Origin of the sequence: Rhodanobacter sp. 7MK24, assembly GCF_014842995.1 — a bacterium.
Lineage (GTDB): Bacteria > Pseudomonadota > Gammaproteobacteria > Xanthomonadales > Rhodanobacteraceae > Rhodanobacter_A.
The window spans coordinates 114629-171816 of sequence record NZ_JACYXL010000001.1; the positions used below are offsets into that span (position 1 = coordinate 114629).

The 57188-nt window shown below is 67.7% G+C and carries 47 protein-coding genes (2 of these 47 running past the window's edge); 17 read left to right on the forward strand and 30 right to left on the reverse strand.

Annotated elements, in window-relative coordinates:
* Both IHE49_RS00485 and IHE49_RS00490 read right to left on the reverse strand, forming a co-directional pair.
* A protein-coding gene (locus tag IHE49_RS00485; protein ID WP_192153899.1) for a hypothetical protein crosses the window boundary here: on the reverse strand, positions 1-380 show its 5' portion. The gene continues 19 nt to the left of window position 1, outside the view; the window shows 380 of its 399 coding nt (coding positions 1-380); its start codon is at positions 378-380; the stop codon falls past the left edge of the window.
* Positions 377-967 (reverse strand): RNA polymerase sigma factor, encoded by a 591-nt coding sequence (locus IHE49_RS00490; RefSeq protein ID WP_192153901.1) that lies wholly within the window; start codon positions 965-967, stop codon positions 377-379. Before IHE49_RS00490 ends, IHE49_RS00485 begins: the two co-directional genes overlap by 4 nt.
* Positions 968-1404: 437 nt before the next feature.
* Between IHE49_RS00490 and IHE49_RS00495 the strand changes: the two genes are divergently transcribed.
* Together IHE49_RS00495 and IHE49_RS00500 are read left to right on the forward strand one after the other, a co-directional pair.
* Entirely contained in the window at positions 1405-1707 is a 303-nt protein-coding gene (locus IHE49_RS00495) for an NAD(P) transhydrogenase subunit alpha (RefSeq protein WP_192153902.1), read from the forward strand.
* A complete protein-coding gene (locus tag IHE49_RS00500) occupies positions 1704-3173 on the forward strand; it encodes an NAD(P)(+) transhydrogenase (Re/Si-specific) subunit beta (protein ID WP_192153904.1) in 1470 nt (489 codons plus the stop codon). The genes IHE49_RS00495 and IHE49_RS00500 overlap by 4 nt, the downstream gene beginning before the upstream one ends.
* A 93-nt stretch (positions 3174-3266) precedes the next feature.
* Here IHE49_RS00500 and IHE49_RS00505 read toward each other — a convergent pair whose 3' ends face one another.
* A complete protein-coding gene (locus IHE49_RS00505; protein WP_192153906.1) occupies positions 3267-3689 on the reverse strand; it encodes a hypothetical protein in 423 nt (140 codons plus the stop codon).
* Between the two features lie 170 nt (positions 3690-3859).
* Between IHE49_RS00505 and sufT the strand changes: the two genes are divergently transcribed.
* Together sufT and IHE49_RS00515 are read left to right on the forward strand one after the other, a co-directional pair.
* Positions 3860-4417 (forward strand): putative Fe-S cluster assembly protein SufT, encoded by a 558-nt coding sequence (gene sufT / locus IHE49_RS00510; protein ID WP_192153908.1) that lies wholly within the window; start codon positions 3860-3862, stop codon positions 4415-4417.
* 139 nt (positions 4418-4556) lie between these two features.
* Positions 4557-5417: a hypothetical protein gene (locus tag IHE49_RS00515; protein ID WP_192153910.1), complete on the forward strand. Its 861-nt coding sequence runs from the start codon at positions 4557-4559 to the stop codon at positions 5415-5417.
* Positions 5418-5487: 70 nt separating this feature from the next.
* On the opposite strand, the gene IHE49_RS00520 is transcribed toward IHE49_RS00515, so the two are convergent.
* The 6 genes from IHE49_RS00520 to IHE49_RS00545 form a co-directional block, all read right to left on the reverse strand.
* A complete protein-coding gene (locus IHE49_RS00520) occupies positions 5488-5979 on the reverse strand; it encodes an asparaginase domain-containing protein (RefSeq protein WP_192153912.1) in 492 nt (163 codons plus the stop codon).
* 32 nt (positions 5980-6011) lie between these two features.
* Positions 6012-6326: a hypothetical protein gene (locus tag IHE49_RS18405; RefSeq protein WP_225578090.1), complete on the reverse strand. Its 315-nt coding sequence runs from the start codon at positions 6324-6326 to the stop codon at positions 6012-6014.
* A 267-nt stretch (positions 6327-6593) separates the two neighbouring features.
* The gene (locus IHE49_RS00530; RefSeq protein WP_192153914.1) at positions 6594-8231 is read right to left on the reverse strand and encodes an acyl-CoA dehydrogenase family protein; all 1638 of its coding nucleotides are present in this window, start codon (positions 8229-8231) and stop codon (positions 6594-6596) included.
* Between the two features lie 125 nt (positions 8232-8356).
* The gene (locus IHE49_RS00535; protein WP_192153916.1) at positions 8357-9217 is read right to left on the reverse strand and encodes an NAD-dependent epimerase/dehydratase family protein; all 861 of its coding nucleotides are present in this window, start codon (positions 9215-9217) and stop codon (positions 8357-8359) included.
* Positions 9218-9521: 304 nt separating this feature from the next.
* Positions 9522-11240: a hypothetical protein gene (locus tag IHE49_RS00540; protein WP_192153918.1), complete on the reverse strand. Its 1719-nt coding sequence runs from the start codon at positions 11238-11240 to the stop codon at positions 9522-9524.
* A 237-nt stretch (positions 11241-11477) separates the two neighbouring features.
* The gene (locus IHE49_RS00545) at positions 11478-13619 is read right to left on the reverse strand and encodes a bifunctional (p)ppGpp synthetase/guanosine-3',5'-bis(diphosphate) 3'-pyrophosphohydrolase (protein ID WP_192153920.1); all 2142 of its coding nucleotides are present in this window, start codon (positions 13617-13619) and stop codon (positions 11478-11480) included.
* 113 nt (positions 13620-13732) lie between these two features.
* Between IHE49_RS00545 and IHE49_RS00550 the strand changes: the two genes are divergently transcribed.
* A complete protein-coding gene (locus IHE49_RS00550) occupies positions 13733-13948 on the forward strand; it encodes a hypothetical protein (protein WP_192153922.1) in 216 nt (71 codons plus the stop codon).
* A gap of 46 nt (positions 13949-13994) precedes the next feature.
* Here the strand turns inward: IHE49_RS00550 and IHE49_RS00555 are convergent, their stop codons facing one another.
* The 5 genes from IHE49_RS00555 to hrpA all read right to left on the reverse strand — a co-directional run bounded on the left by IHE49_RS00555 (position 13995) and on the right by hrpA (position 22856).
* On the reverse strand, positions 13995-15638 hold the full coding sequence (locus tag IHE49_RS00555; protein WP_192153924.1) for an acetolactate synthase large subunit: 1644 nt from the start codon (positions 15636-15638) through the stop codon (positions 13995-13997).
* A 296-nt stretch (positions 15639-15934) separates the two neighbouring features.
* Entirely contained in the window at positions 15935-17341 is a 1407-nt protein-coding gene (locus IHE49_RS00560; RefSeq protein ID WP_192153926.1) for an NAD-dependent succinate-semialdehyde dehydrogenase, read from the reverse strand.
* A gap of 137 nt (positions 17342-17478) precedes the next feature.
* Positions 17479-18276 (reverse strand): helix-turn-helix transcriptional regulator, encoded by a 798-nt coding sequence (locus IHE49_RS00565; RefSeq protein WP_192153928.1) that lies wholly within the window; start codon positions 18274-18276, stop codon positions 17479-17481.
* A gap of 173 nt (positions 18277-18449) precedes the next feature.
* Complete coding sequence (locus IHE49_RS00570; RefSeq protein ID WP_192153930.1) at positions 18450-18608, reverse strand: hypothetical protein; 159 nt, start codon at positions 18606-18608, stop codon at positions 18450-18452.
* 84 nt (positions 18609-18692) lie between these two features.
* A complete protein-coding gene (hrpA, locus tag IHE49_RS00575) occupies positions 18693-22856 on the reverse strand; it encodes an ATP-dependent RNA helicase HrpA (RefSeq protein WP_192153932.1) in 4164 nt (1387 codons plus the stop codon).
* Positions 22857-23153: 297 nt separating this feature from the next.
* On the opposite strand from hrpA, the gene IHE49_RS00580 reads away from it, so the two are divergent.
* A complete protein-coding gene (locus tag IHE49_RS00580; RefSeq protein WP_192153934.1) occupies positions 23154-23621 on the forward strand; it encodes a Dps family protein in 468 nt (155 codons plus the stop codon).
* 93 nt (positions 23622-23714) lie between these two features.
* Here IHE49_RS00580 and IHE49_RS00585 read toward each other — a convergent pair whose 3' ends face one another.
* From IHE49_RS00585 to IHE49_RS00605, 5 genes are all read right to left on the reverse strand, one after another.
* Positions 23715-26381 (reverse strand): pitrilysin family protein, encoded by a 2667-nt coding sequence (locus tag IHE49_RS00585; protein WP_192153936.1) that lies wholly within the window; start codon positions 26379-26381, stop codon positions 23715-23717.
* Positions 26382-26467: 86 nt separating this feature from the next.
* Positions 26468-27964 (reverse strand): hypothetical protein, encoded by a 1497-nt coding sequence (locus IHE49_RS00590; protein ID WP_192153938.1) that lies wholly within the window; start codon positions 27962-27964, stop codon positions 26468-26470.
* A gap of 59 nt (positions 27965-28023) precedes the next feature.
* Complete coding sequence (locus tag IHE49_RS00595) at positions 28024-28917, reverse strand: ABC transporter ATP-binding protein (RefSeq protein WP_192153940.1); 894 nt, start codon at positions 28915-28917, stop codon at positions 28024-28026.
* A complete protein-coding gene (locus IHE49_RS00600) occupies positions 28914-29132 on the reverse strand; it encodes a hypothetical protein (protein WP_192153942.1) in 219 nt (72 codons plus the stop codon). Before IHE49_RS00600 ends, IHE49_RS00595 begins: the two co-directional genes overlap by 4 nt.
* Position 29133: 1 nt before the next feature.
* A complete protein-coding gene (locus IHE49_RS00605; RefSeq protein ID WP_192153944.1) occupies positions 29134-29517 on the reverse strand; it encodes a GntR family transcriptional regulator in 384 nt (127 codons plus the stop codon).
* A 122-nt stretch (positions 29518-29639) separates the two neighbouring features.
* On the opposite strand from IHE49_RS00605, the gene IHE49_RS00610 reads away from it, so the two are divergent.
* The 9 genes from IHE49_RS00610 (at position 29640) to IHE49_RS00650 (ending at position 43724) form a co-directional block, all read left to right on the forward strand.
* Positions 29640-31130 carry an alpha-L-fucosidase gene (locus IHE49_RS00610; RefSeq protein WP_192153946.1) on the forward strand — a complete coding sequence of 497 codons (1491 nt, stop codon included), beginning with the start codon at positions 29640-29642 and terminating at the stop codon, positions 31128-31130.
* Between the two features lie 105 nt (positions 31131-31235).
* A complete protein-coding gene (locus IHE49_RS00615; RefSeq protein ID WP_192153948.1) occupies positions 31236-33863 on the forward strand; it encodes a glycosyltransferase family 2 protein in 2628 nt (875 codons plus the stop codon).
* Positions 33864-34190: 327 nt separating this feature from the next.
* On the forward strand, positions 34191-36530 hold the full coding sequence (mrcB, locus tag IHE49_RS00620) for a penicillin-binding protein 1B (RefSeq protein ID WP_225578091.1): 2340 nt from the start codon (positions 34191-34193) through the stop codon (positions 36528-36530).
* A gap of 1 nt (position 36531) precedes the next feature.
* Positions 36532-37062, forward strand: coding sequence for a tetratricopeptide repeat protein (locus IHE49_RS00625; protein WP_192153952.1), 531 nt, complete (start codon positions 36532-36534; stop codon positions 37060-37062).
* Positions 37063-37940: 878 nt separating this feature from the next.
* On the forward strand, positions 37941-39887 hold the full coding sequence (locus IHE49_RS00630) for an ATP-dependent DNA helicase (protein WP_192153954.1): 1947 nt from the start codon (positions 37941-37943) through the stop codon (positions 39885-39887).
* A 111-nt stretch (positions 39888-39998) separates the two neighbouring features.
* Entirely contained in the window at positions 39999-40397 is a 399-nt protein-coding gene (locus IHE49_RS00635) for a DUF4440 domain-containing protein (protein ID WP_192153956.1), read from the forward strand.
* A 53-nt stretch (positions 40398-40450) separates the two neighbouring features.
* Complete coding sequence (lldD, locus tag IHE49_RS00640; protein ID WP_192153958.1) at positions 40451-41587, forward strand: FMN-dependent L-lactate dehydrogenase LldD; 1137 nt, start codon at positions 40451-40453, stop codon at positions 41585-41587.
* 272 nt (positions 41588-41859) lie between these two features.
* A complete protein-coding gene (tsaB, locus tag IHE49_RS00645) occupies positions 41860-42558 on the forward strand; it encodes a tRNA (adenosine(37)-N6)-threonylcarbamoyltransferase complex dimerization subunit type 1 TsaB (protein ID WP_192153960.1) in 699 nt (232 codons plus the stop codon).
* Between the two features lie 131 nt (positions 42559-42689).
* Complete coding sequence (locus IHE49_RS00650; protein ID WP_192153962.1) at positions 42690-43724, forward strand: alpha/beta hydrolase; 1035 nt, start codon at positions 42690-42692, stop codon at positions 43722-43724.
* A 7-nt stretch (positions 43725-43731) separates the two neighbouring features.
* Here IHE49_RS00650 and IHE49_RS00655 read toward each other — a convergent pair whose 3' ends face one another.
* Positions 43732-44757 (reverse strand): putative sulfate exporter family transporter, encoded by a 1026-nt coding sequence (locus IHE49_RS00655; RefSeq protein WP_192153964.1) that lies wholly within the window; start codon positions 44755-44757, stop codon positions 43732-43734.
* A 92-nt stretch (positions 44758-44849) separates the two neighbouring features.
* On the opposite strand from IHE49_RS00655, the gene IHE49_RS00660 reads away from it, so the two are divergent.
* Positions 44850-45737: a LysR family transcriptional regulator gene (locus IHE49_RS00660; RefSeq protein ID WP_192153966.1), complete on the forward strand. Its 888-nt coding sequence runs from the start codon at positions 44850-44852 to the stop codon at positions 45735-45737.
* A gap of 21 nt (positions 45738-45758) precedes the next feature.
* Here IHE49_RS00660 and IHE49_RS00665 read toward each other — a convergent pair whose 3' ends face one another.
* The 9 genes from IHE49_RS00665 to IHE49_RS00705 all read right to left on the reverse strand — a co-directional run bounded on the left by IHE49_RS00665 (position 45759) and on the right by IHE49_RS00705 (position 56567).
* Positions 45759-47327: an APC family permease gene (locus IHE49_RS00665; protein ID WP_192153968.1), complete on the reverse strand. Its 1569-nt coding sequence runs from the start codon at positions 47325-47327 to the stop codon at positions 45759-45761.
* Between the two features lie 120 nt (positions 47328-47447).
* Positions 47448-49223 carry a DUF885 family protein gene (locus IHE49_RS00670; RefSeq protein ID WP_192153970.1) on the reverse strand — a complete coding sequence of 592 codons (1776 nt, stop codon included), beginning with the start codon at positions 49221-49223 and terminating at the stop codon, positions 47448-47450.
* 59 nt (positions 49224-49282) lie between these two features.
* Positions 49283-50491, reverse strand: a complete 1209-nt coding sequence (locus IHE49_RS00675; protein WP_192153972.1) for a Xaa-Pro peptidase family protein — start codon at positions 50489-50491, stop codon at positions 49283-49285.
* Positions 50488-52086, reverse strand: a complete 1599-nt coding sequence (locus IHE49_RS00680; RefSeq protein ID WP_192153974.1) for an aldehyde dehydrogenase family protein — start codon at positions 52084-52086, stop codon at positions 50488-50490. Before IHE49_RS00680 ends, IHE49_RS00675 begins: the two co-directional genes overlap by 4 nt.
* Position 52087: 1 nt before the next feature.
* On the reverse strand, positions 52088-52993 hold the full coding sequence (locus tag IHE49_RS00685; RefSeq protein WP_192153976.1) for a dihydrodipicolinate synthase family protein: 906 nt from the start codon (positions 52991-52993) through the stop codon (positions 52088-52090).
* 20 nt (positions 52994-53013) lie between these two features.
* Positions 53014-54282: an NAD(P)/FAD-dependent oxidoreductase gene (locus IHE49_RS00690; protein WP_192153978.1), complete on the reverse strand. Its 1269-nt coding sequence runs from the start codon at positions 54280-54282 to the stop codon at positions 53014-53016.
* Complete coding sequence (locus tag IHE49_RS00695) at positions 54275-54520, reverse strand: (2Fe-2S)-binding protein (protein WP_192153980.1); 246 nt, start codon at positions 54518-54520, stop codon at positions 54275-54277. The genes IHE49_RS00690 and IHE49_RS00695 overlap by 8 nt, the downstream gene beginning before the upstream one ends.
* Complete coding sequence (locus IHE49_RS00700) at positions 54517-55629, reverse strand: FAD-dependent oxidoreductase (protein ID WP_192153982.1); 1113 nt, start codon at positions 55627-55629, stop codon at positions 54517-54519. The genes IHE49_RS00695 and IHE49_RS00700 overlap by 4 nt, the downstream gene beginning before the upstream one ends.
* Positions 55626-56567: a 4-hydroxyproline epimerase gene (locus tag IHE49_RS00705; RefSeq protein ID WP_192153984.1), complete on the reverse strand. Its 942-nt coding sequence runs from the start codon at positions 56565-56567 to the stop codon at positions 55626-55628. The genes IHE49_RS00700 and IHE49_RS00705 overlap by 4 nt, the downstream gene beginning before the upstream one ends.
* A 77-nt stretch (positions 56568-56644) precedes the next feature.
* Between IHE49_RS00705 and IHE49_RS00710 the strand changes: the two genes are divergently transcribed.
* Positions 56645-56803, forward strand: a complete 159-nt coding sequence (locus IHE49_RS00710; protein WP_192153986.1) for a hypothetical protein — start codon at positions 56645-56647, stop codon at positions 56801-56803.
* On the opposite strand, the gene ptsP is transcribed toward IHE49_RS00710, so the two are convergent.
* Positions 56800-57188: the final stretch of a phosphoenolpyruvate--protein phosphotransferase gene (ptsP, locus tag IHE49_RS00715; RefSeq protein WP_192153988.1), read on the reverse strand. 1342 nt of this gene lie beyond the right edge of the window; the window shows 389 of its 1731 coding nt (coding positions 1343-1731); its start codon lies beyond the right edge, outside the window; it ends in the stop codon at positions 56800-56802. The two genes, IHE49_RS00710 and ptsP, sit on opposite strands and share 4 nt — an antisense overlap.

Consider the following 57188-nt stretch of genomic DNA (forward strand, 5'->3'; position numbering starts at 1 on the left):
TTGTCGTTGGCTGCCAGCCAGCCGTAGAAATCGAGGTTCTGGTACAGGTTGGGATCGGCCTGTTCGGGGTCGGGCGGCAGTGGGCTGTCGGCTTCGTTGCCGGCCGCAGCGGTGACGGCGGCCGGCATCTCGGCGGTCGGGCGCGGCGCGGACGGCCATACCAGCAAGGCGGCCAGCGCGATCGCCGCGCAGGCGCCGGACGGCACCAGCCAGCGTGCGACACGGTGCTGCGCCTGCCGGGTGCCGGCCAGCACGTCGCGGCGCGCGGCGCGCAGACGGCCGGCGATGGCGGGATCGAGGTCGCGCGCGGCTTCGTGGTAGAGCGCGCGGGCGCGCTGCTCCAGCGGGGCGTTCGACAGGTTGTTGCCAGGCGTGTTCATCGCCAGTCCTCCAGTTGTTCGCGCAGCCGCTGCATGGCGCGCGACAGATGTGTTTTCACGCTGCCTTCCGAGCAACCCATGGCCTGGGCCGTCTCGGCCACGTCCAGTTCCTCCAGCATGCGCAGCGTGAAGGCCTCGCGCTGCCGCTGCGGCAGTTCGCGCAACGCGGCACTGAGGTCGCTCCACGACTGCGCGTCCTGCACCCTGTCCTGCGGGCCGGGGCCGTGGTCGGCCGGGTCCCAGCTGGGCAGTTCGTCGCCCTCGTCGTCGCGGCCGCCGCCCAGCCAGCCCACCACGATCGAGCGCACCTTGCGGCGGCGCTGCAGGTCGACGATGCGCCGGCGCAGGATGCCCCAGAACAGCGGCGCCCATTCGGTGGCCGGCTTGTCGCGGTAATGCCCCACCAGCCGCAGCATGGCGTCCTGCACCGCATCCAGCGCATCCTCGCGGTTGCGCAGGTTCAGTTCGGCCACGCGGAAGGCACGCCGCTCCACCTGCGCCAGAAAGGCGTCCAGGGTGGCCGGGGTCTCCTGCGCGCCTGCGGATGCCAGCAGTTCGGCATCGAGGCTACCGGCGAGGCTGTTCATGGCGGCCTCGTCCGCATCGTCGGCTGATGCATGCGTCGGCTCCATCGGTTCGACACCCGTGCTCAACGTTCGGCGCCCGCGCAGGTTGACTCGGGGATGCTTCGATCGCATTCGGTGCCGGCGTCCCCGCATGGGCTGCCTGCGCCCCCCAGCTGTGTCGCCGCAGGCCGGACGGCTGCCTGCCGGGACCGGGTGCCGAAGGGGCATGGGCTGACAATCCGGCTCCAGCGAACCGAATTCAAATGACGGTGTGGCGCCCGAAAGGGCGCCAAATTGCCGCATGCGCCTTGCCCAGGCAGCCATGGATCGCGCCACGCACAACGATCTGAGGGCCTTCCATGCGCCATGCCGCCTGCGCTGAGAGCAATCGAAGCATCCCTTGCGTATGATGCTGGAGCAACGTTGTTCAGGTAGGTGGAACTCATAGGGGAGGGGTCATGATCGACGGATTTGTGGCGCTGTACATCTTCATGCTGGCTGCGTTCACCGGACACGAAATCATTGCGCGGGTGCCGGTGATCCTGCATACGCCGTTGATGTCGGGCTCCAACTTCGTTCACGGCATCGTGCTGGTGGGCGCCATGATAGCGCTTGGTCACGCCTCCACGCCGTTCGAGATCGGGCTGGGCTTCGTGGCCGTGCTGCTGGGCGCGGGCAACGCCGCCGGCGGTTACGTGGTCACCGAGCGCATGCTGGAGATGTTCAAGCCCAGTGCCGGGAAGCCGGGAGACAAGGCATGAGCTGGCTGCCCACCCTGGTCCAGGCCTGCTATTTCCTCGCCGCGCTGCTGTTCATCCTGGGCCTGAAGCGCATGAGTTCGCCGCGCACTGCGCGCGGCGGCATCGTATGGGCCGGCGTGGGCATGCTGGTGGCGGTGCTGGCCACGTTCGCGCTGCCGGACATGCAGAACCGCGGGTTGATCCTTGCGGCGGTGCTGATCGGCGTGGCCGCGGCATGGTGGAGCGGCCGCCGCGTGGCGATGACGGCGATGCCGCAGATGGTGGCGCTGTACAACGGCATGGGTGGCGGCGCCGCGGCCGGCATCGGCGCGGCGGAACTGGTGGCACACGTGCAGCGCGCGACGGTGGCGGTGCCGGATACCTACCCGCTGCGCCCGGAAAACTGGGTGACCGAGGCGCTGCACCAGGTTCCCGCGGTGGCCCCGTTGTCGCCGGTGGCCCTGGGCCTGGGCGTGCTGGGCGCGCTGATCGGCGCGGTGAGCTTTTCCGGTTCGCTGGTCGCCTTCGCCAAGCTGCAGGGCTGGATGGACCGGCGTTTCGTGTTCCCCGGCCAGCGCGTGGTGAACCTGCTGGTGCTGCTGTTGGCCGTGGTGCATGGCGTGATGCTGGCTGCGGGACACCTCGAATTGCCGGTGATCCTGGCGTTTTTCGTGCTCTCGCTCCTGTTCGGCCTGTTGATGACACTGCCCATCGGCGGTGCCGACATGCCGGTGGTGATCTCGCTGTACAACGCCTTCACCGGTCTGGCAGTGGCGTTCGAGGGCTATGTGCTGGGCAACGAGGCGATGATTATTGCCGGCATGGTGGTGGGCGCGGCCGGTACCCTGCTCACCCAGCTGATGGCCAAGGCGATGAACCGCTCGCTGGGCAACGTGCTGTTCGGCAGCTTCGGGGCGGCCGCTGGCGGTGCGGCGCAGGAAATCGCGGGGGCGCAGAAGCCCATCGAGGCCGCCGATGCGGCAGTGATGATGGCCTATGCCGAGCGCGTGGCCATCGTGCCCGGCTACGGCATGGCGGTGGCGCAGGCGCAGCACAAGGTATGGGAATTCGCCAAGCTGCTGATCGAGCGCGGCGTGAAGGTGAAGTTCGCGATCCACCCGGTGGCCGGCCGCATGCCCGGCCACATGAACGTGCTGCTGGCCGAGGCGGGCGTGCCCTATGACCTTATCGAGGACATGGACGACATCAACCCGGAGTTCCCCAACACCGACGTGGTGCTGGTGATCGGCGCCAACGACGTGGTGAACCCGATGGCGAAGACCGATCCGACCTCGCCGATCTACGGCATGCCTATCCTCGACGTGGCGGCGGCGAAGCACGTCATCGTGGTCAAGCGCGGCAAGGGCACCGGCTTCGCCGGCATCGAGAACGCGCTGTTCTATGCCGACAACACGCGCATGCTGTACGGCGATGGCCAGGCCGCCGCCGGTCAGCTGGTCAGCGAGCTGAAGGCATTGGACAGTTGAGAGTGCGGCCATGGATGGCCGCCCGTTTGATTCTGGCGATCTAAGGAGGATCGCAAAGGCACCGAGCGGACGCGGCCTGTGCGGCCGCAAGGATCACCGCTTTCGGCGCCAGGCCAGCCCTGCCGCGAGCAGCGTGCCGAGCGCATACCACGCGAGATCGGCCGGACTCATGCCCAGCTTCGCCAGGTCCAGCAACAGGCCGGCGCCCGCGGTGCGCACCGTCTCGGTGAGCCCCATGCCGAAGCTGCCGGCGAGCTTGATGGTGGCCATCAGCACGTTGAAGTAGAGCGCCGCCAATGCGGTCGCGAAGGCGGCCAATACCGCTGCGCCGGTGCCGGGGCGGCGGATCCAATGGCGGACCGCCCAGGCCAGCATCGCGCCTGCCGGCAGCCCCAGCCAAGGGGCGGTCTGGCGCAGGTACACCGCCGCCACCATCCACGTCGCGCCCACGGCCAGGCCCATCATCGCGGCACAGAACAGTGCGAAAACGAACAGCGGAATGTCGCGTGCCTTCATGGCGTGCGGCGGAAAATCGAGAGGTGGAACATGCGCTTGTCCGGCAGGCAAAGCGCCGATCATAGCCGGTCGGCGTGGCCGGTCATCCCGATGCGGCCCGGCGGCGCGGCATAATAGGCAGCTTGGCGCGCCGTGCGGCGCCCATCATTGACGACGGATTGGCGAGTGGCATGAGTGGTTTCAGTCTGAGCAGCGAACCCTTCACCCTGGCGCGCGACTGCGAGGCGGTGATGGTGCCGCAGGGCGAAACGGTGAGCCTGCCCGCCGGCCAGGTCGGCTACATCACCCAGGCGCTGGGCGGCAGCTTCACCGTGTACGTGGAAGGCAACCTGTTCCGCATCGCGGGCAAGGACGCCGACGCGCTGGGCAAGGATCCGCCGCCGCCGATCGAGGTGCCGGCCGACGCCACCGATGCCGACGTGGAGAGGCTCTGCTGGGACCAGCTGCGCACCGTGTTCGACCCGGAGATCCCGGTGAACGTGGTCGAGCTGGGCCTGGTCTACGACCTCAGCCTCGAACAGCGCGAGGACGGCCAGCGCAAGGTCTACGTCAAGCTCACCCTCACCGCACCCGGCTGCGGCATGGGCGACATCCTGGTGGACGACGCCCGCACCAAGCTGGAGATGATCCCCACCATTGCCGAGGCCGACATCGACCTGGTGTTCGATCCGCCGTGGAACCACTCGATGATGTCCGAGCTGGCGAAGCTGGAAACGGGGATGCTTTGATGCTTGGCCACACTCCCCTGCGGGGGAGATGGCTGGGATGAAGGGCCGATCTTGCGAAGTGGGAAGTCGAAGCGCGCTTCAAAATTTGCACTCTGATCCCTGGTTTGCTGTTTTAAGCTTGGTCACAAAAGGGGGTTCCATGCAGAAGCGGCAAGGGGCTTCGGCTCGAATCGTTCTGATTGGCGTTTTCGGTGCAGTTGTCGCGATCGTGCTCTTGTCACTAGCAGTTCGCACTGTGGGCGAGTACTGCAGTGCATCGCCGAGCGGCTGCACAATTTGGACCTTCTTCGCTGCCTATTGGGAGACCATTGGTGACTTCCTCGAAAAGAACGAGGGGGCGATAGAGGCTTGCGGCACAATCTTCGTTGCCATATTCACCTTCACCCTTTGGGCTGCAACGCAGAAACTTGGCGACCTGGCGTTGGAGCAGGGTGAGGCGATGGATCGTTCGATCACAGAGGCAACAAGGGCCACGCAAGCGACGAACAGCATTGCGACGGTCACTAGAGAGAATGCCGAGCTCATGCAGTCGATCCTGCATAGACAGATGCGCGCGTACGTATCGGTCGATGCGGGTCAAGCTATATATCAAGACGAGAGGTTGCGCTTCGCGGGCGTGCCGGTTATCACCAATACTGGCTACACGCCCGCTCGAAACGTTTCCCACCATGTGATGGCAGCGATCCTAGATACGGATCTGCGCGAAGACTTTGAATTTGAAAAATTTGGCTTGAGGAACGTCAGTGACGCCACGCTTAGCCCACGTCAAAGCTTCACCATCAACTCGCCTGTTAGAGAACGATTCCCCGATGGCGAAGTCGAGGCCCTCATGTCAGGTGAGGCTAGGCGACTTTACGTTTGGGGCGTAGTTGCCTACGAAGACATATTCGGTGGGAAGTGGGAAACGAATTTCTGTTTTAACTACACCTTCTTCCGCAATGGCAAGAACGATGTTCGAGTTGCCTCGTACATCTACCGCCAACACAACAATGCCACGTGAGCAAAACAACAAAACGACAAAGATGTAGGGATCAATGCCTGACGGGGCGTTTTCCAGAAACCAGGATGTTTTAGCCCCGCACTTCCTCAAACCGGTTCTCTGCTCGATTCTTGCGCACCTTCGCCGGATCCCACACGCGTCCGTTCATCGCGATGTAAACGCCGTCGGGCAGCGTCTGCACCGCGGCCACAGCGCAGCCGATGTTGAACACCGCGTCCGAGCCCTGGAAGCGCGCGGGGTTCAGTGCGCCGGTGAGCACGATCACTTTGCCGGGGATGGTGGCGAGCACCTTGGCGGTTTCCACCATGGTGTCGGTGCCGTGGGTCACCAGCACGTGGCGGTGTGGCTGCGCCTCGATGGTGGAGCGGACCAGCGCGCGGTCCTCGTCGGTCACGTGCAGGCTGTCCTTGCGCAGGATCGGGATCACGTCGAACTGGAACGCCACGCCGAGCTGGCCGAGGATCTCGCCGATCTGCGGGGCGCCGATCTTGTAGTCCGACTTGTCGTCGAAATAGATCTTGTCGATGGTGCCGCCGGTGGTGACGATGGTGAGATGCTGCATGGTCGGAGCCGCGTGGTGGAAAGGGCGCCAGTCTAGCGCCCGCTGCGTGCCGTCGCTTGTCTTTCGAGGCTGCTTTGCTGGTAGAACCCGTCGATGGCGCCGATGGACGCGAGCCGGATCTTCGGCAACGCGATCCGGCGAAAGATTTCCGCGTAGCGCTTGCGGTTGCCCGGGGTGACCACGGCGATGTGGTGAAGCATGTTCCAGGTGACGCGGTCGCGGCCGCCCTCCAGCGCGCCCACCCTTGCGTGGCCTGAAAGGCAGCGCGCCAGGTAGCGAAACAGGCTGAGCGGCGCGGATATGTCCAGCAGAATGATTCCGGTGGCGCGCTGGATACGCTGCGGCATGCACACGGAGTAGTTGCCGTCGATGACCCAGGCATCGCCCAGGATGGCTTCATCGTGCAGGGCGACGAACTCCTTTTGCGGCCGGGGGCGCCAGTCGGTGCGGGGGAGATGGTGGAGCTGGTCGAGGTGGATTGCGTGCAGGCCGCACTTGCGCGATCGCTTCTGCCAGCGTCGATTTGCCGCTGTTGGAAGGACCCAGGATGCAGATGCGCCTGCCCAGATCGGACAGCGTCACGTCGGCATGTCCTGTCGGCGGCGACGGCATGCTCAGTGCAGCAGCAAGGCGGTGTCGTCCATGCCGATATCCGCCAGCTGCAGCAGGCCGTGACCCAGGAAACGGCGCAACGCCGCCGCAGGCCGCGCATCGCCGCGCGCTTGCGACCACGCTGCCTGGCGTGCCAGCAGGGCCGCCGCCGCGCAGCGTGCCAGCGTGATCGCCAGGCCGCGCGCGCCGGCTTCCAGCGTGGCGCGCTGCGCAGGCGTCGCATCGAGATGGCTGGCCGCAGCATCCAATGCCGCGTCGATGGCTAATGCGGCGTGCGGATCGCCGCCTTGCAGCCAGGCGGCCACGGCGGTGCGCAGCGCGACCAGTCCGTCGCCGGTCAGCGCACGCAGCGCATCCAGCGACAGCACGTTGGTGGTGCCTTCCCAGATCGCGTATACCTGCGCATCGCGCAGCAGCTGCGGCAGCCCGGTGTCCTCGATGTAGCCGGCGCCGCCGAAGCATTCCAGCGCCTCGGAACAGAGGCGTACCGCGAGCTTGCCGGTCCACAACTTTGCCAGTGGCGTGAGCAGGCGCAGCAGCGCGATCTCGTGTGGCGCGGCGCTGCCGTGTTCCACGCGGCCCAGCAGTTGCGCCACCTCGAAGGCCAGCGCGAACGCACCCTCGAACTCGGCCTGCATGTCGGCCAGCGTCTGCGCGTGCAGCGGTTGCTCGATCAGCGGGCGGCCGAAGGCCAGCCGTCGGGTGGCGTAGTCGCGCGCCAGCGTGATCGCACGCGCCATGCTGGCGACCGCGCACACCGCGTTCCACGTGCGCGTGACGTTGAGCATCGGCGCCACCTGTCGCACGCCGTTCGACAATTCGCCCAGAGGCCACGCGGGCAGGCCGTCCAGATGGATCTCGGCGGTGGGCAGTTCCTGCGTGCCCAGCTTGTCCTTCAGGCGGTCGATGACGAGTTCCGGCCTGCGTTGCGTACCGTCCATCGTTTCCACGTAGAACAGCGCCAAGGCACCGGAGCCGGCGCCGGCGCCTTCGGGCCGCGCCAGGGCCAGCGCCGCCTCGCCCACCACGGCCGAACTGAACCACTTGCGGCCGTGCAGGCGCCATTGGCCCTCGGCATCCTGCCGCGCGACGGTTTCGGTGTTGCCCACGTCCGAGCCGCCGTGCGTCTCCGTCATCCACTGGCCGCTGAGCCAGAACGTCGCCGTGTCGCGGCTGAGGAAATGCGGCAGCGCGCGCTCGATCAATGCGCGATTGCCGGAAGCCTTCAACGCGGTTGCCGCGCCATCGGTCATCGCCAGCGGGCAGGTATAGAACTCGCTGGCCACGTGGTAGAGATAGACACGCGCGAATTCCTCCAGCCGCGCGTGCTCATGGTGCTCGTGGCCGGCGGCGAGCACCGCGTGGCGCGTAGTGACGTGCGGCCCTTCCTGCCATGCCGTGGTCAACTCGATGCGATCCACGCGCCGTCCCCACGCGTCCCATTGCGTCAGCACCGGCTTGCGTCGCGTGGTCGTGGCGGCGCGCTGCCACGCCATCAGCGCGTAGTCGCCCAACGCGTGGAGGTCGCCGTCGAGCGCGTCGCGTCGCACGCCGGGCAACGTGCGTTCAAGCAAGGCATGCAGCAAGCGGTCGCTGCGCCAGGGATGCGGAAGTTGCGGGGCGGCTTGCAGGAATCCCATGGGCGACTCCTCGGTGCGAAGAGGCCAGTATAGAAAGCGCGGGGCAGGCCGGATCAAACGCAGGGGGTCTGTCCACTATCTCCGCTTGGCAAGCACGGGGAGAGTGTGAACGGGCTCCGAGGGCGTCACCCCCTGGCCGGAAACCACATGTCCGCGGTCGGCTGGAACGCTCGCGGCGTCACACCGAGCAAGCGTTCCAGTTCACTGTTGTCCGCAATCAGGTCCGCATCGAGGCGTGCCAGGGGGCCGCGCAATTTGGCGGGCGCGAAGCGTTGGCCCGCGTGCAGCAGCCACGCCGGCAGCGCGATGGGTAGGTTGGCGTGTGGCAGCGTTTGGCGGACGCGGGCGAACATGTCGTGCGCGGTGAGCCGCTCGCCGCCGCCGATGGGCAGGATGCGTCCCGCGCTGGCAGGGCAATCGAGCGCGGCGAGCACGGCGAGCGCGATGTCCTCGGCGTGCACCGGCTGGCGCATGCCGCGACCGGCGGGCAGCGGGAAGACACGCGTGCGCCAGGCGCGCCGGGCGATGGGGCTGAGGCTCTTGTCCAGCCCTGCGCCATAGATGAGCGTGGGGCGCAGCACCGTCCACGGTGCGCCATGGCGGGCGCAGGCGGCGGCCAGCGCCTGTTCGCCATCGCGCAGCTGTTGCGAGATGGCGCGTTCGGCAGGCTCGCCGGAGTCGCGTTTCGTCTCCGCGCTCATCGAGCTGGTGGCGATCACGCGCGGCGGCTCGCTGCCGAATTCCATGCGCGCCAGCCAATCGGCAAACGGCCGAAGCGGGCCGAAACTGATGACCGCCGAAGGATGCGGCAGTTCGTCTGGCAACGCGTCGGGCAGATTGCCATGCAGCCAGCACAGGCCGGGTTGCGAGGCGCGCGCGTGGCGGCTCAGCGCCGTCACCGAGGCGCCGCTGGCGACCAGGCGCGGCAGGAGGAAGTGGCCGATCTGGCTGCTGCCACCGAAAACCAGCACGGAAAGCCTGCTCATGATCTCCAGGTGCCCCGCGTCGTCGCCGGGCGGCCGTCAGGTGGAAGCGCGGCGTGGCGCGGCGCCTGGGCTCTCAGGCCTGGCCGCGCGCTGTCGCATGGCGGCCATTCGACGACAATCCGCAGGGCCGGGGCTGTTTGCCCGCATGCCTGCGTCATTGCTCGGTTGTGGACGTCCGTCCGTTCCTCGCCCCTCAAAGCCGAGTCCATCCACGGACTCTCCCTGCGGACGATCATTCGTTCTTGACCTCCGCGCCAACAGCTCCCGGCGCGGCGTGATTGGAGATCGCGAGCAGGCTCCGACATCACGAACCCGACTGCAGGCGCGCGGCGAGATCGCGGGTGCGCGGCAGGTCCGGCGCCAGCTTGCGCGCCTGCTGCAACGCCTGCATCGCGCCGATGCGGTCTCCACCGGCGAGTTGGCGATCGGCCTGGTCCAGCCATGCGCTGGCAAGGCGCTGGCGGAGCGTGCCTTGCGACGCATCGCCAGGCGAAACGTCGGCGAGGTTGTCCAGCATCTGGCCGGCGCGGACGAGGTCGCCCGCAGCCAGCGCGCGATTGAACAACTGTTGCACCGCGCCGGGCAGCGCCTGCAAGCCTTGCTGGGCGGCGGCATTGTTGCCGTCGATGGCGAGTGCGCTGCGGTAGAGGTCGTAGGCGCAGTTGCCGGGCGGCATCATGATGTCGCCGCGTTGAGTGGCGGCTTGCGCCTGCAGCAGCAGGCGGGCGATCTGTGCGCTTTGCTGCGGCGTCGGCGCGGGCGCCGCGGCGGGCACCACATCCTGGTCTTCGTTCGCCGGTGCCTTGGCGGCCGTGGACGGCTGTGTCTGCATTCCTTGCAGGCGCGCACGCGCCGCGGCGATGTCGGCGGATTTCGGTGCCAGTGCCGCCGCATTGTCCAGCAGCTTGCCGGCTTGCGCGGCGTCGCCGGCGTCCATCGCCGCGCTGGCCTGCACCGTGAGCGCCTGCGCCACTTTACCGAGGCCGGCCTGCGCCTGCGCGTTGTTCGCATCCAGCGCGAGCGCGGCCTTGTAATGCGCCAGCGCGGTGTCGTCGCCGTCGCCGGCGATGCGTCCGTTACGCAGTGCATCGTCGCCTTGTTGCAGATCGGCAGCCAATGCGGCGCTGTCCTGTTGGCCGGCTTGCGCACGCGCGGCACGCAGGCCGGGCAGGGCGGCGTTGTTCGGCTGCAACGCGGCCAGCTGTTCGATGGCGGCGTCGGCGCCCGGGCCATCGTTCGCATCGATGGCCTTCTGTGCTTGTGCTGCCAGAGCGTCGCCAACCTGATCCAGGCCGTGGCGCGCCACGGCATTGCCGGGATCGGCGGCGAGCATCTGCCTGTACAGTGCGCCGGCGCCGTGGTCGCCGCCGTACTGGCCGGCGGCGAAGGCTTGCTGCGCCTGATCTACCAGGGTCGCAACCTGCACCTGCGATGCGCGTTTGGAGGCGATCATCTGGTCGAGATGATCCACATCGCTGCCGCCACCCAGCAGCTCGCGCGCCACCGCTGCCTTTTGTGCTGCCACGTCGAACTGGCCGGCCTGCAGAGCGGCGTCGGCTTGCGAAAGTTCGGCCATGCCGACCTGGTGCAGCCCGTCGCGGGCGATGTCGTTGTCCGGCTCAAGCGCCACCGCCGCCTGGAACAGTTCGCGGGCACTGGTGCCGTCCTGGCCATCCAGATGGCCGGCGGCCAGCGCCTGTTGCGCGCGGCCGAGCACGTCGTTGAGTTCGGTGCGTGGCAGCAGACTGTTGCTGAGATAGCTTCGTCCCAGCCACATCGCGCCCGCCGCGCAGATCACGAGCAGCAGAAGGATGGGCACCAGCCAGCGGCGGCGCTTGCGCCGGGGTTGTGCCGATTCGCGCGCATTGCGCGGCTCGGCTTTCATCGATGGCAAGTCGTCGCGTGGCGGTGCGTCGCGCAGCGAGCCACGGCGCGACGGCGCATCGAGCTGGTCGAGGTTGCCCAGCGTGGGTTCGGTGCGTCCGCGCTGTTCGGATTCGTGCTGGTCGCGGCGTCCGCTCATGGGTTTGGCAAATCGTGGGAAGGTTGAATGATCGGCTTTCCAGCTCGTCGTGCCGGCGGAAGCCGGCATCCCGTGTCTTGATGCTCTTGGCTTGACGGCGCTGGATGCCGGCTTGACCAGCCATTTGGCTGTTGAGAAACGTCCTGCCGGCAGGACGGGCAAAATCAGCAGCGTTTGGAATTCCATCGCAGCTTAGCAGCGCACCGCTCCATCGCCGCGTTGCGCCGGAACGCGCGTTCAGGATGCGCGAGCGCTACCGATGCGGCGCGCTTCCAGCACGTTGGGCAAGGCCACCAGCCGGCCGAGCAGGGTGGAGAGCTGTTCGAAGTCGCGCACGCGCAGGGCGAAGCGCATTTCCACCTCGCCGCTCTTGGCGATGGCCCGGCTGGACGAGGCGAGGATGGGCGTACCGGCATTGCTGATGACGCCGGCAACGTCCTTTTGCAGTCCCTTGCGATCGTAGCCGCGCAGTTCGACGTCCACTTCGTAGGCCTGCGCGTTGGCCTTGCCCCAGGCCACCTCGATTACGCGGTCGGGATCGCGCCGCGCGAGCCGCGCGAGGCTGGCGCAGTCGGCGCGATGCACCGACACGCCGCGGCCGCGCGTGATGAAGCCGCGTACCGGGTCGCCGGGCAACGGCTGGCAACAGCGCGCAAGCGTGGTGAGCAGGTTGCCGATGCCCTCGATGCTGAGTGCGCCGGGATCGCGGGTGGGCGCGGGCCGCGCGGTCGCGACCGGCAGGATGGCATCGTCGCTTTCCAGCGGCTGCGCGGCTTCCTGCAGCGCGCGCGCGATCTGCCCTGCGCTGATTTCGTTCAGCGCCAGCGCGACGAGCAGTTCGTCCTGTGTCTTCAGGTGGAAATGCGCCGGCAGCTTCGCCAGGTCGACTTCAGGCAATGCCAGGCGCTTGAGTTCGCGCTCGAACATCGCGCGGCCCACCGCGAGATTGGCGTCGTGCGCCAGCCGGCGGAACCAGGCGCGCACCTTGTCGCGCGCCCGTGCGCTGTTGAGGTAGCCGTGGTGGGGCGACAGCCAGTCGCGGCTCGGTTCGGCCTGCTTCGCGGTGAGGATCTCCACGCGGTCGCCGCTCTGCGGCTGGAAGGTGAGCGGCACGATGCGGCCGTTGACCTTGGCGCCGCGGCAGCGGTGGCCCACCTCGGTGTGCACGTGGTAGGCGAAGTCCAGCACGGTGCCGCCGTGCGGCAGGTCCACCACTTCGCCGCGCGGCGTGAGCAGGTAGACGCGGTCTTCCATCAGTTCGGTGCGCAGGTTGGCGGCCAGCGTGCCTTCGTCGTCGCTGCGTGTTTCCAGCAGCTTGCGCATCCAGGCGATCTTGGCCTCGAACTCGGCATCGGCGCCGCTGCCTTCCTTGTAGCGCCAGTGCGCGGCCACGCCGAGCTCGTTGGCGCGGTGCATCTCGTGGGTGCGGATCTGCACTTCCAGCGTCTTGTCGCGCGGGCCGATCACCGCGGTGTGCAGCGAACGGTAGCCGTTGTCCTTGGGGCGCGCGAGGTAATCGTCGAATTCGCGCGGCAGGTGCGGCCACAGCGTGTGCACCACGCCCAGCGCGGCGTAGCAGTCGGCCACCGTGTCGACCAGCACGCGCACCGCGCGGATGTCGTACAGCTCGCCGAATTCCAGCTCCTTGCGCTGCATCTTCTTCCAGATGGAATAGATGTGCTTCGGACGCCCCGCCAGTTCGGCGCGGATGCCGGCGTCGGCCAGCGCCCGGCCCAGTTCGTCCAGCGATTCGCGGATGAAGGCCTCGCGGTCCGTGCGGCGTTCGTCAAGCAGCCTGGCGATGCGCTTGTAGGTATCCGGCTGCAGGTGGCGGAAGGCGAGGTCTTCCAGCTCCCACTTCAATTGCCAGATGCCGAGCCGGTTGGCCAGTGGCGCGTGGATGTCGCGGGTGAGCCGCGCCAGTTCCGTGCGTTCGGCCTCGGGCAGCGCCGTCGCCGCGCGCAGGCGCGCGAGTTGGCGCGCCAGTAGCACGAATACCACGCGCAGGTCGCGGATGATCGCCAGCAGCAGACGGCGCAGGCCCTCGGAGCCGCCGTCCTGCGTGCGCTGCGCGTGCAGGGCCCACACCTGCTCGGCGGCCTGCTGGCCTTCCACCAGCCGGCGCACTTCCTGTGGCAGACGCGGCGCCTCGGCTTGCCACAGGGCGGCATCCGCGCGCGACAAGGCGAACCACAGCGCAGCCGCCAGCGTGGACGCATCGCAACCCATCATCGTCAGCAGGTCGAGCACGTCGGCGCATTCGGCCTGGTCGACGGGCCGTGCGAGGCAGGCCTCGACTGCCGCATTCAGTGCGGGCGACAGCACGCCTGCGCGGTCGCGCCAGGCTTGCAAGCGGGCGGGTGGCGTGGGCGTGTGCATGGCAGGAAGCGCATCGGGGATGATGCATTCTAGGGGGATCGATGGCGCTTGGCTTGGCCGTCATGCGGCCGCAGAATCGCGCTGGTACCCCTTGCCTGCGACAGATCCCATTCATGCGCTGGTTTCGATCACTGCTGGCCGTCGCGCTGGCTGCCGGCATCACCCTGCTCGCGGCATGGCTGCTGATGGCGTGGAGCGAGGCAGGCGCGCCGTCGCTGCTCGATTTCACCCAACGTCATCCCATGATGGGAGCGGCCTTCGGCCTGCTGTCCACCTTGGCGGTGGTGGTGCCGGCGCTGCTGCAGCGGCGCCGGCGCAAGTCACGCTGAGCCAGCGGCCCCGAGACTCCGTTGGTCTTCGGTCAGCTGGCGGGAGTCAGGACAGGTTGGGCGGAAACGCTTCGCGCAGCTCATTCACCAGCACGCGCTCGTTCTCCGAGTAGTCGATCGGCACCGACACCAGGTGCACGCCGCCGGCCCGGAAGGCGGCCTCCAGCGTCGGCGCGAACTGCGCGATATCGTCGACGCGATGCCCCTGGCAGCCGAACGCGCGGGCATACAGTTCGAAGTCGGGATTGCCGAAGGTCATGCCGTAGTCGGCGAAACCGTCCACCGCCTGCTTCCAGCGGATCATGCCGTAGGCGTTGTCCTGCAGGATCAGCACCACCAGGTTGAGCTTGAGGCGCACCGCCGTCTCCATCTCCTGGTCGTTCATCATGAAGCCGCCGTCGCCGCACACGGCCAGCACGCGGCGGTCCGGATACAGCATCGAGGCCATCATCGCCGAGGGCAGGCCGGCGCCCATGGTGGCCAGCGCGTTGTCCAGCAGCAGGGTGTTGGCGACCTGGGTGCGGTAGTTGCGCGCGAACCAGATCTTGTACATGCCGTTGTCCAGCGCCACGATGCCGTCGGACGGCATCACCGCGCGCACGTCGCGCACGATGCGCTGCGGTGTGAAGCGGTCTTCGCCGGCGCGGTCGGCGAGGTGGGCGAGGATGCCCTCGCGCAGCGGCAGCAGTGCTTTGGCGTTCGGTACCTGGCCCTCGATGCGGTCGGCCAGCAACGCCAGCGAGCGGCCCATGTCGCCCACGACCTCCGCCTGCGGGAAGTACACCTGCTCCACGCTGGCCGGCTGGTAGCTGACGTGGATCACGGTGGGGCCGCCCGGGCGCATCACGAAGGGCGGCTTCTCGATGGTGTCGTGGCCGATCGCGACGATGACGTCGGCGCGGTCGATCGCTTCGTGCACGTAGTCGCGTTCGCTCAGCGCCGCCGTGCCCATGTACAGGCCCGAGCCGCCGGCGACCGAACCCTTGCCCATCTGCGTGGTGAAGAACGGGATGCCCGCGCGCAGCACGAAGCGCGACAGCGCCTCGCTCGATGCCGGCCGCGAGGCCGCCGCACCCAGCATCACCAGCGGTCGCTGGGCGGCGCGGATCAGTGCGGCAGCGCGCTCCACCGCCTCGGCGCCGGCGACCGGCACTTCCAGCGGGTGCGGCGGCACCAGCGGCACCGGGTCGCATTCCATGCCGGCGATGTCCTCGGGCAATTCCAGGTGCACCGGGCCGGGGCGCCCTTCCTGCGCCATGCGGAAGGCGTCGCGAACCAGGGTGGGGATCGTGGTGGGCGAGACGATCTGCCGCGCCGACTTGGTCAGCGGCTTCATGGTGTTGACGATGTCGACGATCTGGAATTGCGCCTGCCGGCTGGAGCGGATGCCCTTCTGCCCGGTCAGGATGATCATCGGCATCGCGCCGAGGAAGGCATAGGCGGCGCCGGTGGTGAAGTTGAGCGCGCCCGGCCCCAGTGTGCTGATGCACACGCCCGGCTTGCCGGTGAGGCGCCCGTAGGTGGCGGCCATGAAAGCCGCCGCCTGTTCGTGGCGGGTGATCACCAACTGGATGGAGGAGTGGCGCAGCGATTCCACCACGTCGAGGTTTTCCTCGCCGGGTATGCCGAAGATGCGCTCGACGCCTTCGTTCTCCAGCGCAGCTACCAGCAGGTCGGATCCTTTGGTCATGTCGTGACGTTCCGGTGATGTGGTTGGTGATTTCCCCTGTCGTTCCCGCGCAGGCGGAAATCGAGTGTCATCAGGGAGGGTCGGAATAATTTGCTCTTTGCCGTCATTCCCGCGAGGCGCTCCTCAACAGCCGAATGGCTGGTCGAGCAGGAATCCAGCGCCTTGGTGTTCAAGGCTTGAAGGCACTGGATGACTCGCTTTGCTCGCTCCTCCGGGGCCGCCCTTCGGGCGTTCTGCGCGCGAAGCGCTTGTCCAGCTTTCGCTGGGATGACTGACGGGCACGGTTTGGATCTTCGTCAGAGACGGTCCACCCATACGGTCTGTGCGTTGACGAATTCGCGCAGGCCGAAGTGCGACAGCTCGCGGCCGAAGCCGCTGTGCTTCACGCCGCCGATCGGCACGCGCGGGTCCGAGGCGGACCAGCCGTTGATGAACACGCCGCCGGTGACCAGCCGCCGCGCCAGCCGCTTGCCGCGCTCGACGTCGCCGGTCCACAGGTTGCCGCTGAGGCCGTAGTCGCTCTGGTTGGCCAGTTCCACCGCGTGGTCGGCGTCGCGCGCGGCGATGATCGCCCCCACCGGACCGAAGGTCTCGCCGTCGAAAACCGGCATGCCCGGCTTGACGTCGGCAAGCACGGTGGGCGCGTAGAAGAAGCCCTCGCGATCCAGCCGCTGGCCGCCGAGCAGCAGTTTGGCACCGGCTTTCACGCTGTCGGTCACCTGCTGGTGCAACTGCTCCAGCAGGTCTAGGCGGGCTATCGGGCCGACCTGGGTGGCATCGTCGCGGCCGTTGCCCACCACCAGTGCCCTGGTGCGTTCGACGAAGGCGTGGGTGAAGCGTTCCAGCACGGCTTCCTCGACGATCATGCGCTTGGCCGCGATGCACACCTGGCCGGCATTCTGGAAGCGCGCGGTCACGGCGATCTCGGCGGCCTTCTCCACGTCGGCGTCGGCCAGCACGATGAAGGGATCGGAGCCGCCCAGTTCCAGCACCACTTTCTTGATCGCGTGGCCGGCCTGGCCGGCGATGGTGCGCCCGGCGCCCACGCTGCCGGTGACGGTGACCGCCGCGACGCGCGGATCGGCGATCGCGGTGGCGCTCTGCGCCCGTGTGAGGTGCGCGGTGATGAAGGCATCCTCGGGCAGGCCGGCGGCGCGCCAGGCCTCGTCCAGCAGCTCGGCGCAGCCCACCACGTTCTCGGCCGGCTTCAGCAGGAAGGCGTTGCCGCCCATCAGGATCGGCACCGCGGCACGCATCGCCTGCCAGTAGGGGAAGTTCCAGGGCATCACGCCGAGCACCACGCCCAGCGGCAGGTACGACACGTAGGCCTTGCCGTCCGGCACCTCGGTGGGTTCGTCCGCCAGCAGGCGCGGGCCGTGGTCGGCGTACCACTCGCACAGGTGCGCGCACTTCTCCACCTCGGCGCGCATGTCGCGCAGCGGCTTGCCCATCTCGGCGGTGGCCATCGCGGCCATCGCCTCGGTGCGCTGGCGCAGCGACGCGGCCATGCCGCGCAGCACCGCCGCGCGCTGCGTCAAACCGGCGGCGCCCCAGCGCGCGAAACCGGCTTGCGCACGGTTTAGCAGCGGCCCCAGTGCGGTATCGGCAAGAAAGGGCCGTTCGGCGATCAGTTCGCCGGTGGCGGGGTCGCGCGATATCGAAGCGGCGTCGGGTGCAGTCGGACGGGTAGAGTCGGCGGACATGGATGGCTTCCTCGTGAGTACGTGGCCGGCACGCGGCGCGGTCGATGCGCGAAACATGGACCTGTGTGCCGGCGGGAACAAGACGGGTGGCGATCCTGGGTGTCGTACCACCAGTCTCGCTAGGCGACCCCGGCAGGCTAGCCTTTTGTCCGTCGAAGATAGGTGACCAGCGACAGGTCGTGGCGGTTCTGCGGCACCAGCGCCACGTACTGCAGGTCGACCCGGCCCAGCGCGGGGTGGTCGAGCTGCTTGATGCCCTCGTCGAAGCGGCGCACGTCGTGGTCGGGCCACCAGCGGCGGAAGACGTCGCTGCACTCGGTCAGTTCGGCAATCAGCGCGTCGAAGGGGCGCTTGTCCGCTGCCTGCGCATACGCGGCGCGGAAGCCGGCGAGGGTGCCGCGCGCGATCTCTTCCCAGTTCACGATGAGCGTGCGGTAGGGTTCATGCAGGAACATCAGCCGCAGCGTGTTGCGCTCGTGCGGCGCCAGCCTGTCGTAGTCGACGAACAGCTCGGCGATCGCGCGGTTCCAGATCAGGATGTCGAAGCGGTTGTTGCGCACATAGGCGGGCAGCGGGTCCAGCGCCTGCACGAACTGGCGCAGGCCGTCGGTGAGCGATTCGTCGTGGGTGTCTTCCGGCGGCGGGTAGCCGGACAGCGCGAACACGTAGGCGCGCTCGGCGTCGCTCATGCGCAGCACCCGTGCCAGCCGCTCCAGCGCCTCGGGCGAGGCGCGCACGTCGCGGCCCTGCTCGATCCACGTGTACCAGCTCGCGCTGACGTCGGCGGCTAGCGCCACTTCCTCGCGCTTCAGCCCCGGCGTGCGGCGGCGACCGATGGGAAAGCCCAATGCGGCCGGCGACACGCGCGCGCGGCAGGCCACCAGGAACGCGCCGAGTTCCCTGCGTTGCGTCGCGTTGTGCGTGGTGGCATCCATCGTCGCCGCTGTCTGCTGGTATCTCTGGATGATAGCGGGGAAAACTCTTGAAGCATGTCGCATGCGTTGCATGGCACGCGCGGGCAGAGGTTCGTTCGTCAGGCAAATCCTAGGCAGAGCTATGCGTTCACGGCTTTGCTCGTCATCCCGGCACAGGCCGGATCCAGTTGCGATCACGCCTGTTCGAGCCGCACCGTCACTGGATGATTCACTGCGCTCACCTCTGCGAGGCCGCCCTGTGGGCGTTCGGCGTTCTGCGCGCTTGCCCGGCCTATGCCGGAATGACGAATGTGGAAGTCCTGAAGTTTCCAGATATGGAGCGGCGTGGCCACGCCGTTTATCGCGCAGGAGGGTTTGTTCCTTGCAATGGCGCGCGCAAGTCTTGAGAAGACAAGCTGGAAAACTTGAGCGGCCCTTCAGATCGCTTCCAGCGCCTTGGCGAGGCGCTTGGCCGACACCGGCTCCGCGGTCTTCAGTTCCTGCGCGAACAGCGACACGCGCCATTCCTCGATCAGCCAGCGCAATTCGTCGAGGTCGCCGTCGCCGGCGGCGCGGTGCTTCAGGTATTCGCGCCAATAGGGCAGCACTTGCAGCATGCGCTGCTGGTCTTTTGCCGGGTCTTGCCGCAGGCGTTCGCCGCGCAGGCGCATGGCCTTGAGGTAGCGCGGATAGTGCGCGAGCCGAGCCAGCGGCAGGTCGCGCAGGAAGCCGGGGGCGAGCAGGGCATCGAGTTGTTCGCGCAGGTCGTCGTAGCTGGCGCGCGCGAAACCCATCATGGGCGGCTGCATCCACGGTTTCAGCTCGGCCTGCGCCTCGATGGCGGGTTCGGCGAGCTTCAGCCGTTCGACGGCACAGCCGAACAGTTCGCGCGTGGCCTGGATGCGCAATGCCTCGAAGGCACCGGCGCTGCGCGCATCGAGATCGAGCCGCGCGACGAGGTCGGCGAAGCCGCCTTCCACCAGGTCTTCGCGCAGCCCGTCCACGCCGCCCAGCGGTGCGTACTTCAGCGCCAGCGGGTTGGCGATGGGCAGACGCCGGCGCGCCTGCTTCAACTCGCTGGCCAGCGCATTGCGCAGCAGGCGCAGCACACCGGAGACATGCGCGGCCGCGGCTTCGTCGCGGCGTTCGAACACACGCAGCGCCACGGCATCGCCGAGGTCGACCAGCGCGGGGAAGGCCAACAGGCCGCCGCTGGAACGGACTTCGCGCGGGATTTCCTCGAAGTCCCACGTGGCGACGTCCTCGCGGGTGAGTTCCACGTCGGTCTTGCGCGAAAACGCTTCGCGCGCACGGCTTTCCCACTCGATACGCAATGCGGCGAGGTCGCGGCCGGCGGCCAGCGTGCGGCCGCTTTCGTCATGGACGCGGAAGCGCATCAGATAATGCGGCGCGAGTTCGATGGCGGCGAATTCGCCGGCGTCGACAGCGACGCCCGTGGTGCGCTTGAGGAAACCGGCCAGCGCCTTCGCCAATGGTTCGTCGCGCGGGGCCTCGGCCTCGGCAAAGGCGCGCGCGAAATCCGGTGCGGGCACGAAGTTGCGGCGCTGCGCCTTGGGCAGGCCGCGGATCAGTTCCGCCGCCTTGTCGGCGAGCAGGCCGGGCACCAGCCATTCGCAGCGCGCGGCGGGCAGCGCGTTGAGCATCGCCAGCGGCAGGTGCAGGGTCACGCCGTCGGCTTCGTCGCCGGGCACGAAGCGATATTCGAGGCGGTAACGTTGCGTGGCCGCTGCCAGCGCCCCGCTGGCGGCCACCGGTACGATTTCCAGCGCCGCGGGAAATGCCTTCGGATCGAGTCCTGCGCCGCCAGCCATCACCTCGTCGAGCGACCAGCGCAAGGCTGCTTGCTCAGCAGGGCGCGCATGGCGGTACCACGCATCCAGCGCGCGGCTGCTGGAGATGTCTCCCGGCAGCTTGCCGCGGAAGAAATCGACCAGTTCGTCCTCGTGGCGGATCAGGCCTTCGCGGCGCTGCTTCGCCTCGATGCCCTGCGCATCCTCCAGCACGCGCTGGTTGGCGCGCACGAAATCGGCACGCGCCTCGATGTCGCCACGGGCCAGCGCTTCGCGCAGGAAGATCTCGTGGGCCAGGGCAGGGTCCTGTTTATCGAAGGTCACCGCGCGGCGTTCGACCAGGTTCAGGCCGAACAGGCTCACCTGTTCGTAGGCCACCACGCAGCCGCGCTTCTTCGACCAGTGCGCGTCGCGGCAGCTGGACTTCAGCAGATGCGCAGCCTGCTGCTCGATCCATGCCGGTTCGATGCGCGCGCACATCATCGCCCACACCTTGCCGCCTACGTCGAGGATCTGCGCGGCGAACACCCAGTTCGGCGGCACCTTCGCCAGCGCCGAGCCGGGGAAGACCTGGAACTTGCGCTCGCGCGTGCCTTGGAAGATGCCGCGCTCGTCCTTGCGACCGACTTGCGTGGGCAGGCCGGCCAAGAGACTGCGGTGGATCGTCTCGAAGAGACGAGCCGCCGCAGTCTCTTCATCAATGACGCGCTCCTTGCGTTCGCCTCCTCTCCCTTCCGGGGAGGGGATTGAGGCGAGGGGCGGGTACTCGCGGGAACGCTCATGCGAAGCGCGCTTGTTCTTGCCACCGCTTCGCGAGGCCGGCCCCTCACCCCGCCCCTCTCCCCTAAGGGGAGAGGGGGGAGCAGCATGGCCTCCCCGAAGGGGAGAGAGGGGAACAGCGTGGCTTCCCCGCTGCGGAGAGGGAGGAACCGCTGCGTAAGAGGGGGGCGAAAGCTTCCATCCCAGCTCCTGCACCACCAGCAGCAACTGCCTGTGCAGCTCGCGCCATTCGCGCATGCGCATGAAACTGAGGAAATGCCGCGAGCACCAGTCGCGCAGCTTCGATTGCGTGAGCTCCTCGTGCGCCTTGTCGTACTCGCGCCACAGGTTCAGCACGCCGACGAAGTCGGATTTCGGATCCGCGAAGGCGGCGTGCGCGGCGTCGGCCTGCTGGCGCGCGTCGGCAGGGCGTTCACGCGGGTCCTGGATGCTGAGGAAGGCGGCGATGGTGATGAGCTCGCGCAACGCGTGCAGCTTTTCGGCTTCCACCAGCATGCGCGCGAGCTGCACGTCGATGGGCAGCCTGGCCAGCGTGCGGCCGATGGCGGTGAGCGTGCGTGTGTCGTCGATGGCGCCGATCTCGGCGAGGCGACGGTAACCGTCGGCCACCACGCGCGGGTCGGGCGCATCGAGGAAGGGGAAATCGTCCACCTCGCCCAGCTTCAGCGCCAGCATGCGCAGGATCACGTTGGCCAGCGAGGAACGCAGCAATTCGGGATCGGTGAATGCGTTGCGCGACGCGAAATCCGCTTCGTCGTAGAGGCGATAGCAGATGCCGGGTCCAATGCGGCCACAGCGGCCCTTGCGCTGGTCGGCGGCGGCCTGCGAGACGGGTTCGACGTGCAGGCGTTCGAGCTGGCTGCGCTGGCTGTAGCGTTTCACGCGCGCGCTGCCGGTATCGACCACGTAGCGGATGCGCGGCACGGTGAGCGAAGTCTCGGCCACGTTCGTCGCCAGCACCACGCGGCGCTTCGGGCCTGGCTTGAACACGCGGTCCTGGTCGGTAGCGGAGAGCCGTGCGTACAGCGGCAGGATCTCGGTCTCGCGGTATTGCCGGCGCGACAGCAGCAGGTGGGCGTCGCGGATCTCGCGCTCACCGGGCAGGAACACCAGTACGTCGCCCGGGCCGCCGCCGAGGCTGCGGTCGGCCATGATCTCGTCGAGCACGGCGGCGATGTGCTCGGTACTGCCTTGCTGCATGCGTTCGCCGGTTTCGCCGGCCGGCCGCCAGCGCAGTTCCACCGGATACGCACGGCCTTCCACCGACACCACCGGCGCGCCGCCGAAGTGTTCGGCGAAGCGCGCGGTATCGATGGTGGCCGAGGTGACGATGATCTTCAGCTCGGGCCGTTTCGCGGCGAGCCGCTTGAGGTAGCCGAGCAGGAAGTCGATGTTGAGGCTGCGCTCGTGCGCCTCGTCGATGATCAGGGTGTCGTAGGCCGACAGCCAGGGATCGTTCTGCGTCTCGGCGAGCAGGATGCCGTCGGTCATGAACTTCACCAGGGTGCGCTCGCTCACCTGGTCGGTGAAGCGCACCTGGAAGCCGACCAGGTCGCCGAGCTGCGTGCCGAGTTCTTCCGCCACGCGGCGCGCCACCGAACGCGCGGCGAGGCGGCGCGGCTGGGTGCAGCCGATCAGCCCGGCTTCGCCGCGGCCGGCGGCGAGGCAGAGCTTGGGAATCTGCGTGGTCTTGCCCGAGCCGGTTTCGCCGGCGATCACCACTACCTGGTTTTCGCGGATCAGCTTGACGATTTCGTCCGCGCGTGCGGCGATGGGCAGCGATTCGTCGAGGCGGATCGCCGGTTTTGCCTCGATGCGCGCCCGGCGCTTCGCCGCGGAGGTTTCGATGTCGGCGACCAGGGTCGCCAGCTTCTTCTCGTCGGCGTGCCTGGACAGCCCGCGCCAGCGTCCCAGCAGGCGGCCGAAGTCGCGGCTGCACGCGCCGTCGAGCGCGCGACGCAGGTCGCGCAGCGTGGGCTGGGTGGGCGGCGGGCGGTTCGTGTCGTTCATTGAGCCGCACATGATAACGGCTGGTTTTTTCTCGTCATCCCGGCGCAGGCCGGACAAGCGCGTGGCGCGCAGAACGCCCACAGGGCGGCCGCGTAGAGGTGAGCACAGCGAATCATCCAATGGTGGTGAGGCTCGGACACGCGCCGACATCGCCGGATTCCAGCCCGCGCCGGAATGACGAACTCCTTACGTAACGCTCGATAGGCTCCTGCTATCGACCGCATTGCAAGGATTCATTTCCAACGCGGTCGGCGCACCGCTACCGTGCTTCCATCACTCATCGCAAGGGAGAACACCATGGCCTCGAACATCGGCATCGCGAAGAAGAGTCGCGAAGCGATCGCCAAGCAGTTGTCCAAGCTGTTGGCCGATACCTATTCGCTTTACCTCAAGACCCACAGCTTCCACTGGAATGTCACCGGTCCGCAGTTCAACAGCCTGCACGCGATGTTCGAGGCGCAGTACAACGAACTGTGGCTGGCCGCCGACGAAATCGCCGAGCGCATCCGCACGCTGGATGTGTTCGCCCCCGGCTCCTACAGCCAGTTCGCCAAGCTCAGCTCGATCAAGGAAGAATCCGGCGTGCCGGAGTGGAAGCAGATGGTGAACCAGCTGGTCGAAGGCCACGAGATCGTGGCGAACACCGCGCGCGCCGCGATCAAGGTGGCCGACAAGGCCGGCGACGAAGGCAGCGCCGACATGCTCACCGGTCGCCTGAAGGCGCACGAAAAGACCGCGTGGATGTTGCGCTCGCTGCTCAAGTAAACCTGTAGGAGCGCACCCTGCGTGCGAATGCCTTTGCACTTCGATCGGAGCACAAGGCAATCGCGCACAGGGTGCACTCCTGCAGCCGGGCGATCAATTCTTCGGTGCCGGCCCCTTCACCGCAGTGACCAGGCCATCCGGACGCACATACTTGGCGAAGGCCTTTTGCACTTCCGGCGCGGTGAGTTCGAGGTAGTGCTGGCCCGCGATGGTCATCGCATCCAGCGGCTTGCCCTGCTGCGAAAGCGTTAGCAACTGGCTGCCGATGCCGCCGAAGCTGGATTCGCCCAGCGGAATGCGGCGCAGCAGGATGCCCTTGGCCTGCATGAGCTCGGTGTCGGTCACTGGCTGCTGCTGCATCTGCTTGAGATCCTGCACCACCAGCCCGCTGGCCGCGCCGACCTTGTCGGGGTCGCAGCCGAAAGACACCTTGTAGGTGCTGCGGTGCTTGTCGGTGTCCAGGCCCACGCCCACGGTGTAGACCAGGCCGTGTTTCTCGCGCAGGTCCCGGGTGAGCCGCGAGGCGTAGAAGCCGCCGCCCAGCACCTGGTTGCCGAGGTTGATGGCGAAGCGCGCGGGGTCGTCGTAGGTGACGGCGATGGTCTGCGCCATGTCGACGCTGTCCTGCACCGCGCTGGTGTCGGGCACGTGCAGCTTGCCGGGCTGGTTCGCAGGCACGGCGGCGTAGTCGGTGTCGGGCCTGGCGCCTGCGGCCTTCCAGTCGCCGAAGGCCTGCTCGATCACCTGCTTCGCTTGCGCGGGATCGACCTTGCCCACGATCACGATGGTGGCGAGGTCGGGGCGGAAGGTCTGCGCGTAGTACTGCTTCACCTTGTCCAGGGTCAGCGCCATCACGTTTTGCGGCGTGGGATAGCGCAGCTGTGGATCATTCGCCGGCAACAGAGCCTTGTCCAGGCCCAGCTGCAGCAGGAAGTCCGGCGACTGCAACTGGCCGGCGAGCACGCCCGCCGTCTGCTGCTGCACCACCGGAAAGGCCTGCGCGGGCAGCGCAGGGTGCAGTTCATTGTCGGCCAGCAGCTTCACGCCTTCGGCGAAGTGCGCAGACGGCACGGATAGCGAGAAATCATATCCCGCGCTCACGTGTGCACTGATCGCGTCCAGCGCCTCCTGGAACTGCAGGCGGTTCAGGTGCTCGGTGCCGAACGGGAAGAGATCCTCCAGCACGTCGGCCACGCCCTCGTCGCCCTTGGCCGATTGCAGGTCCTGGTTGGTCTTGATGCTGCCGAAAAGTTCCACGGTGTCGCTGATGGTTTCCGGCTGCACGATCAGCCTGAGGCCGTTCGGCATGGTGTACGACACCGGCTTCAACGAAGACTTCGGCACTTCCAGCTTGGCGAAGGCCTGCTCCGCCCACGCCGGCAGTTGCACGGGCTTGTCGGGTGTGGAGGCGAAACTTTCCGCGCCGCCAAAGCCCTTGCCGGCCACCGGCTTGCCCGAGCTTTCCGGCGTGAGGATGGCGGTTATCGCGTGCGCGGGGTCGAAGGTCTGCCTGGCCAGTGCGTTCACCGCGTCGGGCGTCACCGCCTCGATGGCGGCCTTGATGGCGTCCGGTGATTCGGCATCCTCGAAGGCCAGCGCGCTCGACCATGCATTAGCAAGCCCGTCCACCGAGTTCTTCTTGAACTCCAGCGCAGCGATGGCCTTGCGCTTGGCCGCCTCCACCAGCGCGGGGTCGATGCCCTTGGCCGCCGCTTCGGCGAGGATGGACTGCATCTTCGCGAGGACGGGCTGCGGGTTGCCGCCCTTGGGGAAGATGCCCACGGCCATGCCCACGCCTGCCTGCGGCATGGACTGGTCGAAGAAGCCGCCGAACAGCGCGGTGCCGTCGAAGCGCATGCCGGCGAGCGCAGCGCGCTGCGAACCCAGTGCGCCGCTCAGCACCATCGCGGTGGCGTGGTCCTTCGCGGTGAGGCCGGGCAGGCGATAACCCAGGTATACCGAGCCGTAAGGCGCATCGGTGGGCAATTGCACGGTTTTGGCGGTTACCGGCCGGAAGTCGAACGCGGGGCGCGCGGGCAGCGTCTTGCGCGCGATGTCGCCGAACTCCTGCTTCACCTTGGCCAGCGTGGCGACGGGGTCGACATCGCCCGCGATCACCAGGATGGCGTTGTTCGGCGCGTACCAGGTGTCGTGGAAGTTCTTCAGCATCGCCGCCGTGGTCTTGTCGAACGAGTCGCGCGTGCCCAGCGGCGTGTGCGCGTAGGGCGTCCCGGAGAACATCTGCCCCAGCAGCTGGGTGTAGAACTTGAAGTCGGGGCTGGAGAGGTCGCGCGAGACTTCCTGCGAGATCGCGCCGCGTTCCTTGTCCCATTCCTTCGCGTCCATGTCCACGCCGCGCATGCGCAGGCTCTGCACGTGCAGCGCCACGTCGAGGTCCTGCGACGGCGCCACGAAGTAATACTGCGTCACGCTCTGCGTGGTGTCCGCATTGAATGCGCCGCCCATGTTCGCCGCGATCGCCGCAAGCTGGTCCTTGCTGAGACCGGGGCTGCCGCGGAACATCATGTGTTCCACCGCGTGCGCGGTGCCGGGGAAGCCATCCGGTACCTCGTCGGAGCCGGCGAGATAGTTCATCTCCGTGGTGATCACCGGTGCCAGCGTGTCGCGCACGATCACCACGCGCAGGCCGTTGTCCAGGGTGGCGCGGGTGACGTCGGAGTCGCCGGTCGCGGCCGTCGCACTGGCGGAGGCGAGAGCAAGGCCGATGGCGGCGGCCAGTCGCAGGGCTTGTTTCTTCATCGTGCTTCCTGGTGTCGTTCGAGAAGGCGGACGCGGGCCTCGCGTCCCGGTGCGGCAATGAGCGGAGCGAATATCGCGGATAGTGGTCAATTCGACATGAACGGATGCGGTCGCGCCAGCAGGCCCTGCCAGCCACGGCGGCCGATCCATGCCAGCACCATCGCCATCACCGCCCAGGCGGCAAGCAGCAAGGATTGGGTGAGGTCGGCGCCCTGCCAGGGATGTTTGCCCATCGCGGTGGCCGGGACGAAGATGCTGAGGAAAAACAACACGAAGAGCGGAACGTAGACCAGCCATTCGATCCAGGTCGGCAGTTTGCGGCCGCCCAGCGTGCACAGCACCTGCACGACCATCGTGCCGGCGGCGGCGAACTGGGGCAGTGCAATCAGCAGCAGGGTGAGTCTGTCCAGATGCATGAAGCGCGCGGCCGCCAGTGCAGCGATCAACAGGATCGCCGACAGCAGGAGTTGCGTCAGGAGTGGAATGGTGAGTGCTGCGCGCAGCAAGCTGTGTCGCAGGTATTGCCCATCGCCCAGTCCCGGCAGCAAGGCCAGCAGCGGCAGTTCGGCATTGGTGCGCTGCCAGCGCTGGCGTATCAGCACCGTGGCCATGGCGGCAAGCATCAGGCCTCCGAACAGTACGCACCACACCAGGCCGGCGCCGAAACCGATCAAGGCGATGTTCGGGGCATCGGCGCGATGATTTCCGGCAAACATCAGCGCCATCACCGGAACCATCAGCAGGACAGGCAGCAGCACCGGCGCCGATGCGCGCAGATGGCCGGCCATCGTTTTGGGCATATACCAGCCGCCCAGCGCCACGCGCAGTGAGCGCACGGTGGATTGCGGCCCGGTGCGGCGCAGATCTGCGCGCGGCTGCATCCAGTCCGGACGCTGGCGGATCATCTGCCCGCTGTCGAGCTGTTGCAGACCGTTCCAGTTGTTCAGCGTGCCCTGTCGACGGAACTGCAGCACCATCGCGCTGCCGAAGCCCAGTTCGTTGTCGGTATCGCCGTGCAGCAGTTGGCGCCAGCGCAGCACGTCCACGATCAGCAGCACGGCCAGCGCCAGCGCGCCCCAGTCCAGCCAGCGCGGGTCGGACAGCGATGGCAACTGGAAGAAATAGCGTGCGCTCGTGCCCAGTGCGGGCAGGAAGCCGACCACCATCGCACACCAGCGCGGCAGCAACACGAAGGCAAGGCCTCCGGTCACCGCCAGTGTCGCCAGCAGCAGGACCTGCCACGCGTGCGCACTTGGCGCACCAATCACGAGTGTGGGCAGGCCTATCATGAGAGAGCCGTAAAGCAGCACGCTGGCATGCACGGCGCGCTGCATGCCGGGCAATCGCAGTTTGCGGGCGTCGATGGCCAGCAGCAGCGACGTCGAGAGCCAGAATGCCCACGCGTAACCCGCGCCGACGCAGTAGATCAGGCAGCTGCCTAGCCACCAGCGATCGGAAAAGCGCATATGCAAGCCGATCGCGGCCGCGCACAGCGCGCAGGCAATCACGATGGCCAGCGACAGCCAGCGCAATGCGCGACTGGCCGAGCGCCAGGGCACCATCAAGATGTCTATCAGTGGCATGTGCTGCCTCCCACGCATTTTGCGTTCGATGCGAACGACGTTGATGGCGGCGTCGGAATTCACTCCGCAATCTCCACGAACAGGTCTTCCAGACCCAGCGCATCGATGCGTGCGCCGGGCAGGTCGGCGGCTTCGGGCCAGCGGCCTTGCGCATCGCGCTCCACCACCAGGCTGAGGCTGCCGTCGTCGTGGCGGCGACGGCTCAAGGTCTGCGCGGGCGCGGCGGCGCTCTTCGCGGCGGGCAGCCACAGGCGGGCGTAGCGCTCCTTGGTTTCGTCCACGCCGCAGCGCAAGAGCAGGCGCCCTTCGTGCAGGAAAGCGATTTCCGAGGCCACACGCTCCAGGTCGGAAACAATGTGTGTGGAGAACAGTACGGTGGTGCCACTTTCGCCTGCGCGCAGCGCCACTTCGCGCAGCAGTTCGCGGCGAGCCACCGGATCGAGCGCGGCGGCGGGCTCGTCCAGCACCAGCAGTTCCGGCTGCGAGGCCAGTGCGCGGATCAGGTCCACGCGCTGGCGTTCGCCGGGCGAGAGCTTGCCCAGCAGCTTGTTCGGCTGGAGCTTCCAGCGTTCCAGCGTCCTGTGCGCGAATCCCTCGTCCCAGCGCGGATAGAACCGGCCGACGTAATCCAGCATCTGTTGTGCGGTGAGCCACGCCAGCGCCTCGGGCTGTTGCGGCACATAGGCGAGGCGCGCCTTGGCGTCGTCGCCAAGCTGCAGTGCCGGTTCGCCAAATACGAAGGCGCTGCCGGACAACGGCTGCAGCAGGCCCAGCATCGCGCGGATCAGCGTGGACTTGCCCGCGCCGTTGCGCCCGATCAGGCCCAGCACGCTGCCGGGTTCCAGCGCGAGATCCACGCCGCGCAGCACGCTGCTGCCCTCGTAGCTGTGTGTGAGGCCGTGCGCGGCAAGCGGTGCGACGGCCTGTGCGATTTCCTTCGGTACGGCGTTCATGCCCTTTCCCTCGCAGACGATCGTTGGTTGGATGGAACCGGTGCGTGCACGAAGGCAGCGCGCCGGTCGATCAGCACGTGCAGCTGCATCGGCAGCAGGCTGTCGGTGGACCAGTACAGCCAGGCGAGCAGGCGGCGATGGCCGCGGCCTCCCGGCAACGGTTCGGCGACCAGCAGGTAGAGCACCAGCGCGGCGATGGCGAGCGTGGCCAGCATCTCAGTCCCCGAGCAATTTGTTCAGCCGACGCAACACCGGCTCGACCGGCAGTTCCAGTTCGCGTGCGTGGCGGGCGAGTTCCTGCAGCTGTGGTTCCAGCAAGGCAAGGCGCTGGTTCTCGCTTTGGGTGGCGCGGCGCGTGGCGGCCACCGCCATGCCCTTGCCGCGCAGGCGTTCGAGCAGCCCCTCGGTCTCGGCGAGGCCGTAGGCCCGCGATACGGTCATCGGGTTGATGGCGTGGAAGCCGGCCACCTCGCGCACGGAAGGCAGCAGGTCGCCCGTGGCGAGCTGGCCGCTGGCGATCAGCCGGCGCAACTGCTCCACGATCTGCCGATAGATCGGCTCGGGGGCGTTCGGTTGAATGGTGAGCAGTGAGGCATCCATGTGTATTAATACAACGATACACATGATTCGATGTCAAGCATGACCTGTGGCAGGGCGCTGCTGTCGGCGCGACGCCTGTGCAAGACTTGGGCCTTTGCCGTCACCGTAACGAGGAGTCGCCCATGGTCACCCGCCGCCGCATGTTGCAAGGTGTTGGAGCGCTGGCCCTGCTGTCGCCGCTCGGCGAGGGTTTCGGCCATGACCAGGCCAAGGCCGGGGCACAGGTCGCGCAGCAGGAACATGCCAGGCCCACAGGCGACGATTACGTGCCGGTCACCGATCCGCTGGTGAAGGAAAAACTGGCGCAGTGGTCGGACTGGAAGTTTGGCCTCATCCTGCATTGGGGCATCTACAGCGTGCTCGGCATCGTGGAGTCATGGACGCTGTGCTCGGAGGACTGGATCAAGCGTCCCGGCGGCATCGGCTACGTGGAGTGGAAGCAGCGCTACGAGCAACTGCGCACGCAGTTCAATCCGGCGAAGTTCGATCCGGCGAGATGGGCGGAGGCCGCGCACTCCGCCGGCATGCGCTACCTGGTGTTCACCACCAAGCACCACGACGGTTTCTGCATGTTCGACACCGCGCAGACCGATTACCGCGTCACCGCGCCCGATGTGCCGTACCACGCCAGCCCGCGCGCCAACATCGCCAAGGCCGTGTTCGATGCGTTCCGCCAACGCGGCTTCGGCATCGGCGCGTATTTCTCCAAGGCCGACTGGCACCACCCGGACTACTGGTCGCCGCTCTGGGCCACGCCGACGCGCAACAACAATTACGACGTGGGCAAGTACCCGCAGCTGTGGAAGCGCTTCGTCGATTTCACCCACGCGCAGATCAACGAACTCACCACGCAGTACGGCCGCATCGACCTGATGTGGCTGGATGCCGGCTGGGTAAACGCGAACAGTCATCCCGACGCCAAGGCCTACAGCATGGACGTGCGGTGGTCGCAGGACATCGACATGCCGGGGCTGGCCACCATCGCGCGGCGCAACCAGCCGGGCATCGTGCTGGTCGACCGCGACGTCAGCGGGCCTTACGAGAATTACCGCACACCCGAGCAGACGGTGCCGGACAAGCCGCTGCCGTACCCGTGGGAGACCTGCATGACGGCAGGCGGCTCCTGGTCGTGGAGTCCGCACGACAAGTACAAATCGCCGCGCGAACTGGTGCATACCCTGGTCGGCATCGTCGCCAAGGGCGGCAATCTGCTGCTGGGCGTCGGCCCGCAGCCCGACGGCCAGCTGCCGGCGGAAGCATTGGACCGGCTGAAGGCCATCGGTTCATGGATGCAGGTCAACGGCTCCGCCATCCACGGCAGCCGGGCCATCGCTCCCTACGGCGAAGGCCAGTTCCGCTTCACCCAGGGCAAGGACGGCGGCGTCAATGCGATCTGGCTGGCCGACGAAGGCGAGCACGAGCCACCGGCGAACATCACGCTGCGCTCGCTGCAACCTGCACAGGGCGCGCGTCTGCAAGTGCTGGGCGCGGATGGCGAGCTGACGTGGAAGCAGGGAAGCGATGGCGTCGAGGTCATCTTGCCGCCGGCGGTGCGCCGGCAACTGGCAGGCTCGCTGGCATGGACGCTGCGCATCTCGGCGGTACAGGCCTGAGCTTGCGCTGACCGCCGTGGCCGCCATTTATTGAGGCAGCCGGCACGCATTGGTTAAGCTCACAGGGTTAGGTCCGCGCCCGGAGTGGCGCCCACGGGGATTTTCTTGAGCGCCAGTCCTTCCAATCTCCACCGCCGTCCTTCGCTGCTTGTTGCCATTCTGCTGGCCCTGGTGGTGGCCGCGCTCAACATCGGTCTGTGGTGGGCGGGCAACCGGCCGCATGGCCCCGAGGACTGGCACGGCCCCATCAGCGGTTTCGCCTTCGAGCCGTACCAGCGCTACCAGGACCCGTTGCACGACAAGTTCCCCAGCGATGAGCAGATCGAGAGCGATCTCAAGCTGGTGCGCCAGTACAGTCCGAACATCCGCATTTACTCGATGCTGCAAGCTCCGCAGGTGCCGCGGCTGGCGGAGCGCGAGGGACTGAAGGTGCTGGCCGGTGCGTGGATCGACACGCGGCTGGACAACAACGATGCCGAGATCAATGCGCTGATCGCGCAGGCGCGACGCTACCCCGGCACCATCAACCGCGTGCTGGTGGGCAACGAGGTGCTGTTCCGCAACAACGTCCCGCCCGAGCAGTTGATGGCCTACCTGGACCGCGTGCGTGCTGCGCTGCATCAGCCGGTGTCCACCGCCGAGCCGGACTACATCTGGGAGAAGTACCCCGAACTGGCGCAGCACGTGGATTTCATCACCGTGCAACTGTTCTCGTACTGGAACGGCATTCCGCTGACCGGCAACGGCAATGGGCTGGATCGCTTCCCGGCGCTCGCCGCGACGCTGGGCAGTTACGAAACACTGCGCAAGATGTTCCCCGACAAGCACATCGTGATCGGCGAGATCGGCTGGCCCTCCAACGGCGACCGCGTCAAGTATGCCTATCCCTCGGTGTCGAACGAGGCGATCTTCCTGCGTCAGTGGTTCAATGTGGCCAAGCGCGACCACATCGAGTACTACGTGATGGAGGCCTTCGACCAGCCGTGGAAGGAAGGCTTGGGCGAAGGGCGCACCGGCGCCTACTGGGGCATGTTCAGCGCCGACCGCCAGCCGAAGTTCCCGTTCACCGGCCCGGTGACCGAGGACACCGCGTGGCCGTGGAAGGCCCTGGTGGCGAGCCTGCTGGCGCTGTGGCCGATGGTGTGGTTCGCGCGGCGCTATGCGCGCTTCAAACTGATGGGGCGCTTCTTCTTCTGCGCGCTGATCCAGCTGGCTTGCGGACTGGTCGTGTGGTCGGCGACGCTGCCGCTGCAGTTCTACCTGAGTTGGGTGGACTGGACGATGCTGGTGTTGCTGTTCCCGGCGCAGATCGCCATCCTCGCCATCCTGCTGATCAACGGCTTCGAGTTCACCGAGGTGCTGTGGCGGCGCGGGTGGGTGCGCCACGCCGGCATGTTGCGGCCGGACACGCCCGAGAAGCAGCCCTTCGTATCGATCCACCTGGCCTGCTACAACGAGCCGCCGGACATGGTGATCGTCACGCTGGACTCGCTGGCCGAGCTGGATTACGAGAACTACGAAGTCCTGGTGATCGACAACAACACCAAGGACCCGGCGGTGTGGGGTCCGGTGAAGGAATACTGCGAGAAGCTGGGCAAGCGCTTCCGTTTCTTCCACCTGGAACCGTGGCCGGGCTTCAAGGCCGGCGCGCTGAACTTCGGTTTGAAGGAAACCTCGCCCGAGGCCGACGTGGTGGCGGTGATCGACGCCGACTACGTGGTGCGCCACGACTGGCTGGCCACGCTCACCGGTTACTTCCATGACCCCAAGGTGGCGGTGGTGCAGTGCCCGCAGGCGCACCGCGACTTCGAGCACAACCGTTTCCGCCGCATGACCGCGTGGGAGTTCGACGGCTTCTTCCGCATCGGCATGCACCACCGCAACGAGCGCAACGCCATCATCCAGCACGGCACCATGACCATGGTGCGCCGTACCGCGCTGGAAGGCACCGGCGGATGGTCGGAGTGGACGATCTGCGAGGACGCGGAACTCGGCCTGCGCCTGATGCACGCCGGCTACGAGCTGGTGTACGTGGACGAGCTGATGGGCAAGGGCCTCACGCCCGCCGACTTCAAGGCGTACAAGAGCCAGCGCTACCGCTGGGCCTTCGGCGCGATGCAGATCCTCAAGGGCCGCTGGAACTGGATGGTCAGGAAGGGGCCGCTTTCCAGCGGCCAGCGCTTCCACTTCCTCACCGGCTGGTTCAGCTGGTTCGCCGACGCGCTGCACCTGATCTTCACCCTGATGGCGCTGTTCTGGACCGCGGGCATGGTGGCGCTTCCGCAGTACTTCAGCCTGCCCATGCAGCTGTTCCTGGTCCCGGTGATCGGCTTCTTCTTCGCCAAGGCGATCTTCGGCGTCGTGCTGTACCGCGCCCGCGTACCCTGCGGCTGGTACGACACGCTGATGGCCTCGCTGGCCAGCATGAGCCTTTCGCATGCCATCGCACGCGGCATCCTGCACGGTCTCACCCGCGAGAAGACCTCGTTCGTGGTGACCGCCAAGAGCCGGCGCATGGGCGGCAGCAGCTTCGCCGCCTTTGCGCCGGTGCGCGAGGAAATGCTGATGGCGGTGGCGCTGGCGCTGTGCGTGATCGGCATGGCGCACGGCTACGGTACCCGCTACATCGAAGGCACCTTGTGGATGTTCATCCTCACCGCGCAGTCGATTCCCTACGTTTCGGCCGTGGTCGGCGCGTGGATTGCGCACAAGGCAGGCGACAAGGCTGGCTGATATTGCCGCAGGCAATATCAGCAAATCAGGCAGGGTGCTTTTGGAAGCCTCGGAAATTTCCGTCGCCCCAGCGAAAGCTGGGGTCCAGTGACTTTGTCGTTTGAAAGCCAAAGACACTGTGACTCGCTGCGCTCGCCCCTGCGGGGCCGCCCTCTGGGCGTTCTGCGCGCTGTCCTGCTTTCGCAGGAATGACGAGCCAAAGAAGCGGCCCCTGACCGCGGTATTGTCCCCAAAAGCGCCCGCCCCGTTCATATCCGCGCCGGGCGGCAGGCCCTATCATCCAAGCCTCCGTCCCCTGGATCTCCTGCGTTGCTGAATCGCCTCCGCTTGATCTTCCAAGCCTGCTGGCCCTGGTTGCGCATTCCTTTCTGGGTCTGTCTCGGCCTGTTCGTCGGCTTCGTGCTGCCGTACACGCTGGTGTTGAACAAGCGCGTGCAGGAGCGCTTCAACGACCTGGTGTTCGCCGTGCCCACGCGCGTGTTCGCGCGACCGCTGCCGCTGGTGGCGGGCGAGCCGATGACGGCGGAGACGCTGCAGCTCGAGCTCACCTTCGCCGGCTACACCCAGGACATTGCCGGCCAGGTGGCGGGCAGCTGGGCGATGAAGGGTTCGCACTACACGATTTCCTCCCGCGGCTATGCGGGGCCGGAAGGCGGCGAGCTGCCCAAGCGCATCGAGGTGCTGCTGGGCAAGGGCGTCATCGCGTCGGTGCGCGACCTGGGCAACGGCAAGGCCATCGACCTCACCCACCTCGACCCGGCGCGCATCGCCACGGTGTATGGCGCCGACCAGGTAGACAGGCGCATCGTGCATCTCGCCGATTTGCCGCCATTGCTGGTGGGAGGCCTGCAGGCGGTCGAGGACCGCGACTTCAAGCACAACATCGGCATCGACTTCAGCGCGATCCTGCGCGCCATGTTCGCCAACCTGCGCGCCGGCCATACCGTGCAGGGCGCCTCCACGCTGACCCAGCAACTGGTACGCAATCTGTTCCTTTCGCGCCAGCAGACCTTCAAGCGCAAGATCAACGAGGCGCTGATGTCGATGCTGCTGGAGATGCACTACAGCAAGGACCGCATCCTCGAGGCCTACGTCAACGAGGTCTTCCTTGGCCAGCAGGGCGGCCAGGCGGTACACGGCTTCGCGGCGGCGGCGGAGTTCTACTACGGCCGTCAATTGCGCGACCTGCGCCCGCAGGAGATCGCCATGCTGGTGGGCCTGGTGAAGGGGCCGAGCTATTACGACCCGCGCCGTTACCCTGACCGCGCGCTGACGCGGCGCAACCTGGTGCTGCAGGAGTTCGTCGACACCGGACTGCTCACGGCCGACCAGGCCAAGGCCGCGCAGGCCACGCCGCTGGGCGTGATCCAGGACGGCCAGTTGCCGCACAACCGTTTCCCCGCCTTCATGCAGCTGGTGCGCCAGCAGATCACCAGCGACTTCGACGAGGACACGCTGCGCGCAGGCAACCTGTCGATCTTCACCACGCTGGACCCGGCCGCGCAGCTCTACAGCGAGCAGGCGGTGGATGCGACGATGAAGAGCCTGGGCAAGCGTGCCGATCCGATCCAGGCGGCCGGCGTCGTCACCGACGCCCACGACGGCAGCGTGCTGGCCATCGTGGGCAGCAAGTTCGCCGGCGACCAGGGCTTCAACCGCGCGCTGGATTCGCAGCGGCCGATCGGTTCCACCATCAAGCCCTTCGTCTACCTCGTCGCGCTCACCGATCCCTCGCGCTGGAATCTTGCCACGGCGCTGGACGACAGCCCGATCAGCATGCGCATGCAGAACGGCACATTGTGGGAGCCGCACAACGACGACAACCAGAGCCACGGCATGGTGCCGATGGTGGAGGCGCTGGCGCAGTCGTGGAACCTCGCGAGCATCCGCCTCGGGCTCGCGGTGGGGTTGCCGCGTATCCGCGGGTTCCTGCAATCCTTCGGCCTGGAGAACGTCAACTCCGGCCCTTCGCTGCTGATCGGCGCGCTGGATCTCTCGCCGCTGCAGGTGGCGCAGATGTACGAGTACATCGCCTCCGACGGTCATGCGCTGCCGCTGCTCGCCGTGCGCGGCGTGGTGGACGGCAACGGCAACACCATCAAGCGCTACGAGGTGAAGGCGGGCGCGGGCGAATACCAGCCGGCAGTGCGACTTGTCACCTGGGCGATGCAGCAGGTGGCGCTGTACGGCACCGCGCACTCGCTGGGCGATTCCAGCCTGGCCTCGCTGCACGTCGCCGGCAAGACCGGTACCAGCAACGACTTGCGCGACAGCTGGTTCGCAGGCTTCACCGGCGACCATCTCGCGGTGTTCTGGCTGGGCCGCGACGACAACAAGCCTGCCCACCTGTTCGGCGCCACCGGTGCGCTGCCGGTGTGGCGCAACCTGTTCGCCAAGCTGCCTACCCGGCCACTGCCGGTCACGCTCGGCGATGGCCTGCAGATGGCGTGGATCAACCCCGCCGACGGCAAGCCCACCGAGCCGCAGTGTACGGGCGCGAAGCAGGTGCCGGTGGTGGCCGGTTCATTGCCTGGCGATGTCGAAGGTTGCGGCTTCTGGCAAAGTCTGTTCGGCGGTACCGGCCCGGCAGGTTCATCGTCGAGTGCCGCTCCGCCCAGCCCAGCCGCGCCGCCTGCGGCCGTCCAACCCCTCCCCAACGGAAACTGATATGGCCACTGTTCTTCGATCCACGCGTGCGTGGTGCTTGCCGTTGGCCGCGGTCCTGCTGGCGTCCTGTGCCACGGAAGCGCCGGTCGAGGCACCCAGGCATCCCGCGGTCTCGCCTGCGAGCATGGTCGCGGCCATCCGCGCCGCGGGCGACCGCGAACAATCCGTGATCGCGGTGCAGCCCTTGGCCGACCCGGGCATTTCCGCGTGGCAACAGGCCGCCGAGGCCAGCGTGCAGGCCGGTCATTACGATACGGCCGCAGCCACGCTCGACCAGGCGATCAAGCAAAGCCCGAATTCGCCCGATCTGCTGCAGGACCGCGCCGAAGTGGCGATATACCAGCACGACTACGACATGGCGCAGAAGCTCGCGCAGCATTCGTGGACGGTGGGTCCCAAGTTCGGTCCGCTGTGCGCGCGCAACTGGGAAACCATCGCGCAACTGCGCAAGGAAGCCGGCGACGACACAGGCTTCGACACTGCGGAAAAGTGGTTGCCGAAGTGCCATGTGCAAGGCGTCAATCGGTTCTGATCTATCGGGCAGGCTCTTAGGGTCCGTTCAAGACCTTTGTTTCGACGGGGAGATCTTCCTCGCTGTCGCAAGGAACATGGCGGTTTCGTTCGCCTGCCTTCGCCGAGTCCCCTTTCCTTGCTGACCCACGCCACCGCACGAGCGGTGGCGAACGGCGAAACCGGCCCGAAGGGCGGAGGGCAGGACGCCCGGAGTCAGGCAAGGTGGCCCCCCAAAAAGGCCAGGTTCAATCCGCCGGAGCTGCAAGCAGTTGTGTCGACGTATTGGAGCCGCTGCCGCCCATGCGATAGACCGGACGCTCACGCCGCGCCGTATCTGGAAACTGGGGGTTCCAGTTCACCGGGGAGGGCAGGTCTCTTTGCGCACAGGTCGGCGTCATCGCTCGGTCATGGACGGATGCTCACGCGTCCGCTCTTTCTCGGGTTGCGTGCAGACAGCTTCCGGCGCGGGCCGCAAGAGACTTTGAACAGGTGCTCAGGCCATGTGGTCGCGAGTGACCGGTCCGGGCCTGGGCTGTGGCCGTTTCATCGGCCGGAAGGTTGCCATTTCAATTTTCCGTCCCTCAAACGTCTGACTACCTGAGACGGGTCGGAATGCGTCGCTGCGGTCGTCGATGGTTCGGGTATCCCGAGGCTGTCGCCACCGTCTGTGGCGCTCAGGAGCAGGGGCGTTCGTGAACACGCCGCCGACCCGACGGCTTGGAGTGGTATGCATGCCTTGCCCCGCGAGCATGCAGGTCTGCGTCGGGATGGCGCTTTTCCGGCAACCCGGCGGTGCCCCCGCACCGCCGGGTTGCTGGAGGACTTCCGCCGCTTCGAGGGACAGTCCGCGCACACCGCGCATTTGCAGGCGCAGCCGCTGCGGCGATACTGGCGCAGATGATTGATCACGACGATATCGACGCCGCCGCGTTGCTCGGCCCCGATGGCCCGTTCGCGCGCGAACTGCCGAACTTCGCGCCGCGTGCCGTACAGCAGGCGATGGCCGAGGCCGTGGCGCAGGCCATCGCCGGGCGCGAGACGCTGATCGCCGAGGCCGGTACCGGTACCGGCAAGACCTACGCCTACCTTGTGCCCGCGCTGCGCTCGGGCGAGCGGGTGATCGTTTCCACCGGCACCAAGGCGCTGCAGGACCAGCTTTACTTTCGCGACCTGCCGAAGGTGGTCTCCGTGCTCGGCCTACGACTAAAGACGGCACTGCTGAAGGGGCGCGCGAACTACCTGTGCCTGTACCGGCTCGACCAGACCGTGCGCGAAGGCGCGAGCTTCGACAAGCCACAGGCCGCGCAACTGGCGACGATACGTGCGTGGTCGGCGCGTACGCGACGCGGCGACCGCATGGAACTGGCCGAGGTGCCGGAGGAATCGCCGCTGTGGCCGCGGGTCACCTCCACGCCGGAGAACTGCCTGGGCGTGGAGTGCCCGTTCTACGACGATTGCCACGTGTTCAAGGCACGTCGCGAAGCGCAGGAAGCCGATCTCGTGGTGGTGAACCATCACCTGCTGTTCGCCGACCTTGCGCTCAAGCAGGAAGGCTTCGGCGAGATCCTGCCAGGCGCGGCGGCCTTCATCCTCGACGAGGCGCACCAGGTGCCCGAGCTTGCCGGGCAATTCTTCTCGCAAAGCGTGAGCGCGCGCCAGCTCGGGGACCTCGCGCAGGACAGCCTGCGCGAATGCAGCGGCGTCACCGGCGCCATCGGCTTGCTGCTGGAGCCGGTGGAGGCGCTGCAGGAGGCATTGCGCAAGCTGCGCCTCGCCATGGAACCGTTGGGGCTGCGCGGCACGTTCGCCGCCCTGGAAGGATCGGGCGAGGTGCACGACGGGCTGCGCGAAGTAGGTGACCTGCTGAGCACGCTGGCTGACCTGCTCGCTTCGCAGGCCGAGCGCTCGCGCGGTTTCGCCAATGCATATGAGCGGGCGGCGATGCTGGCCGAACGGCTGGAGCGCATCCTCGAGCAGGCGTCCGATCGCGACGTGCGCTGGTACGAACTCTTCCCGCGCGGATTCGCGTTGCACGCCACGCCGCTGGATCTCGCCGCGCCGCTGCGAGCGATGCGCGAACGCAGCGAGGCCGCCTGGGTGTTCACCTCGGCCACGCTGTCGGTGGCCGGCCGGTTCGAGCACTTCGCACGCCAGCTCGGGTTGGACGAGCCGCAGGCGCTGTTGCTGGAAAGTCCGTTCGACTATGCGAAGCAGGCTCTGTGCTACATGCCCCAAGGCCTGCCTGATCCCGCTGCGCGCGACTACACCGAGCGCGTGCTCGATGTCGTGCTGCCGGTGTTGCAGGCATCGAACGGCCGTGCCTTCCTGCTGTTCACTTCGCATCGCGCGTTGCGTCGCGCCGCCGAACTGTTGGCCGAACGCGTGCCGTGGCCGCTGTTCGTGCAGGGTACGGCGCCGCGCCACCAGCTGCTGGAGGATTTCCGCCATTCGGGGCACGGTGTGCTGCTGGGCGCGGCGAGTTTCTGGGAAGGTGTGGACGTGGCCGGCGACGCGCTCAGCGTGGTGGTGATCGACAAGCTGCCGTTCGCCGCACCCGACGATCCGGTATTGGTCGCGCGGCTGGAAGCGCTGGAACAGCAGGGCATCAATCCATTCATGGGTTGGCAGGTGCCCGCCGCGGCCATCGCGCTGAAACAGGGGGCCGGCCGCTTGATCCGCAGCGTCACCGACCGCGGCGTCCTGGTGTTGTGCGATCCGCGCCTCGCCACCAAGGGTTACGGCAAGCTGTTCCTCGCCAGCCTGCCGCCGATGCCGCGCACCCGCGAACTGGTGGATGCAGAGGCGTTCTTCGCGCCGCTCGTCGATGAGCGTAATGTGTGTTGACGTCGTGCCCGCGAAAGCGGGCGTCCATGTGGATCTCCGGCGTATTCGAAAATGGATGCCCGCTTTCGCGGGCACGACGCCAGAACGGGAATGTCATGGGGAGCCAGCCGCATGAGCCGCGAACCCGAGCTGCGCACTGATCCGGCGTTGCTGCCCGTGCTGGACGAACTGCGCCGGCGCGAACCGATCTTCCATCGTCCGGAATTCGGCGCGACTCGCACCGACCACCTTGCCATGACGGCGGAGGATTTCTGGGAGGTGGGCGCTTCCGGCAACCGCTACAGCCGCGAGCACGTGCTCGACGTCCTCGACGAACGCCAACGCAACCCGCAGCCCGATCCGTATGAAACCGGCGACTTCCACTGCCGCCAGCTTGCCGAAGCGGTCTATCTGCTGACCTACACCTTGCGCCAGGGCGAACGCGTGACGCGCCGCGCCACGATCTGGCGCCGCGATGCGGACGGCTGGAAGATCGTGTTCCATCAGGGCACGGTGGTCGCGGATACCTGAGAGCAGGCTCCGAGTATTGCGTGCCGCGTGGTGGCGTAGCAGAGTTCGTCGCCATGATCATTTCCTCCGCCCTCGATTACCGCGCGGCTGCGCAACGCCGGCTGCCGCCGTTCCTGTTCCACTACATCGACGGTGGCGCCTACGACGAGCAGACCCTGCGCCGCAACGTGGACGACTTGCGCGGTCTTGCGTTGCGTCAGCGTGTATTGAAGGAGGTCGGGGAGGTGGATCTCTCCACTGAACTGTTCGGCGAGAAGCTGAGCCTGCCCGTGGCGCTGGCGCCGGTAGGGCTCACCGGCATGTACGCGCGGCGCGGCGAGGTGCAGGCGGCGCGCGCGGCGGCGGCGAAGGGCGTGCCGTTCACGCTGTCCACGGTGTCGGTGTGCCCCATCGAGGAAGTGCAGGCGCAGGTGTCGCGGCCGATCTGGTTCCAGCTTTACGTGCTGCGCGACCGCGCCTTCATGCGCAACGCGCTGGATCGCGCCTGGGCCGCCGGCGTGCGCACCCTGGTGTTCACCGTGGACATGCCGGTGCCGGGCGCGCGCTACCGCGATGCGCATTCGGGCATGTCGGGGCCCCATGCCGCGTCGCGCCGCATCTGGCAGGCGATGTGTCATCCGCGCTGGTCGTGGGACGTGGGCCTGCTGGGCCGGCCGCATGACCTCGGCAATGTATCGGCCTATCTCGGCCACCGCATCGGGCTGGAGGACTACATCGGCTGGCTGGGCAAGAACTTCGATCCGTCTATCGGCTGGCGCGACCTGGAATGGATACGCGAATCCTGGAAGGGCGCGATGCTCATCAAGGGCATTCTCGACCCGCAGGACGCGAAGGAGGCGGTGCGCTTCGGTGCCGACGGCATCGTGGTGTCCAACCACGGCGGCCGTCAGCTGGATGGCGTGCTGTCTTCCGCGCGCGCCCTGCCGGCGATCGCCGATGCGGTGAAGGGCGAATTGAAGATCCTCGCCGACTCCGGCGTGCGCAGCGGCCTCGACGTGGTGCGCATGCTCGCGCTGGGTGCCGACGGCGTGCTGCTGGGCCGGGCCTTCGTCTATGCGCTGGCGGCGAGGGGCGAGCAGGGCGTCGCCCATCTGCTGGACCTGATCGCCAGCGAGATGCGCGTCGCGATGACGCTGACCGGCGCGAGGTCGCTGGCCGGCATTTCGCGCGAGAGCCTGGCCGCCGTATAAAAGCCACGCTGCAGTCCGTTCGTGGCCCACATCTGCCTGCGGGAACACCTCGCGTGTTGTTGTGATTCGTACTTCCGCAACAGGGAGCTACGATCATGGTCGGTGCAGGTCTTTTTGCCCGTCATCCCTGCGCAAGCAGGACAAGCGCGCTGCGCGCAGAACGCCCAAAGGGCGGCCTCGCAGGGGCGAGCGCAGCGAGTCATCCAGTGCTTTCACGCGCAACGCGTTGCAGCAGCGTGATGCGCACAACCTGCAGCTATCATGGGCCGGCCATGAACCTGCTCGCCATCGAAACAGCCACCGAAGCCTGCTCCGTCGCCCTGATCCACGGCGACGAAGTGGTCGCCCGCAGCGAACTCGCGCCCCGCCGCCACGCCGAGCGCGTATTGCCGATGGCGGACGAACTGCTGGCCGAGGCCGGCTTGGGGCGTCATGCCCTGGATGTGATTGCGGTCGGCCGTGGCCCCGGTGCCTTCACCGGCGTGCGCCTCGCGGTGTCGCTGGCGCAAGGCATGGCCTTGGCGCTGGACGTGCCCGTGGTCACCGTCTCCTCGCTCGCCGCACTGGCGCTGGAGGCGCCGGACGACGGCGATGACACCGACGCCATCCTCGCTGTGATCGATGCCCGCATGGGCGAGATCTACGCCGCCAGTTATCGCCGCGATGGCGAAGGCGGCCTCGTTGCGCTGGACGGCGAGCGGGTCTGCACCGCCGAATCCCTGCTGCTGCCCGAGGCCCACTCCTGGCAGGTAGTGGGCAGCGGCTGGGCCACCTATGAAGCCGTGCTGCGCGAACGACTGGGCGCAACCCCGCGTTTTGCCGACGGCGCGCGTTACCCGCAAGCCCTGCACGTCGCCGAACTCGCCGCGCGCGAATTCAAGGCTGGTCGCGCGCAGGCACCGGAACACGCGTTGCCGGTCTATCTACGCGACAAGGTGGCGTTGACGCTGGTGGAGCAGGGGAAGGCCTAGCTCGCATACGTCTGCGAGGCGACAACTCCGCGGCAATGAATCCACATGGACGGTGATCGTGCCACTGCCATAGAGTGGCGGTAGCTAAGTGGGCGACCGCTTCGCGGCTGCCAGTCAAACAGGGGACAAGCATGTATCTACGCATTGCCGCAACGGCGATCCTTTCTGTCGGTGTGGTCTTCGCAGCCCAATGCCTGGGACAGGAAGCCGCCAAGCCACTGGTCACCAGTCCCGTGTACACGAAGCCGCAGCAGCTCGTGGACATGGATCATGGGCGGCGCATGAACATCTATTGCCTGGGGTCCGGTTCGCCGACCGTCATCCTGGATGCAGGCATGGGCGATTCCACCATTTCGTGGGCACTGGTGCAGCCGGCCCTCGCCGCCAGAACGAAGGTCTGTTCCTACGATCGCGCCGGCCTGGGTTTCAGCGATGGCTCAAGCCGCCCGAGTGCCGCGGCCAACATCGCCGAGGATCTGCATGCCTTGCTCAAGGCGGCTCATGTCGCTCCGCCATATGTTCTTGTCGGCCACTCGGCGGCGGGCATGTACATCCGCGTTTATGCCGACCGCTATCCCGACGAGGTAGTCGGCATGGTTTCGGTCGAAGGCTCGCACGAGGATCAATGGGTGCGTGGATGGGCCATTGGCGCACCGGGTCAGCAAGCCAAGTGGGATGCCTTCCTGAAGGAATACGGCAGTTGCGTGGATGAGGCGAGGCGCGGCCTCGTCCCCGGCACCCCGGCCTACAAGAAATGCGTAGGCGATCCCGATCCGCGCTTCAGTCCGGCCATCAATGCAGCACAGGCGCGCTATGCAGCGACCGTGCGCTGGCAGAGTGCGGCTGCCTCCGAGCGCCAGTCCGTGGCCTACGCCAGCGCCGACCAGGCGCGCGCCACGCGCAGACATTACGGCGACATGCCGATCATCGTGCTGACCCACTCGCCCTATCCGAAAGCGAAGGACGAAACCCAGGAAGAACGGAACCAGCGCACGCTGCTGTGGGAGTCGCTGCATCTGGATGTAGCCGCAATGTCCACGCGCGGCGTGAACGAGATCGTGCCGAATTCGGGCCATTACATCCAGTACGAACACCCGCAAATCGTGATCGATGCCATCGACCAAGCGTTGTCGATTGCAAGGGAAGACATGCGAAAGACCCAGTGATCGGCAATCACAACTGCCCAATCAACAACTGCACCGCCAGGCTGCTTACCGACACCGCCGCCCACACGCCCAGCCCCAGCAGGATCGGCCGCGGGCCGCTGGCGATCATCTTGCGCAGGTTGGCGGAGAGGCCGATCGCGGTGAGCGCGACGATGATCAGGAACTCGGCGGCAGCGTGCAACGCGGGCTGGATTACGACGGGGATGAGGCCGGCGGTGCGCAGCGCCGAGGCCACCAGGAACCACAGGATGAACCAAGGGAAGATGCGGCGCAGGCTGAAGTCGGTGGCGCCCATCTTCTTTTCGCGCGCGGCCACCGCGAAGGCGAGAATCAAGCAGATCGGGATGATCAGCGTGGCGCGGGTGAGCTTGACGATGGTGGCGTAGTCGCCCGCCGCGTGACTGAAGCTGTAGCCGGCGGCCACCACCGACGAGGTGTCGTTGATCGCGGTGCCGGCCCACAGGCCGAAGCCGAGGTCGCTGAGGTGCAGCAGGTGACCGAGCAGTGGGAACAGCAGCACCGCCACCACGTTGAACAGGAAGATGGTGGAGATCGCGAACGCGGTGTCGTGTTCGTCGGGCTTGATGATCGGCGTCACCGCGGCGATGGCCGAGCCGCCGCAGATCGCGGTGCCCACGCCGATCAGGATCTTCAACTTGTCGTGCACGCCCAGCCAGCGGCCCAGCGCCCACGCGCTGAGGAAGGCCACGGTCAATGTCACCAGGGTCACCGACAACGACTCCAGCCCGGTCTTCGCCACCTGGGTGAGGCTGAGGCCGAAGCCCAGCGCGATGATCGACCACTGCAGCACCTGCTTGCCGGCGAAGGCGATGCCGGGCGTGAAGCGCGCATCCGGGGCAACGATGTTGCGCACCGCGATGCCGAGCAGGATGCCGATCACCGGCCCCCCGATCAGCGGCAGCAGCCGACCCAGCCACCACGCGACGAGCGCGATCGCGATCGCGAGCAGCAGGCCGGGCGCGCGGCTGCGCAGGGTGGGGCGGGCAAGGGCGGCAGCAAGAGGGGCGTTCATGGGGTACGGCCTTATGTCGATGCGCGCCATTGTCCGCGCCGCATTCAATCAGGAAAACTTGGAATATCTGATCGTTCGTATAAGATTGAATGATGAACAACATCAGCCCGCGCCAGCTCGAAGTGTTCGTGCAGATCGCCTTGCTGGGTAGCGTGCGCGGCGCGGCCGAGCGGTTGTACCTGACCCAGCCGGCCGCCAGCATGGCGTTGGCCGAGCTGGAGCGACAGCTCGACGCGCCGCTGTTTGCCCGCGAGCGCGGCCGCTTGCGGCTGAACCCGCGTGGCCGCGAGCTGTTGCCGCTGGCGCAGGAACTGCTGGAGCGCCACGCCGAATTCGGCCGTCGCGGGCGCGAGGAGGGCGACGCGCTTTCCGGCGAGCTGCGCATCGGCGCCAGCAACACGGTGGGCAATTATCGCGTGGGCGAACTGCTGGGCGAGTTCGTGCGTGCGCAGCCGCAGGTGGCGATCCGCCTGCGTGTGGCGAACACCGACACGATTGCCGCGGCGATGCTCGACCATAGTCTCGACCTCGGCTGTGTGGAGGGTCCGGTGACGCATCCGCAACTGGAAGTGCGGCCATGGCGCGACGACCTGCTGGTGGTGTGTGCGCCACCAGACCATCCGTTGGCGCGCAGGCGCGGCTTGAAGCCTGCCGATTTCGCCGGTGCGCGCTGGGTGATGCGCGAGCCGGGCTCGGCCACCCGCGCCACCAGCGAGCGCGTGCTGTCGCAGCTGCCGCCCGGCGAGACCGTGCTGGAGCTGGATCAGATCGAGGCGATCAAGCAGGCAGTGATCGCCGGCCTCGGCATCGCCTGCCTGCCGCAGGTGGCGGTCACCGACGCGCTCGCCACCGGTCGCCTGAAGGCGTTGAAGACGCCGTTCCTCGACCTGCGCCGCAAGCTGTCCATGCTGGTCCATCGCCAGAAATACCGCGGCGCGCTGCTGGACGCCTTCATCGCGCAGGCCGGCCTGGAACGCTAGCCGCGTCGCGGCGTATCAGCGTCAGTCGTCGTCGCGGCCCAGGTCGAGCAGGTGCGCCGGCAGGCCGGTGCGGGCGCCCCAGTAATAGATGGCCAGGCCGACCAGCGCGACGGCCGCGGTATCCCAGGGATGGCCGATGATGCCGCGGCCGCCGAAGGTACCCAGCCAGGACAGCGCGATGAGCAGCGCGTAGTAGGCGATCAGCCACGCCGACGAATGCACCTCCTGGCGCAGCCTGGCGCGGCCTGCGGGCGAGGGCAGCCGGTACAGCACATAGATGGCGAACAGCGCGATCTGCAGGCCCAGCAGCCACGACACTGTCTGCCAGCTCGACCAGTACACGATCAGCGTCGCGATCACGAACGAGGCTGGTCCGATCACGCCGAAGCCGCGCACCAGGAAGGGTCGCGGCAACTGCGGCGCGTTGCGGCGCAATGCCGCCACGGTGATCGGCGCCACGGCGTAGCTCAGCACCAGGGCGGCCGAGACCACGCTGATCATCGCCTCCCACGAAGGGAACGGCAGGGTCCAGAAGATCGACAGCGCGAAGCTCAGCCAGAGCGCCGGGCGCGGGATGCCGGACTTGCCGTCGATGCGCGTGAACACCTTGAAGAACGTGCCGCTGTGCGCCCAGCCATAGACCACCCGCGGCGTGGCGTTCATGTAGATGTTGCCGGTGCCGCTGGGCGAGATCACCGCATCGCAGACCACCAGTGCGGCCAGCCAGCCGATGCCCAGCGTCAGCGCGATGTCGTGGTAGGGCAACGAGAACATCGTGCCGGTGCTGCTCCAGCCTCCGGCCAGCAGGCCGGTGGGGATGCTGCCCAGGAAGGCCATCTGGAGCAGCAGGTAGATCACGGTGGAAAGCAGCACCGAGAGGATCAGCGCGATCGGGATCGTGCGTTGCGGGTTGCGGACCTCGCTGGCCACCGAGATGATCGGCGTCAGTCCCAGGTAGGCGAAGATGATGCCGCCGGCGGAAACCGCGCCTTCCACGCCGCTGAAGCCGTTCGGGGCAAAGCCGTGCAGGCTCATGTTCCGCGGCTGGAAGTGCGCCAGCAGCACGACGACCACCAGCAGCGGCACGACGAACTTGAAGATGCTGATGAAATTGTTCGCCTTGGCGAAGGTCTTCACGCTGAAATAGTTGAGCGCGAAGAACAGCGCCAGCAGCGCCAGCTGGACCAGCCAGCCGAGCACGGTGGGGTCGCCTGCCGCATCCCGGCTCAGCGCGGGGAACCAGGCCGCTGCGTATTGGCGGCACGCCACGGTCTCGATCGCGATCAGGCTGGAAAACGCGATCAGGGTGATGAAGCCCATCAGCGAACCCAGCAGCAGCCCGTGCGAATACTCCGGGTAGCGCACCACGCCGCCGGCGCGGGGCAGCGCGGCGCCGAGTTCGCAGTAGACGATGCCGAGCAGCAGCACGGCCGCGCCGCCGATCAGCCAGGACAGCATGCCGGCCGGACCCGCAATCGCCGAGACATGGCTGGCCGAGAACAGCCAGCCGGAACCGAAAATGGCGCCGAGGCCGATGAAGGTCAGGTCGGCAAGGCTGAGCTGGCGATGGAATTTTCCCGTCGATGGCATGAGGCGTGATCCGGCGGCGGCTTGGACGGAACCCGTGGCCATGGATGCGTGGTCACGGGCGGTAGTGGAGTGACGCAGGCTTCGACGCGGCGCTGGCCGATCCCGGCCGGCGCCGTACCGTCATGGTGACTTGCAGTCGCAATGCCCGTCGTCGGCGTAAGGCGATTTGCCGCCGTCGTCGATGAAGCGGTCGATGCGCTCGTTCAATACCGGCAGCGGCACCGAGCCGGTGGACAGCACTGCGTCATGGAAGGCGCGGATGTCGAACTTCGTCCCCAGCGCCTGCTCGGCGCGCGCACGATCCTGGCGGATGGCCATCTCGCCGAGGTAGTAAGACAGCGCTTGTCCCGGCCAGGCGATGTAGCGATCCACCTCGGTCTCGATCTCGTGGTCGGCCAGCGCGGTGTTTTCGCGCAGATAGTCCTGTGCCTGCGCGCGCGTCCAATGCAGGTGATGGATGCCGGTGTCCACCACCAGCCGCGCCGCGCGCCAGGCCTGGTAGCTCAGATAGCCGAACTGTTCGTAAGGCGTGTGGTAGATGCCCATTTCCTGGCCGAGGTATTCGCAGTACAGCGCCCATCCCTCGCCGTAGGCGGAGATGTACGAATAGCGGCGGAAGTCCGGCAGGCCCTCCATCTCCGCCGCCAGCGGCATCTGCAGCGCATGGCCGGGCGAGGACTCGTGCAGGGTCAGCGCGGGCAGCGAATACAGCGGACGCGAGGGAAGGTTGTAGGTGTTGACCAGGTAGATGCCCGGGCCGCCGCGGCCACCGGTGTAGATCGGTGCCAGGTCGGGCGGCACCGGCTCGATCGCGAAACGGCGACGCGGCAGGCGGCCGATGTAGTCGCCGACCTTGCCGTCGACTTGCTTGGCGATCCAGGCCGCATCCTTCAGCAATTCCTCCGGCGTCCTGGCATAGAAGCGCGGATCGGTGCGCAGGAAGTGCAGGAAGTCGGCGAAGCTGCCCTTGAAGCCGGCCAGCGTGATGGTATCCAGCATCTGCCGGTGGATGATCGCCATCTGCTCGAGGCCGAGCTGGTGGATGGCGTCGGGGCTCATGTCCAGCGTGGTGTATTCGCGGATCTGCGCCTGGTAGAAGGCCTTGCCATCGGGCAGGTCCTCGGCGGCGATGCCGGTGCGTGCCCTGGGGATGTACTCGTCCTGCATGAAGCGGAGCAGCTTCGCGTAGGCGGGGATCACCGCATCCTTGATCGCCGCCAGCGCGTCGGCGCGCAGCGTCGCCTGCTCGGCGGCGGGAATGCTGGCCGGCATCTGCTTGAACGGCGTGTAGAAAAGATTGCTCTCGCCGGGTGCGTCGATCACGTCGCTGATCGATTGCGTGCGTCCCTGGAGAATGACCTTCGGCTGGCTGAAACCGCGTGCCAGGCCCAGTCGCATGTTGTCGGTTTCTTCGGCGAAATAGCGCGGGATGTCACGCAGCTTGCCGATGTAGTCCTGGTATTCCTTCGGCTGGGCGTAGTGGGCGCGGGCCGTGAAGCCCAGGTCGCTCCAGAAGCCCGAGTCGCTGTTGAAGGGCATTTCCCAGGTGCGGAAATGCTGCTCGGCCAGCAGGGTTTCGATCTGGAAGCGGTAGACCGCGTAGTTCACCGCCTCTTCGCCGTGCAGTTCGGCGGGCTTGATCGCGTCGAGTCTTTCCAGCACCTCGGTCCAGTAGCGTTCGCGCGCCGACTGGGTGGCGGCGTCGACCCTGGGCAGGTGGTCCGAAGGCGCGCCCTGGCTGTCCTCGTCGTCCAGCCCCTGGAACTGCTGCTGGCGCCAACTCCATTCCTGCGTGTAGATCGCGTGGAAGCGGGCAGCGGCATCGTCGGCGGCCCCGGCATGAACCGAGGCGGCCAGGCAGGCGGCGCATCCCAGGCTGGCGAACAGCTTGTTCATGAGCGGTGGTCTCCGAGGTGGTCGATGGCGCGCGTAGGGATGGCGTGGTGTCGGGAGGATCAGGCGAACGGCTGGTCGATGGCGGGCGACGGTGGCGTGAACCAGGCGGCACCGTCGCCGGTGACGTGGAAGTGGTCTTCCAGTCGCACGCCGAAGCGGTCGGGCAGCACGATCATCGGTTCGTCGCTGCAGCACATGCCCGGCTGCAGCTCGGTGGCGTTGCCGCGTACCAGGTAGGGCGTCTCGTGGATGCTCAGGCCGCAACCGTGGCCGGTGCGGTGCGGGATGCCGGGCAGGCGGTAGTCGGGACCGAGGCCGGCGCGCTCCACCACGGCGCGTGCCGCGGCATCCACCGCGGCGCATGGCACGCCGGGCCGTACCGCTTCGAACGCCGCGCGTTGCGCCGCTTGCTCGAGTGCCCAGATGCGTTCCTGTTCCGCCGTTGGCCGGCCGAAGATGTAGGTGCGGGTAATGTCGGACTGGTAGCCCTGCACGCTGCAGCCGGTGTCGATCAGCACCATTTCGTTTTCGGCCAAGCGCTGCTCGCCCGGGATGCCGTGCGGATACGCCGTGGCGCGGCCGAACTGCACGATGCAGAACGTGGAGCCGTTGTCGGCGCCCAGCGCGCGGTGCGCATCGTCGATGAAGCGGGTCAGTTCGATGCTGCTGATGTCTTCGCGGACCAGTCCGGCGGCCAGCCGGTGCACCTGCAGCGTCATCGCGGTGGCCTGTTGCATCAGGGCGAGTTCGGCCGGCGACTTGCACATGCGGCAACCATCGACGATGGCGCTGGCATCGACCACCGGCGTGCCGGCCAGCGCTGCGCGCAGGCGTTCGGCGACCACGCTGGGCGCGGCCGGATCGAGCGCAAGGTTGCCCGCACCGCGTTCGTGCAGCGCATCGGCGACCAGGGCCTGCGGATCTTCGTGCTCTTCCCAGTAGCGCAGTCCAGCCGGGATGCGCAGGGCGTGGGCCAGCGAGCCGGCCTCGAACGCGGGGCAGATCACCAGCGGCTCGCCGCGCGCGGTCAGCAGCAGGCCGAGCAGGCGCTCGCTGGCGCCCCAGCCGATTCCGCTGAAATAGCGCAGCGAGGTACCGGCGGTGATCAGCAGTGCGTCGATGCGTTGCTCGCGCATCAGGGCGCGGGCGCGCTCCAGTCGCTGCTCGTATTCCGTGGTGGCGATGGCCGCCGCCGGTGCCGGCCACGGCGCCAGCATCGCCCGGGCGTGGGCGAGGTCGAGACCGCCGATCTGCCGCGCCGGCATCATGCGGCGGGCGCCCCGGCATCGACATCGTCGACGCACCAGTGGCCGTCGATCTGCCGTGCCACGCCGCCCGGATTGCGGTCGCGCAGTTCCGGCGGCAACTGCCCGTCCGGCACATGGTCGTAACAGTGCAGGGCGGTGAAGCGCTGGATCGCCGCCGGCATGCCGACCGCGGTGAAGCCGGGATGGCCGGTGCTTGGGTAGGGGCCGCCGTGGTTCATTGCCGGGCTCACCGCCACGCCGGTCGGCATGCGGTTGCCGATCAGCCGGCCCACGCGCGGACGCAGCGCAGCGGCGACTTGCGCCCATGCATGGTCGTCGCTGTCGCCGGCGGCGCTGTAAATCGTGCCGGTGAGGTTGCCTTCGAACGCCGCTGCCAGCGCGGCCATCTGCGCGACATCGTCGGCGCGCACCAGCAGGCTGACCGGGCCGAACGCCTCGGTCTGCAGCGCCTGCGGTGCATGCAGGAACTGCGCGGCATCCACTTGCAGCAGGGTGGGCTGGTAGCGATGGCCCGGCCCTGCGGCGGCGCCGCCGGCAAGCGTGGCGGCGCCGGCCTTGCGCAGGGTGTCCACGCCGCGTTGCAGGTGCTCCAGCACGCCGCGCGAAAACAGCACGCCCGGGGCGGCTGCGGCAAAGTGCGCGGTGGCGGCGGCAACGAAGGCATCGCCGTCGGCGCCGCGCGGCACCACCACCACGCCGGGATTGGTGCAGAACTGGCCGCTGCCCATCGTGCAGGAGCTGAAGAATTCCTGCGCCAGCGCCGTGCCACGTTCGGCCAGGGCGCCAGGCAGCAGGAAGACCGGGTTGATGCTGGACAGCTCCAGATAAGCCAGCACGCCGGCCGCGTCGGCAGCGGCTTTCAGTGCCAGGCCGGTGGGACGGCCGCCGGTGAAACCGATGGCGCCCAGGCGCGGATCGCCGGCCAGTTTCAGCCCAAGCGACGCGTCGAACCGGTAGAGCATCTGCACCGCCGCCGCGGGCAGTCCGGCCTCGCGCAGCGCGACATGGGCCAACTGCGCCAGCCGCTCGCAGGTGGCCGGATGCGACGGATGCGCCTTCGCGATCACCGGATTGCGCGCTGCGATCGCCGAGGCGAAATCGCTGCCCGCGATTGCGTTGAAGGCGAACGGGAAATTGTTCGGCCCGAACACCAGCACGGGTTTGTGCAGCGGAGCGCGATGACTGCGCAGGCCTGCCGCGGTATCGATCACCGGCTGCGTCCAGCCGAAATTGCGCACGGCGCGCGCGGCCTGGCGCAACTGGCCGCAGGTGCGCGGCAGTTCCACCTTGGCCAGCCGGGTCTCGGCGGGCAGCGCGGTTTCGGCATGGGCCAGCGCGACCAGCGCTTCGGCATCGCGTTCGATACCGTTGGCATAGGCGTCGAGGAAGGTGGCGATCTGCTCCGGCGGCGTCCGCGCCAGTTCGTCCGCCACCGCAGCTGCCGCGGCGATGGCGGCTTCCACGTCGGCGGCGCCACTGACCGGGAACTCCGCGCCGATGGTGTTGCCGGTGGCGGGATCCTCGGCGCGGAAGCTGGCGGTCGGTTCGCTGGCCGGCCGCCACTCGCCCGCGATCAATACAGGTTGCGCGACCATCTCAGAGCGCCGGCGCGTTGGCGATGGCATGGTCGATCACGCGCAGCGCGGCATCGCGTTCGGCACCTTCGATGAGCAGCCGCGGCGCGCGCACGCGTTCGTTGCCCAAGCCGACCTTCTGCTGCACCAGCTTGATCAGCTGTACGAACTTCGGCACGGTATCCAGCCGCAGCAGCGGCAGGAACCAGGCATACAGCTCGGCGGCTGCATCGGCGCCGCCATCGCGTGCCAGTTCGAACAGCTTCACCGATTCCTTCGGATAGGCATTGACCAGGCCGGCGATCCAGCCGCGCGCGCCCATCGCCACGCCTTCGACGATGGCGTCGTCCATGCCCACCAGCAGTTCGAGGCGGTCGCCCAGCAATGCACGCAAGGCGGCGAAGCGGCGCACGTCGCCGGAGGACTCCTTCACCGCCTGCACGTTGGGGTAGGCGTGCGCGAGTTCGGCGATCTGCTCAGGCGTGAAGTCGGTCTTGTAGGCGACCGGATTGTTGTAGAGCATGCACGGCAGGTCGGTGGCGGCGATCACTGCGCGCAGGTGCGCGCCCATCTCGCGCCAGTCGGTGGAGTACACGTAGGGCGGCAGCACCATCAGGCCGCCGCAGCCCAGGGCCTTGGCCTCGCGGGCGAGGCGCGCGGCTTCGTCGGTGGACAGCGCGGCAATGCCGGGGATCACCGGCGCGCGTCCGTCCAGCGCCTTCACCAGGGTGCGGATGATCGCCAGCTTTTCGTCGAACGTCAGCGTCGCCGCCTCGCCCAGCGAGCCCAGCGGCACGATGCCCTTGCAACCGCTGTCGATCAGGGTGCGGGCGTGCTCGGCGAGAAAGGCGTGATCGACCTGGCCGTCGGCGGCGAACGGCGTGGTGATGGCGGGAATGACGCCGTGCCAGATGGATGCATTGCTCATGGTCAACTACCTCGGATGTGTCAGTCGGAAAGAGGTGGGGAAGCCTCGGCCAGCGTGGCCAGCCGGGCAGGGAACAGGGGCGGCCGCGGACCGCTGCGCGGGAAGCGGCCGAGTTCGGCCAGCGCGCTGCCGCAGATGCGGCCCTGGCAGGCGCCCATGCCGCAACGCGTGGCCAGCTTGGCGTCGCGCGCATCGGTATAGCCACCCAATTCGCCCAGGGTGACGTCCTCGCAGCGGCAGATCGTGGTCTGTGGCGTGGCCAGCGTGCGCAGGCGCGGATCCAGGGCGAAGTGGGTGGACAGCAATCCGGCGAACCGCCGGGCCCTGGCACGCGCGGGCAGCAGGGCGCTGGCGGCGGTCAGGTCGCCAGCCGCCATGTGGCCGGCGATCGCGCCTTCGATGCGCGCAGCGGCGAGGCCGCCGATGCCGCACAGCTCGCCGGCGGCGTGGATGCCGGCAACGCTGGTGCGCGACAGTGCATCGACCTGCACGTGCGGATGTGTGTCGTGCGCGGCTAGCGCGCAGCCGAGCAGTTGCGCCAGTTCGACGTTCGGCACCAGGCCATAGCCGGTGGCGAGCAGGTCGCACTCGACCTGTTGCGCGCCATCGGGGCCTTCGATGTCCACCGATTGCAGGCGGTCGTCGCCGTTGGCGCGACGGACGAACGAGCCGCAGCGATAGGCCACACCTGCCAGGCGTGTGCGCAGGGAGATCGCCTGCACTGCGCGCGCAGGCCAATGCAGCATCTGCCGCGCGAAGGCATGCACCGCCGCCGTCGGCGCCTGCTCGTGGATGCCGAGCAGGTGTGCGCCATGCGCGCGCAGGGTGGCGGCCGCGGCAAGCAGCAGCGGGCCGGTGCCGCTGACCAGCACGCGCTTGCCGGCGACGGGCCAACCCTGCTTTGCCAGTGCCTGCAGTCCGCCGGCACCGCTGACGCCGGGCAGCGTCCAACCGGGGAATGGCAGCATCAGTTCGCGTGCGCCGGTGGCCAGCACCAGCGCGCCGTAGCCGAGCAGGCGTACACCGTCGGGGTGCTCAACGCGCAAGACCTGCGTCTCGGCGCCCACCACGCTGTGCCGGGCCAGCCACTCCACGCGTGCCAGTGCCGCGAAGGCATGTCGTGCGGCGTGCGGCGACGCCTGGCGGACATCATGGCGCCAGACCTGGCCGCCAGGACGCGGCTGGGCATCGATCACGCCCACCCGCGCGCCATGGCCGGCCGCCGCCTGCGCCGTGGCGAGGCCGGCGGGGCCGGCGCCGACCACCAGCACGTCGTAGTGCTCAGTCATCGGTCTGCACCTGCATGCCATTACGTGCCGGAATCATGCATGCGCGCTGGTGGGCGACGCCGTCGATGCGCAGGCGACACTCGAAGCAAACGCCCATGCCGCACAGCGGCGCCCGCGACTCGCCGCGCACCGAACGGCGGAAGTGCGGGGTGACCGTGGCGACCGCGGCGGCAACGCTGCTGCCGTCCGGCATCTCGACCGCGCAACCGTTCACCGTGAGTCGGACCAGACCGCTCATGCCGCGACTCTCGACGGCGCGTAGGGCGCCGGGTCGATCGCCGGCGTGCGGCCATGGATCAGGTCCAGCAACAGGCGAGCGCTGCCCGGCGCGGTGGTGATGCCGAGGCCTTCGTGGCCGGCAGCTACCCACAGGTTGGCGCGTCCGGGCACGGCGCCGAGATAGGGCAGCCCGTCGGGCGTGGCGGGGCGGAAGCCGGTCCACGCGCGCAAGGCCTGCAGCTTGCGCAGCACCGGCATGAAGGCGAACGCACGTTCCAGCATGCGTTGCAGCATGACGGGCGAAACTTCCGCGTCCGCGGCGTCGAACTCGCGCGCGGAGCCGATCAGGATTTGCCCGGTCGGACGCGGCTGCACATTGAAGGCGACGCTGCTGCCCGCGTCGCCATGCGCGCTATCGGCATAACCCAGTTCGAGCAGTTGGTGGCGCAGCAGGGCCGGGTAGCGCTCAGTGATCACCAAATGGCCCTTGCGCGGGCGCAGCGGCAGTTGCGGCAGCAACTCGGGCAGCGCGCAGCCAGTGGCGACCAGGGTCGGCCCAGCCAGCCGGGTACCGTCATCGAGCTGCACGCCGTCGCGGGTCAGCTGTTGCACGCGGCGGCCGGCATGCAGCTGCGCGCCGCGCGATTGCGCGCGACGCACCAGGTAGCGCGCCACGCGCGGCGGATACACCACCGCCTCGCGCGGCACCAGCATGCCTCCGTGCATGCCGGGCGCCAGCTCCGGTTCCAGCTCGTAGAGGGTTTTCGCATCGACGGCATGAGCCTGGATGCCGGCGGCGGCGAGCCGCGCGCTGCGTTGTCCGGCCGCACGCAGCTCGTGTTCCCCGCGCGCCACCCACAGCGTGCCACAGCGGCTGAATTCGGCTTCCTGCAGGTCGGAGAATTCCTCCCATTGCTGCAGCGAGTAGTGCGCCAATGCGAGTTCCGCCGGGTCGTCGTCCATGGCCACCAGGTGCCCCATCGCCGCCGCGGTGGCGCCGCCGCCGATCGGGCCGGGCTCGATGATGGTCACACGCAGGCCTTCCGCCGCCGCTGCATCGGCACAGCAGGCACCGACGATGCCGGCGCCGACCACGATCAGGTCATGGCTGGCGATGCCACCCTTCATTCGGCGCCGCTGCCCCAGGCGAAAGCATCGGCCTCGTCGAACAGCAGGGTCGCGCGGGCAACCACGAACGCGGTGCCGGTGATCTGCGGCAGCACGCCGCGCGGGCCGGGCGCATAGCTCCCCTCGAACACGCTGCCGAGGATGCTTTCCTGCCGCCACGGCGCACCGGGCGCCAGCTTGCCGTCGGCGGCGAGGCAGGCCAGCTTGGCGCTGGTGCCGGTGCCGCAGGGCGAACGGTCGTAGGCCAGGCCGGGGCACAGCACGAAGTTGCGCGCGTCCAGACCGGGGTGCGGCGAGGCGCCGTTGATCTCGATGTGATCGATCTCGGCGCCGTCCGTGCCGGCGATGCCGTTCGATTCAAGCGCGCGGCGAATCGCCTCGGTGTAAGCGGTGAGTTCGCGCTGGTGCCGGATTTCCAGCGGCAGCGGCGTGTCCCCGGTGATGAAGAACCAGTTGCCGCCCCAGGCGATGTCGCCGGTGACGCGGCCATAGCCCGGCACGTCGACGCCGACTCCGGCGGCGTGGCGGTAGCTTTCCACGTTGCCCACGGTGACGCGGCCGTCGTTATGCAGCTCGGCCTCCACGGTGCCTACCGGCGTGTCGATGCGGTGCCTGCCCGGAGCGATGCGGCCAAGATGCTGCAATGTGCGCACCAGGCCGATCGTGCCGTGGCCGCACATGCCGAGGTAGGAAACATTGTTGAAGTAGATGACGCTGGCGCAGGCGCCGGCCGTCTGCGGCGGCAGCAGCAGCGCGCCGACGACGGTGCTGCTGCCGCGCGGCTCGCATGCGATGGCGCTGCGCCAGCGGTCGAAATCGCGGCGGAAGCGTTCGCGCTGTTCCATCAGCGTGCCGTTGCCCAGATCGGGGAACCCGCTGATGACGACGCGGGTGGGTTCGCCGCCGGTATGGGAGTCGATCACGTCTATCGTAGTCATGCGCTTATGCTCGCCCCGCCGCGGCCGGGCGTCTATGGGCTCTTGCGGTTCGCCGATGCGGAAATCGGCATACTTCGATGGCCTGCCGGATCGGCGCAGTGGCCGCGGAAATTCCGGCGGACGAAGTGAATGCGCCGCTCGGCGGACGGCCCGGCATGGCGCTTCTCGTGAAGGAAACGGCGGCCCGCTACGCGTACGCCAATTTCATCCCGGCGCAACGAGGGGATCGCCGTTAGCCGCCGAGTTGCGCCAGCAGCTCGGCCACGCGCTCGTGGGTGGTGGCGCGCAGCAGGCGAGCGCAGTGGCTGCGCAGCATGGCATGGTCCAGCGTGGCGAGGCGATCGCGCACCAGCAGCAACTGGCTGGGGTGCATGCTGAATTCGGTGAGGCCGAGCGCGAGCAGCATCGCGGTGAAGTTCACGTCGCCGCCGATTTCGCCGCACAGGCTTACCGGCTTCTTCGCGCGGCGCCCCGCGCCGATCACGTGCGAGAGCAGGCGCAGCAAGGCCGGCTGCAGCGGGGTGTAGATGTTGTCCAGCGCGTCGTTGCCGCGGTCGGCGGCGAGCACGTACTGAGCGAGATCGTTGGTGCCGATGGCGAGGAAGTCGGCATGTTCGAGCA

What these genes read in the sequence shown, in the direction of transcription:
- IHE49_RS00700 (WP_192153982.1), bottom strand. Translation starts at nt 55,629, where the DNA reads ATGAAGGGTGGCATCGCCAGCCATGACCTGATCGTGGTCGGCGCCGGC.
- IHE49_RS00630 (WP_192153954.1), top strand. Translation starts at nt 37,941, where the DNA reads ATGATTGATCACGACGATATCGACGCCGCCGCGTTGCTCGGCCCCGAT.
- lldD (WP_192153958.1), top strand. Translation starts at nt 40,451, where the DNA reads ATGATCATTTCCTCCGCCCTCGATTACCGCGCGGCTGCGCAACGCCGG.
- IHE49_RS18405 (WP_225578090.1), bottom strand. Translation starts at nt 6,326, where the DNA reads ATGCCGCAGCGTATCCAGCGCGCCACCGGAATCATTCTGCTGGACATA.
- IHE49_RS00495 (WP_192153902.1), top strand. Translation starts at nt 1,405, where the DNA reads ATGATCGACGGATTTGTGGCGCTGTACATCTTCATGCTGGCTGCGTTC.
- IHE49_RS00650 (WP_192153962.1), top strand. Translation starts at nt 42,690, where the DNA reads ATGTATCTACGCATTGCCGCAACGGCGATCCTTTCTGTCGGTGTGGTC.
- IHE49_RS00675 (WP_192153972.1), bottom strand. Translation starts at nt 50,491, where the DNA reads ATGATGCCGGCGCGGCAGATCGGCGGTCTCGACCTCGCCCACGCCCGG.
- IHE49_RS00680 (WP_192153974.1), bottom strand. Translation starts at nt 52,086, where the DNA reads ATGGTCGCGCAACCTGTATTGATCGCGGGCGAGTGGCGGCCGGCCAGC.
- IHE49_RS00665 (WP_192153968.1), bottom strand. Translation starts at nt 47,327, where the DNA reads ATGCCATCGACGGGAAAATTCCATCGCCAGCTCAGCCTTGCCGACCTG.
- IHE49_RS00490 (WP_192153901.1), bottom strand. Translation starts at nt 967, where the DNA reads ATGAACAGCCTCGCCGGTAGCCTCGATGCCGAACTGCTGGCATCCGCA.
- IHE49_RS00565 (WP_192153928.1), bottom strand. Translation starts at nt 18,276, where the DNA reads ATGGATGCCACCACGCACAACGCGACGCAACGCAGGGAACTCGGCGCG.
- IHE49_RS00710 (WP_192153986.1), top strand. Translation starts at nt 56,645, where the DNA reads ATGGCCTGCCGGATCGGCGCAGTGGCCGCGGAAATTCCGGCGGACGAA.
- IHE49_RS00520 (WP_192153912.1), bottom strand. Translation starts at nt 5,979, where the DNA reads ATGCAGCATCTCACCATCGTCACCACCGGCGGCACCATCGACAAGATC.
- IHE49_RS00530 (WP_192153914.1), bottom strand. Translation starts at nt 8,231, where the DNA reads ATGGGATTCCTGCAAGCCGCCCCGCAACTTCCGCATCCCTGGCGCAGC.
- IHE49_RS00555 (WP_192153924.1), bottom strand. Translation starts at nt 15,638, where the DNA reads ATGACCAAAGGATCCGACCTGCTGGTAGCTGCGCTGGAGAACGAAGGC.
- IHE49_RS00600 (WP_192153942.1), bottom strand. Translation starts at nt 29,132, where the DNA reads ATGCTGGCCACGCTCGCCATCGCCGCGCTGGTGCTCTACCTGCTGGTC.
- IHE49_RS00605 (WP_192153944.1), bottom strand. Translation starts at nt 29,517, where the DNA reads ATGGATGCCTCACTGCTCACCATTCAACCGAACGCCCCCGAGCCGATC.
- IHE49_RS00690 (WP_192153978.1), bottom strand. Translation starts at nt 54,282, where the DNA reads ATGACTGAGCACTACGACGTGCTGGTGGTCGGCGCCGGCCCCGCCGGC.
- IHE49_RS00560 (WP_192153926.1), bottom strand. Translation starts at nt 17,341, where the DNA reads ATGTCCGCCGACTCTACCCGTCCGACTGCACCCGACGCCGCTTCGATA.
- IHE49_RS00590 (WP_192153938.1), bottom strand. Translation starts at nt 27,964, where the DNA reads ATGCCACTGATAGACATCTTGATGGTGCCCTGGCGCTCGGCCAGTCGC.
- IHE49_RS00535 (WP_192153916.1), bottom strand. Translation starts at nt 9,217, where the DNA reads ATGAGCAGGCTTTCCGTGCTGGTTTTCGGTGGCAGCAGCCAGATCGGC.
- IHE49_RS00505 (WP_192153906.1), bottom strand. Translation starts at nt 3,689, where the DNA reads ATGAAGGCACGCGACATTCCGCTGTTCGTTTTCGCACTGTTCTGTGCC.
- IHE49_RS00660 (WP_192153966.1), top strand. Translation starts at nt 44,850, where the DNA reads ATGAACAACATCAGCCCGCGCCAGCTCGAAGTGTTCGTGCAGATCGCC.
- IHE49_RS00550 (WP_192153922.1), top strand. Translation starts at nt 13,733, where the DNA reads ATGCGCTGGTTTCGATCACTGCTGGCCGTCGCGCTGGCTGCCGGCATC.
- IHE49_RS00670 (WP_192153970.1), bottom strand. Translation starts at nt 49,223, where the DNA reads ATGAACAAGCTGTTCGCCAGCCTGGGATGCGCCGCCTGCCTGGCCGCC.
- IHE49_RS00585 (WP_192153936.1), bottom strand. Translation starts at nt 26,381, where the DNA reads ATGAAGAAACAAGCCCTGCGACTGGCCGCCGCCATCGGCCTTGCTCTC.
- IHE49_RS00655 (WP_192153964.1), bottom strand. Translation starts at nt 44,757, where the DNA reads ATGAACGCCCCTCTTGCTGCCGCCCTTGCCCGCCCCACCCTGCGCAGC.
- IHE49_RS00580 (WP_192153934.1), top strand. Translation starts at nt 23,154, where the DNA reads ATGGCCTCGAACATCGGCATCGCGAAGAAGAGTCGCGAAGCGATCGCC.
- IHE49_RS00500 (WP_192153904.1), top strand. Translation starts at nt 1,704, where the DNA reads ATGAGCTGGCTGCCCACCCTGGTCCAGGCCTGCTATTTCCTCGCCGCG.
- IHE49_RS00705 (WP_192153984.1), bottom strand. Translation starts at nt 56,567, where the DNA reads ATGACTACGATAGACGTGATCGACTCCCATACCGGCGGCGAACCCACC.
- IHE49_RS00515 (WP_192153910.1), top strand. Translation starts at nt 4,557, where the DNA reads ATGCAGAAGCGGCAAGGGGCTTCGGCTCGAATCGTTCTGATTGGCGTT.
- IHE49_RS00595 (WP_192153940.1), bottom strand. Translation starts at nt 28,917, where the DNA reads ATGAACGCCGTACCGAAGGAAATCGCACAGGCCGTCGCACCGCTTGCC.
- IHE49_RS00540 (WP_192153918.1), bottom strand. Translation starts at nt 11,240, where the DNA reads ATGAGCGGACGCCGCGACCAGCACGAATCCGAACAGCGCGGACGCACC.
- IHE49_RS00545 (WP_192153920.1), bottom strand. Translation starts at nt 13,619, where the DNA reads ATGCACACGCCCACGCCACCCGCCCGCTTGCAAGCCTGGCGCGACCGC.
- IHE49_RS00610 (WP_192153946.1), top strand. Translation starts at nt 29,640, where the DNA reads ATGGTCACCCGCCGCCGCATGTTGCAAGGTGTTGGAGCGCTGGCCCTG.
- tsaB (WP_192153960.1), top strand. Translation starts at nt 41,860, where the DNA reads ATGAACCTGCTCGCCATCGAAACAGCCACCGAAGCCTGCTCCGTCGCC.
- IHE49_RS00685 (WP_192153976.1), bottom strand. Translation starts at nt 52,993, where the DNA reads ATGAGCAATGCATCCATCTGGCACGGCGTCATTCCCGCCATCACCACG.
- IHE49_RS00635 (WP_192153956.1), top strand. Translation starts at nt 39,999, where the DNA reads ATGAGCCGCGAACCCGAGCTGCGCACTGATCCGGCGTTGCTGCCCGTG.
- hrpA (WP_192153932.1), bottom strand. Translation starts at nt 22,856, where the DNA reads ATGAACGACACGAACCGCCCGCCGCCCACCCAGCCCACGCTGCGCGAC.
- sufT (WP_192153908.1), top strand. Translation starts at nt 3,860, where the DNA reads ATGAGTGGTTTCAGTCTGAGCAGCGAACCCTTCACCCTGGCGCGCGAC.
- IHE49_RS00625 (WP_192153952.1), top strand. Translation starts at nt 36,532, where the DNA reads ATGGCCACTGTTCTTCGATCCACGCGTGCGTGGTGCTTGCCGTTGGCC.
- IHE49_RS00695 (WP_192153980.1), bottom strand. Translation starts at nt 54,520, where the DNA reads ATGAGCGGTCTGGTCCGACTCACGGTGAACGGTTGCGCGGTCGAGATG.